This window comes from Thermodesulfobacteriota bacterium (assembly GCA_031082315.1).
Lineage (GTDB): Bacteria > Desulfobacterota > QYQD01 > QYQD01 > QYQD01 > QYQD01.
Window position 1 is genome coordinate 1 of sequence record JAVHLC010000003.1, and the last position, 57671, is coordinate 57671.

Annotated in this window: 53 protein-coding genes, 1 pseudogene and 2 riboswitches (1 of these 56 running past the window's edge); of the genes and pseudogenes, 11 read left to right on the forward strand and 43 right to left on the reverse strand. The window is 50.8% G+C overall.

All coding sequences use genetic code 11. From position 1 onward, the window contains the following. Positions 1-19 precede the first annotated feature (19 nt). The 5 genes from RDU59_03480 to nth all read right to left on the reverse strand — a co-directional run bounded on the left by RDU59_03480 (position 20) and on the right by nth (position 3694). Positions 20-559, reverse strand: coding sequence for a hypothetical protein (locus tag RDU59_03480; GenBank protein ID MDQ7837536.1), 540 nt, complete (start codon positions 557-559; stop codon positions 20-22). A gap of 412 nt (positions 560-971) precedes the next feature. Continuing rightward, positions 972-1232 (reverse strand): hypothetical protein, encoded by a 261-nt coding sequence (locus tag RDU59_03485; GenBank protein MDQ7837537.1) that lies wholly within the window; start codon positions 1230-1232, stop codon positions 972-974. 3 nt (positions 1233-1235) lie between these two features. Further along, positions 1236-1505: an AbrB/MazE/SpoVT family DNA-binding domain-containing protein gene (locus tag RDU59_03490; GenBank protein ID MDQ7837538.1), complete on the reverse strand. Its 270-nt coding sequence runs from the start codon at positions 1503-1505 to the stop codon at positions 1236-1238. 181 nt (positions 1506-1686) lie between these two features. Next, the gene (gene rlmD / locus RDU59_03495; protein MDQ7837539.1) at positions 1687-2976 is read right to left on the reverse strand and encodes a 23S rRNA (uracil(1939)-C(5))-methyltransferase RlmD; all 1290 of its coding nucleotides are present in this window, start codon (positions 2974-2976) and stop codon (positions 1687-1689) included. Positions 2977-3010: 34 nt separating this feature from the next. Then, on the reverse strand, positions 3011-3694 hold the full coding sequence (gene nth, locus RDU59_03500) for an endonuclease III (protein MDQ7837540.1): 684 nt from the start codon (positions 3692-3694) through the stop codon (positions 3011-3013). Positions 3695-4188: 494 nt separating this feature from the next. On the opposite strand from nth, the gene RDU59_03505 reads away from it, so the two are divergent. Further along, complete coding sequence (locus tag RDU59_03505; GenBank protein ID MDQ7837541.1) at positions 4189-4557, forward strand: response regulator; 369 nt, start codon at positions 4189-4191, stop codon at positions 4555-4557. A gap of 16 nt (positions 4558-4573) precedes the next feature. On the opposite strand, the gene lptG is transcribed toward RDU59_03505, so the two are convergent. Continuing rightward, positions 4574-5653: an LPS export ABC transporter permease LptG gene (lptG, locus tag RDU59_03510; GenBank protein ID MDQ7837542.1), complete on the reverse strand. Its 1080-nt coding sequence runs from the start codon at positions 5651-5653 to the stop codon at positions 4574-4576. Positions 5654-5698: 45 nt separating this feature from the next. Next, positions 5699-6898 (reverse strand): LPS export ABC transporter permease LptF, encoded by a 1200-nt coding sequence (gene lptF / locus RDU59_03515; protein MDQ7837543.1) that lies wholly within the window; start codon positions 6896-6898, stop codon positions 5699-5701. 284 nt (positions 6899-7182) lie between these two features. Between lptF and RDU59_03520 the strand changes: the two genes are divergently transcribed. Beyond that, positions 7183-8229, forward strand: coding sequence for a deoxyguanosinetriphosphate triphosphohydrolase (locus tag RDU59_03520; GenBank protein ID MDQ7837544.1), 1047 nt, complete (start codon positions 7183-7185; stop codon positions 8227-8229). A gap of 414 nt (positions 8230-8643) precedes the next feature. Next, the gene (locus tag RDU59_03525; protein MDQ7837545.1) at positions 8644-11322 is read left to right on the forward strand and encodes a valine--tRNA ligase; all 2679 of its coding nucleotides are present in this window, start codon (positions 8644-8646) and stop codon (positions 11320-11322) included. A 207-nt stretch (positions 11323-11529) separates the two neighbouring features. Here RDU59_03525 and RDU59_03530 read toward each other — a convergent pair whose 3' ends face one another. Further along, positions 11530-12435 (reverse strand): selenium metabolism-associated LysR family transcriptional regulator, encoded by a 906-nt coding sequence (locus RDU59_03530; protein MDQ7837546.1) that lies wholly within the window; start codon positions 12433-12435, stop codon positions 11530-11532. 297 nt (positions 12436-12732) lie between these two features. Between RDU59_03530 and RDU59_03535 the strand changes: the two genes are divergently transcribed. The 6 genes from RDU59_03535 (at position 12733) to RDU59_03560 (ending at position 18498) form a co-directional block, all read left to right on the forward strand. Further along, complete coding sequence (locus RDU59_03535; GenBank protein MDQ7837547.1) at positions 12733-13515, forward strand: substrate-binding domain-containing protein; 783 nt, start codon at positions 12733-12735, stop codon at positions 13513-13515. Positions 13516-13599: 84 nt separating this feature from the next. Continuing rightward, on the forward strand, positions 13600-14424 hold the full coding sequence (locus RDU59_03540) for a substrate-binding domain-containing protein (protein MDQ7837548.1): 825 nt from the start codon (positions 13600-13602) through the stop codon (positions 14422-14424). A gap of 82 nt (positions 14425-14506) precedes the next feature. Further along, the gene (locus RDU59_03545) at positions 14507-15325 is read left to right on the forward strand and encodes a substrate-binding domain-containing protein (GenBank protein MDQ7837549.1); all 819 of its coding nucleotides are present in this window, start codon (positions 14507-14509) and stop codon (positions 15323-15325) included. Between the two features lie 15 nt (positions 15326-15340). After that, positions 15341-16831: a TMF family protein gene (locus tag RDU59_03550; GenBank protein MDQ7837550.1), complete on the forward strand. Its 1491-nt coding sequence runs from the start codon at positions 15341-15343 to the stop codon at positions 16829-16831. Between the two features lie 269 nt (positions 16832-17100). Continuing rightward, the gene (locus RDU59_03555; protein ID MDQ7837551.1) at positions 17101-17802 is read left to right on the forward strand and encodes an ABC transporter permease; all 702 of its coding nucleotides are present in this window, start codon (positions 17101-17103) and stop codon (positions 17800-17802) included. Beyond that, positions 17803-18498, forward strand: a complete 696-nt coding sequence (locus RDU59_03560; GenBank protein ID MDQ7837552.1) for an ABC transporter ATP-binding protein — start codon at positions 17803-17805, stop codon at positions 18496-18498. Here the strand turns inward: RDU59_03560 and RDU59_03565 are convergent. The 6 genes from RDU59_03565 to cbiR form a co-directional block, all read right to left on the reverse strand. After that, complete coding sequence (locus RDU59_03565; GenBank protein MDQ7837553.1) at positions 18495-18965, reverse strand: N-acetyltransferase; 471 nt, start codon at positions 18963-18965, stop codon at positions 18495-18497. The genes RDU59_03560 and RDU59_03565 overlap by 4 nt on opposite strands. Beyond that, a complete protein-coding gene (locus RDU59_03570; GenBank protein ID MDQ7837554.1) occupies positions 18962-20455 on the reverse strand; it encodes a cobyric acid synthase in 1494 nt (497 codons plus the stop codon). The genes RDU59_03565 and RDU59_03570 overlap by 4 nt, the downstream gene beginning before the upstream one ends. Positions 20456-20578: 123 nt before the next feature. Then, positions 20579-21316 (reverse strand): adenosylcobinamide-GDP ribazoletransferase, encoded by a 738-nt coding sequence (cobS, locus tag RDU59_03575; protein ID MDQ7837555.1) that lies wholly within the window; start codon positions 21314-21316, stop codon positions 20579-20581. Further along, positions 21309-22382, reverse strand: a complete 1074-nt coding sequence (gene cobT / locus RDU59_03580) for a nicotinate-nucleotide--dimethylbenzimidazole phosphoribosyltransferase (GenBank protein MDQ7837556.1) — start codon at positions 22380-22382, stop codon at positions 21309-21311. The genes cobS and cobT overlap by 8 nt, the downstream gene beginning before the upstream one ends. 15 nt (positions 22383-22397) lie before the next feature. Beyond that, positions 22398-22916, reverse strand: coding sequence for a bifunctional adenosylcobinamide kinase/adenosylcobinamide-phosphate guanylyltransferase (gene cobU / locus RDU59_03585; GenBank protein MDQ7837557.1), 519 nt, complete (start codon positions 22914-22916; stop codon positions 22398-22400). Next, positions 22913-24022, reverse strand: coding sequence for a cobamide remodeling phosphodiesterase CbiR (cbiR, locus tag RDU59_03590; protein ID MDQ7837558.1), 1110 nt, complete (start codon positions 24020-24022; stop codon positions 22913-22915). Before cbiR ends, cobU begins: the two co-directional genes overlap by 4 nt. A 200-nt stretch (positions 24023-24222) precedes the next feature. Here cbiR and RDU59_03595 point away from each other — a divergent pair, with 200 nt between their 5' ends. Further along, a complete protein-coding gene (locus RDU59_03595) occupies positions 24223-26661 on the forward strand; it encodes a histidine kinase dimerization/phosphoacceptor domain -containing protein (protein ID MDQ7837559.1) in 2439 nt (812 codons plus the stop codon). A gap of 4 nt (positions 26662-26665) precedes the next feature. Beyond that, on the forward strand, positions 26666-28936 hold the full coding sequence (locus RDU59_03600) for a response regulator (GenBank protein MDQ7837560.1): 2271 nt from the start codon (positions 26666-26668) through the stop codon (positions 28934-28936). Between the two features lie 100 nt (positions 28937-29036). Here the strand turns inward: RDU59_03600 and RDU59_03605 are convergent, their stop codons facing one another. The 29 genes and pseudogenes from RDU59_03605 to clpB form a co-directional block, all read right to left on the reverse strand. Further along, a complete protein-coding gene (locus RDU59_03605; GenBank protein MDQ7837561.1) occupies positions 29037-30968 on the reverse strand; it encodes an NAD(P)/FAD-dependent oxidoreductase in 1932 nt (643 codons plus the stop codon). Beyond that, positions 30965-31540, reverse strand: coding sequence for a CDP-diacylglycerol--glycerol-3-phosphate 3-phosphatidyltransferase (pgsA, locus tag RDU59_03610; GenBank protein MDQ7837562.1), 576 nt, complete (start codon positions 31538-31540; stop codon positions 30965-30967). The genes RDU59_03605 and pgsA overlap by 4 nt, the downstream gene beginning before the upstream one ends. Before the next feature lie 7 nt (positions 31541-31547). Then, positions 31548-32180: a transglycosylase SLT domain-containing protein gene (locus RDU59_03615; protein MDQ7837563.1), complete on the reverse strand. Its 633-nt coding sequence runs from the start codon at positions 32178-32180 to the stop codon at positions 31548-31550. A 24-nt stretch (positions 32181-32204) separates the two neighbouring features. Then, positions 32205-32858: a fructose-6-phosphate aldolase gene (fsa, locus tag RDU59_03620; protein MDQ7837564.1), complete on the reverse strand. Its 654-nt coding sequence runs from the start codon at positions 32856-32858 to the stop codon at positions 32205-32207. Between the two features lie 146 nt (positions 32859-33004). Next, entirely contained in the window at positions 33005-33280 is a 276-nt protein-coding gene (locus tag RDU59_03625; GenBank protein ID MDQ7837565.1) for a YHS domain-containing protein, read from the reverse strand. Position 33281: 1 nt separating this feature from the next. Then, on the reverse strand, positions 33282-33785 hold the full coding sequence (folK, locus tag RDU59_03630) for a 2-amino-4-hydroxy-6-hydroxymethyldihydropteridine diphosphokinase (protein ID MDQ7837566.1): 504 nt from the start codon (positions 33783-33785) through the stop codon (positions 33282-33284). A 2-nt stretch (positions 33786-33787) separates the two neighbouring features. Beyond that, complete coding sequence (locus RDU59_03635; protein ID MDQ7837567.1) at positions 33788-34957, reverse strand: LL-diaminopimelate aminotransferase; 1170 nt, start codon at positions 34955-34957, stop codon at positions 33788-33790. A gap of 289 nt (positions 34958-35246) precedes the next feature. Next, entirely contained in the window at positions 35247-36023 is a 777-nt protein-coding gene (locus tag RDU59_03640; GenBank protein MDQ7837568.1) for a fumarylacetoacetate hydrolase family protein, read from the reverse strand. Continuing rightward, the gene (gene dapB / locus RDU59_03645) at positions 36020-36826 is read right to left on the reverse strand and encodes a 4-hydroxy-tetrahydrodipicolinate reductase (protein MDQ7837569.1); all 807 of its coding nucleotides are present in this window, start codon (positions 36824-36826) and stop codon (positions 36020-36022) included. The genes RDU59_03640 and dapB overlap by 4 nt, the downstream gene beginning before the upstream one ends. 161 nt (positions 36827-36987) lie before the next feature. After that, positions 36988-37863, reverse strand: coding sequence for a 4-hydroxy-tetrahydrodipicolinate synthase (gene dapA / locus RDU59_03650; GenBank protein ID MDQ7837570.1), 876 nt, complete (start codon positions 37861-37863; stop codon positions 36988-36990). A 17-nt stretch (positions 37864-37880) separates the two neighbouring features. Continuing rightward, positions 37881-38699 (reverse strand): diaminopimelate epimerase, encoded by an 819-nt coding sequence (gene dapF / locus RDU59_03655; protein MDQ7837571.1) that lies wholly within the window; start codon positions 38697-38699, stop codon positions 37881-37883. A gap of 15 nt (positions 38700-38714) precedes the next feature. After that, the gene (gene lysA / locus RDU59_03660; GenBank protein ID MDQ7837572.1) at positions 38715-39989 is read right to left on the reverse strand and encodes a diaminopimelate decarboxylase; all 1275 of its coding nucleotides are present in this window, start codon (positions 39987-39989) and stop codon (positions 38715-38717) included. 25 nt (positions 39990-40014) lie between these two features. After that, positions 40015-41079 (reverse strand): hypothetical protein, encoded by a 1065-nt coding sequence (locus RDU59_03665; protein MDQ7837573.1) that lies wholly within the window; start codon positions 41077-41079, stop codon positions 40015-40017. Then, a complete protein-coding gene (argH, locus tag RDU59_03670) occupies positions 41076-42455 on the reverse strand; it encodes an argininosuccinate lyase (protein ID MDQ7837574.1) in 1380 nt (459 codons plus the stop codon). The genes RDU59_03665 and argH overlap by 4 nt, the downstream gene beginning before the upstream one ends. Positions 42456-42457: 2 nt before the next feature. Further along, positions 42458-43669 (reverse strand): argininosuccinate synthase, encoded by a 1212-nt coding sequence (locus RDU59_03675; protein ID MDQ7837575.1) that lies wholly within the window; start codon positions 43667-43669, stop codon positions 42458-42460. Between the two features lie 138 nt (positions 43670-43807). Then, a complete protein-coding gene (argF, locus tag RDU59_03680; protein MDQ7837576.1) occupies positions 43808-44716 on the reverse strand; it encodes an ornithine carbamoyltransferase in 909 nt (302 codons plus the stop codon). Continuing rightward, positions 44713-45915: an acetylornithine transaminase gene (locus RDU59_03685; GenBank protein MDQ7837577.1), complete on the reverse strand. Its 1203-nt coding sequence runs from the start codon at positions 45913-45915 to the stop codon at positions 44713-44715. Before RDU59_03685 ends, argF begins: the two co-directional genes overlap by 4 nt. 11 nt (positions 45916-45926) lie before the next feature. Then, positions 45927-46808 (reverse strand): acetylglutamate kinase, encoded by an 882-nt coding sequence (gene argB, locus RDU59_03690; GenBank protein MDQ7837578.1) that lies wholly within the window; start codon positions 46806-46808, stop codon positions 45927-45929. Between the two features lie 20 nt (positions 46809-46828). Beyond that, positions 46829-48196, reverse strand: coding sequence for an ATP-dependent protease ATPase subunit HslU (gene hslU / locus RDU59_03695; GenBank protein ID MDQ7837579.1), 1368 nt, complete (start codon positions 48194-48196; stop codon positions 46829-46831). Between the two features lie 5 nt (positions 48197-48201). After that, positions 48202-48747, reverse strand: coding sequence for an ATP-dependent protease subunit HslV (gene hslV / locus RDU59_03700; protein MDQ7837580.1), 546 nt, complete (start codon positions 48745-48747; stop codon positions 48202-48204). A gap of 17 nt (positions 48748-48764) precedes the next feature. Further along, positions 48765-49661 (reverse strand): tyrosine recombinase XerC, encoded by an 897-nt coding sequence (gene xerC / locus RDU59_03705; protein ID MDQ7837581.1) that lies wholly within the window; start codon positions 49659-49661, stop codon positions 48765-48767. Between the two features lie 167 nt (positions 49662-49828). Then, positions 49829-50608 (reverse strand): hypothetical protein, encoded by a 780-nt coding sequence (locus tag RDU59_03710; GenBank protein MDQ7837582.1) that lies wholly within the window; start codon positions 50606-50608, stop codon positions 49829-49831. A gap of 66 nt (positions 50609-50674) precedes the next feature. Next, positions 50675-51868, reverse strand: a complete 1194-nt coding sequence (locus RDU59_03715; protein ID MDQ7837583.1) for an MFS transporter — start codon at positions 51866-51868, stop codon at positions 50675-50677. Positions 51869-52049: 181 nt separating this feature from the next. After that, positions 52050-52469, reverse strand: coding sequence for a universal stress protein (locus tag RDU59_03720; protein MDQ7837584.1), 420 nt, complete (start codon positions 52467-52469; stop codon positions 52050-52052). Continuing rightward, entirely contained in the window at positions 52462-53607 is a 1146-nt protein-coding gene (locus RDU59_03725; GenBank protein ID MDQ7837585.1) for a cation:proton antiporter, read from the reverse strand. The genes RDU59_03720 and RDU59_03725 overlap by 8 nt, the downstream gene beginning before the upstream one ends. Before the next feature lie 66 nt (positions 53608-53673). Then, a riboswitch (Fluoride riboswitch) is annotated at positions 53674-53735 on the reverse strand. A gap of 6 nt (positions 53736-53741) precedes the next feature. Further along, positions 53742-53918 (reverse strand): annotated as a pseudogene (locus RDU59_03730) (phosphopyruvate hydratase). Positions 53919-53926: 8 nt separating this feature from the next. After that, complete coding sequence (locus RDU59_03735) at positions 53927-54355, reverse strand: HEAT repeat domain-containing protein (protein ID MDQ7837586.1); 429 nt, start codon at positions 54353-54355, stop codon at positions 53927-53929. 216 nt (positions 54356-54571) lie between these two features. Beyond that, positions 54572-54635: riboswitch (Fluoride riboswitch) on the reverse strand. A 145-nt stretch (positions 54636-54780) separates the two neighbouring features. Further along, positions 54781-55227, reverse strand: coding sequence for an Hsp20/alpha crystallin family protein (locus RDU59_03740; protein ID MDQ7837587.1), 447 nt, complete (start codon positions 55225-55227; stop codon positions 54781-54783). A gap of 65 nt (positions 55228-55292) precedes the next feature. After that, positions 55293-57671 carry the 3' portion of an ATP-dependent chaperone ClpB gene (clpB, locus tag RDU59_03745; protein ID MDQ7837588.1) on the reverse strand. It continues 216 nt past the right edge of the window, so 2379 of the gene's 2595 nt are visible here — the last part of the coding sequence; the start codon falls outside the window, past its right edge; it ends in the stop codon at positions 55293-55295.

A 57671-nucleotide genomic window follows, 5' to 3' on the forward strand; every position in this document is an offset into this window, starting at 1 on the left:
CTCTTCATTTCTGCCATACTCAAGCAACTCTGTCCATAGATGTCAGTATAGCCCACAATACCTTCAAAGCATGACTTTGAGAGTTTTGATAGTCACTTGTTTTTAGAAGGTTAATTTGTTTTTTTAGTAATTCTCTTGTCTTTATATCTTGCCCTAATTTTTCAAAAGACCAAGCTGCATATCTATATGGAAGGATATTGCCAGGGTCTTGAGAAATTGCTTCAAAACATAGCTTGATAGCCTCATCATAAAGCCCTGCTTCATAAAGTTCATATGCTCTATCTGCTTTAGAGTTTGCTTGAAGTTTCCATGCCTCTGATGTCGTTTTTTTGTGTTTTGCTTCGGCCTCTCTCAACGAATATTCCATCTCAATTCGTGCATCTCCAATTGCAAATTCTATAGACTCTCTTTGTTCTTCAAGCATTCTTTCCTGTTCTCTTAGCGAGTCTTCTAACGCTTCTGTTTGTTCTTTGTTTGTTTGCTCAAGTTTTTCTTTTATAGAGCATGTAGGACAAGACCAGCCATTATAAATGGTTCCACATGTATAGCATTTAGCCATAATATTTCCCCCTTCTTTTTAATTACTGCTGGCTATGAGCGCATAACGGGCTGGCGGGTTGGCGATGCGCCCCGAAGGGACATTTCAGCGAAGCCGCTAAACCATGAGACAGGCGGCGTCGCGAGCGACTCTCCTACCTTTTCGAAGCCTGTCACGGTTGGTTGGAGAGGCTGAGCTGCCGCCAAACTGCCAGCCCGATAGGCGGGACCGACAGGGCTTTTCACTAACCTTCCTAAGCCTGACCCCGATTATTACTCCCCTCCCTACCGGGAAGCATCCCGAAGCCTGCCGAGCAAGCGGAGCGAGCGATGTCCTGCCTATCGTTTGCAGGCCAAAAGAAATGCGAAGCATTTGTTGAGTAGCCTTTTGCTTTTGGCCTGTTGTTATCTGCTGCTGCTGGCTGCACTCCTTATTATGGGTTTTTGAGTACCTCATCATGGTCTCCAACGACACGTAGCAATATCGACTCGCCATCATATTGCCAAGTCATGCGAATCGCCATATTGATGCTGCATTCAAAAATGTTGTCGGTGCCCTGAACCTTCTTTGTTCTTAATGACGGGTAATGAGGATTCTTGCTCATTAAATCTAGTTTCTTGTGCAGGGTCTTCTGTTCATCTTTAGAAAGCTGTCTATAGGATTTCTTAAACCTCTCTGTAAAAATGAGTTCCATCGCTTATAAATCCAGCTTTTCTATTAGTTCTTTCACGTCTTTGGCCTTTTGCACCCTGCCGTGTTTGATATCATCATCAGCTTCCCTCTCCATTTCCTGCCATTTCTTAGACCAAAACCAGGATTGTGATCTATCAATAACAAGAACGGGTTTGATGATGATCTTGTCGTCCTCTATAATGATGTCCAGATTATCGCCTTCCTGCAACTTCATTTTCTTTACGACTTCGCTAGGCAACGTTACCTGCGATCGGCGTCTCAGTTGTGTGATCATAGTACCATCTCCTGATCTGAATTTCCTACATTCGTATTATATCATAATTCAAATTTTAGTCAACCGCTTCTGACGTTTGCTTCTTAAGCACCACGTGGCTGTCGCGTTGCCGTGTCTCCTCGAAGCCCAAACGTTCCAGTGCTTTCGGTGGACCGAGCCCACCCTACTTGGCTTGAACGCTTTAACACACAAACAGGCTGAGACTCTCAATGTGGTACGTCTGTGGGAACATATCGAGGGGTTGAGAACGGACCAGGTCAAAGCCTTCTGCCCGCAGATGGTTTATGTCACGGGCCAGTGTGGCCGGGTCACAGGAGATATAGAGGATTCTGGAAGGCCTCAGGAAGGGGAGCTTCTTTATTATGTCCCGGCATCCCTGGCGGGGTGGGTCAAGCAGGATCAGGTCGAAGCATTGTTTCTTCCTTATAAGCATATCAATACCTGCTGCGACCTCTTCCTGCAAGAAGGTAATATTATCGAGCCTGTTTACGGTCTTATTAAAGATGGCGTTTTTTACACTTAAAGGATGCGCTTCTATCCCGGTTACCTCTTTAGCTTTTCCGGCCAGGGGCAGGGTAAAATTACCCATGCCGCAAAAGAGGTCCAGCGCCTTATGATCTGATGAAACGCCTGCCCACTCCTTGACTTTGGTGATGAGGATATCATTTTGCGATGTATTTACCTGTGCGAATACGCCCGGGAAGAGAAAGTAGGTAAGGCCGTCTCCTTCCTGCACGAAAAGCTTAAGGCTGTCTTCCCTGCTGAAGTCCATCTGTGCCGGAAGACCGCCGGGCCCCTGAATTACGCATCTTTTAACATCGGGTATCCGGCCGGATTGAAGCCGTATAGCATTCTCATCGGCCTGAGAAAGCGGCCTGGCGGTGTGCAGGATGAGGACTCCCAGGACTTCTTCAGGGCTGACCATAATTTCAATTCCGGCCAGCTTTTGCAAAGAGGATAAGGGGAGGGCATCTTTTATGTCCTTTATTATCCGGTTGATCAGGGAATGAGCAATCTTGCAGTCTTCTATCTCCACGATTTCATATGAATGCGCAGCGAAAAAGCCGATCCGGCCTTCTTTGACATGCAGGCGCACGCGGTTCCGGTAACCAAAGGCTACCGGTGAGGGAAGGATAGGCAGGATTTTTTCGCCGGCAACGTGCGCTATACGGGCCAGGGTTTCCCGGAAGATATCTTCTTTAAAAGAGAGCTGGTCCTGATAGGCGATATGCTGCCACTGGCAGCCCCCGCAGCGGCCAAAGTGAGGGCAGGGGGCCGGAATGCGCCCGGGTGAGGGAGCGAGAATCCTGAGGATCAGCCCCTTATCGTAGCGCTTTTTGCTTTCTTCGATGCGGGCCTCAATTATTTCCCCCGGGAGCGTAAGGGGGATGAACACTACCTTGCCGTCTATGCGGCCTAGTCCGCTTCCTCCGTAAACCAGACGTTCTATGGTGACAGTTTTGATCGGCATTATGGATCAGAATTCAAAATACAGCCTTCGGCTCTCAGTTTTGAGCTTCTCCCTGGCCGGCGTCCAGGCTGGACGGGCAAAGACGCCGCACCACGCAACGTTTGCATCCCGGGGCCCGGGCCTTGCATATCTTGCGCCCGTGGTCAATGAGGATGTAGGAAAGATCGAACCAGTATTTTCCGGGGATAATGGCCATCAGATCTTTTTCGATCTTATCCGGGTCATTTTCTGTAGTAAATCCCAGTCGATAAGCCAGCCGTCGGACATGGGTATCCACGGCTATGCCTTCCACGATGCCAAAGGCATTGGAAAGGACGATGTTGGCCGTTTTCCGGGCCACGCCGGGTAAGGTAATAAGTTCGTCCATGGTCTGTGGAATCCTGCCGCCGAACTTCTCCAATATCAGCTCACAGCAGGCCTTTATGTTCCTGGCCTTATTCCGGAAAAAGCCGGCGCTCTTGATGGCCTCCTCAAGCCCCGGTAAGGAGGCCCGGGCATAGGACTCAACAGTAGGATATTTTTTAAACAGAGAAACCGTGACCTTATTTACCTGTTCGTCAGTACACTGGGCCGAAAGTATGGTGGCCACCAGGAGCTCCAGGGGATTACGGTAAGAAAGGGCTATTTTCGCATCAGGATATTCTTTGCGGAGTATCTCAAAGATATGCAATATCTCCGGCGCAGACAATCTATCTGCTCGTTTGGGTAGATCATCCACAGATTTTCCTCCTGCTTAATTAGTTCCCATCCGAAAATCCAAAAATTCCGGATGGGGGCAATCGGCACTCAGCTATCGGCATGAAGCCGGTCCACCGTTCACTGTTGACCGTTTACCGAAAGAAAATATCGGACAACGGTTAACGGATAACGGATAACAAACATGCTGATGGCTGAAAGCGTGAATCCGGAAACGGTAGTTTCCGGATGAACACTAATTATTATTTTAATGGCTCTAAGGGAAAAAACAAGCCGGTTTCTCATTCCCGAAGGCATCCGGCCGCCTGATAGATAAAAAGCTGTTTACTTTTACCTCAATATAAAATATAAATTTTAGTAACACGTTAGGTGTTGGAAACCGTCCTACATTCAGAAAAGGCTATTAATCTGGAACTCAGGAAATCAGGAAAAGATAGGCCCTCTTTATTTGGGTTTGCACTTTCCTGAGTTCCTGATTTGGTATATTTTTTTACACTTTTTACGAGATCATCAAAAATGGCTAAGGTTTTAATCGTCGATGATGAAGAAAACATAAGGTACCTGTATTCAGAAGAATTAAAGGCCGACGGATACGAGGTGATTACGACCGACAGCGGATACAAGCTTCTAGAGCGCATAGAAAAAGAACGTCCTGATATTATATTGCTCGATATCAAGATGGCCGACTATGATGGATTAGACTTGCTCCAGGATATACGAAATAAATATTACAACCTGCCGGTCATACTCTGTACTGCCTACGACAGTTATAAAAGTGATGTAAAAACTATCGCGGCAGATTCTTATGTGATTAAGTCTTTTGACCTTACGGAACTGAAAAAAAAGATTACCCAGGCCCTGGAAAGCGCGGTCCCTCAGACGTAAGGGCCTAAATTATCCCCTATTGCCACACCGCCCGCCATCCGGACGCGCCGAGCGCGCCGAACAGCATCAGCGGAAACCAGGCAGCGACAAATGGCGGAAGCAGTCCTGCCTTCCCCATGGTCAGGCTAAAATTCCAGGTTATCCAGACCACAAACACCAGAAACATGCCCAGGCTTATGCCCAGTGCGATGCTCGATTTTAGTCTCCTCCAGAGCAAGGCTGGTATGCCGAGGAGAAGCAGAATCGGGCCTAGTGCCGGGTACGCAAGCCTCGCCTGTAAATCTACCCGGTAAGGGGTCGTATCCTGCCCCTGGTGTTTCAGCTTCTGAATATAAACCGAGAGCTCTTCGAAGCTCATTTCGTCTGCTTTTTGGGTCATCTCCCTGAAATCTGCCGGACGTTCAGCCAAGTTAATAAGTTGCTCATCAAAAGGGATTATTTTATAAGATCTATCGCTCTCCAGGGTCTTCAGCCGGCCTTCCTTGAAAAGCCAGCTATGATTGGTCCACTTGGCTGCGCGGGCATAGATAATTTTTTTCGGGTAAAAGTCCTGGTCAAAAACGAAAATTTCTATATCCTGCAGGAGCTTCCGGTCCGGGCTAAAGTGGCCGATGGAATATATGGCGTTCTCCCCTTTAAACCAGAACTTATCTTTTCCAAGTAACCCCTTGGGCTGCTTTTTCTTAACCTGTACATCCCATATAAAATTAGTCTTCACCATAGTCAAAGGGACAACACCTTCCTTTATCTGAAAAAGCAGAACGCTCAAAAGGAATGCGGCCCAGAAGATCGGTTTGGTCGTCTGTAAGAGATTTCTCCCTATAGATTTCATGGCCAGCATCTCATTGCCGCGAATAAGCAGGCTGATAGTCAAAACCCCGGCCATGAGAATTGCTACCGGCTCCATCTGGGTTATGATCAGGGGAATCTTATACACAAAATACGTTAGCATAGCGGAGGCCGGCAGATTGACCTCCAGGAAGTTGTCTATCTTTTCAAAGAAATCGACCAGAAGATAGATGAAGACAAAGATACCGAGTACCAGAAGAAAAAGGCGTATAAACTCCTTGAGTATATAACGATTTAGTACGTACATTTAAGTATCCGGCCTTGAGCCTTCAGCCTTGAGCTTTGAGCTTCCTTATTTATCTCCGCGCCCTTTGCGGCTAATGGCGGCGGTGTCCTTCGATCTTTCCAGGCGTTCGGATAGACTTTGCAATATTTCCATGAACCAGATGGGACGTTCCCCGTTGGTCTTCACCGTGAGGTAAACGGCCAGGAGAGCAAATATGATATTAGGCACCCACATGCCGATAGCAGGATAGACCACCCCTGTTTCCCCAAGCCCCTTGGCCAGGGCCAACATCAAATAATAAAGGAGGAAGACTGTAAGGCCGATGGATATGCCAAATGAAGTGCCGGCAAATCTCGATTGGGCCCCCAGAGCGGCTCCCACCAGTCCCAAGATAATACAGGCTACGGGCAAGGCCATCTTCCGGTGTAATTCCATGAGCAACGAATAATATTCCGGGGAGGAGAGCGGGGCTTCCTTTAGCCTGTCCCGTATCTCACCCAGAGACATCTCACTTTTACCCTTTTCCACTATCTCACTATGGCCTGTAGATTGGGGGCCCAGGGTCAGGGCATATTTCTCGAAGTGGATGGTCTGGGCCGATCGCCAATCCCTCCCAACACGGTGAATGCTGCCGTCCCGCAGATAAAGAACCAGGACCAGGCGTTCCGGACGGGGGACAATCCATCCTTCCCTGGCCACAATGGCGTTGCCGGCCTCCGGCCTTCGCACATCGCTTATATAAACGCCGTCCAGCCGGCCATTTTCCCTGGAAATATTTCGGACATATATAACGATATCCTTGAAGGCATTACTGAATTCACCCTCCCGCACCCCTAAATCGGCCCGGATCTGCATTACCCTGAAAAGAAGGGTCTTCAGGGCATAATTCCCCCAGGGTTGCGCATAAATCGCGGTAAATAACGTAAGCAGATAGGCCGCAATGGATACCAGAATAGCCGGAGGCAGCAATTGATAAAAGCTTATCCCGGACGCCTTGATGGCCAATATCTCCCGATCCTTGGCCATCCTGGTGTAGGTGAGCAGGGTCCCCAGGAGCGTAGCCATAGGAAGGGCAAACAGGAGAAGGTGCGGAAGCACAAATACCACTATCTGCAGGATACTCCCGAAAGACAGACCCCGGGTCAGCAGGAGTTCGGCCATAGGGGCCATCTTTCCTAAAAGCAGGATGGAGGTAAGAACAAACAGGGAGGTAAAAAAAGTAGGCAGGATCTCTTTCAGCAGGTAGGAAAATAGTATCTTGTTCATCTCATTATTCTGAGCGATTAGCTGTCAGCATGTTTGTTATCCGTTATCCGTTAACCGTTGTCCGACATTTTCTTTCGGTAAACGGTCAACAGTGAACGGTGGACCGGCTGAAGGCTGAGACCTGAATGCCAGCCCATTTGACATTCATTTGAACTTTTTTACGAAAGATAGGACTAATATCCCTAACATCTCATTTTTGTGAGATTGACACCCCGTTCAAAAAATGATAGGAGAGCGTGAGGGTAGCTAGAAGGGCATCATACCAGAAAGGAAGAAAAAAGCAATTGTCCGAATCTATACGGCAGAAACTTGAAGAACAGGAGAGAAAAAACCTTTCTCCATATGCCGCCCTCAGCGCCCAAAGCCGCGGACGTCAGATACCGGAAAAGGAATGTCCGGTGCGCACGGCCTTTCAACGGGACCGGGATCGTATTCTCCACTGTAAATCCTTCCGTCGTCTAAAACACAAGACCCAGGTTTTCCTTTCCCCCACCGGCGACCATTATCGCACCAGACTGACCCACGCCCTCGAGGTGGCCCAGATAGCCCGTACCATAGCCCGGGCCCTGAGACTGAACGAGGACTTAACCGAGGCTATTGCCCTGGGACATGACCTCGGCCACACTCCATTTGGACATGCCGGAGAAGCGGTGCTGAATGCCATATATCACGGGGGATTCGCCCATTATGAACAAAGTTTACGGGTTGTGGACATACTGGAAAATAACGGCCGCGGGTTGAACCTAACCTATGAGGTCAGGGAGGGAATTCTAAAACACTCCAAGGGACGGGGGCAGATTCTACCGGAAAATACTGAAGAACTGAGTTCGGACCTGGAAGGACAGATTGTGCGTATAGCGGATATCATTGCCTATATAAGTCATGATATAGACGATGCTATTCGTGGTAATGTAATCTCCATCAAGGACATACCGGATTCCTGCGTCAAAGCCTTAGGTAAAAGCCATTCCAAACGCATTGGGACCATGGTACTGGACTTGATAGATTCTACCATCCAGGCCGGCGGCCAGAAATTGGTTATCAGGCCTGCTACAATGGAGGTTATGCTGGAATTGCGGGAATTTCTTTATCAAAATGTCTATGAATCTGAGATAGTTCATAAGGAATTTATCAAGGCCAAAAAAATCCTGGAAGAACTCTATTACTACCTATTGGAAAAGGAAAATGTCTTTGACAAAGAAGCTAAGGTATATCCACCCGATACTCCCAGGGAAAGGATGGCCTGTGACTTCATTGCCGGTATGACCGATCGTTACGCCCTCAACCTGTATGAAAGCATCTTTATCCCCAAGCCCTGGATGATCTATTAAAGCCTTGACACCTGGAAATGCCCTGTGTTAACTAGTTTTCGTCCGGAAACCAAAAAATTCCGGACGAGCTATCAGCACTCAGCTATCAGCGTTCAGCTTAATGTATTGTTTGTCATAGGTTTTTGCTGACAGCTAATCGCTGATCGCTGAAAGCGTGAAGCCGGAAACAGTAGTTTCCGGATGAGCACTAACTAAAATCGTTACATTTACCGGACGCCAATTTTTGTCGATGTCCGCAGTAAGTTCGAAATTTAAAAAGTAAAATCTACCGCAGAGGTCGCCGAGAACGCCGAGATAACATATTAAATAAGTTAAAATTTTTCTCTGCGTGCTCTGCGGTGAAAAACTTTTTTTATGAATTAATCGAATCTGCGTTCATCTGCGTCCCGGACATCTGGAAGGAAAACTGATTGTATGGCTGAAGCGATATCTACGACAGAAGAAATATTACCGAAGGCCTACGAACCGCACGAGGTGGAAAAGAGGTGGTACTCTTTCTGGGAACAGGAAGGGCTCTTCGTGGCGAAAGTAACGGACGAGAAGCGGCCTTATTCCATAGTCATCCCTCCCCCGAACATCACCGGTTCCCTGCACATGGGCCATGCCCTTAATAATATCCTGCAGGATATATTAATACGTTATAAAAGGATGGCCGGCTGCAATACTCTCTGGGTGCCGGGGACCGATCATGCGGGCATAGCCACACAAAACGTGGTGGAAAGGCAACTGGCGGCCGACGGGCTGGACCGGCATACCGTCGGTCGGGAGAGATTCATCGAGCGTGTCTGGCGGTGGAAAGAGGAATCCGGCGGGCAAATCATCAACCAACTCAAGAGACTGGGGTGCGCCTGTGACTGGAGCCGGCAGCGATTTACCATGGACGAGGGGCTGTCCCGCGCGGTGAGGGAGGTATTCGTCCGGTTATATCGCGAAGGACTTATCTATAGAGGCGATTACATTATCAATTGGTGCCCGCGCTGCCACACGGCCCTGGCCGACCTCGAAGTAGAACATGAGAATCATAAAGGGAGCCTCTATCATATCCGTTATCCCTACGCCGACGGGTCCGGCTATGTAGTAGTGGCTACGACCCGACCGGAGACCATGCTCGGCGACACGGCGGTAGCTGTAAGCCCTGAGGACGAAAGATATAAGAATGTAATCGGGAGAAATCTTATCCTACCCCTTTTAAAAAGGGCCATACCGGTTATCTCTGATTCTTATGTCGATCCTTCCTTTGGCACCGGGGCCCTGAAAGTAACACCGGCCCACGACCCCAACGACTTTGAAATCGGCCTGCGTCACAAATTACCTGCGGTTAAGGTCATGGATGAGACCGGGCACATGAACGATGAGGCCGGTTCATACCGGGGGCTGGACCGCTATGAGTGCCGTAAAAAGGTGGTGGCGGATCTCGAGGCCGAAGGACTCCTGGAAAAAGTTGAACCCCTGGAACATGCCGTGGGGCACTGCTATCGCTGCAAGACGGTAGTCGAGCCTACCCTTTCCAAACAGTGGTTTGTCTCTGTAAAGCCGCTGGCCGAAAGGGCCATCGCTGCGGTTGAGACCGGCCAAACCCGCATAATACCCAAGATGTGGGAAAATACCTATTTTGACTGGATGCATAACATCCGTGACTGGTGCATATCCCGACAGATCTGGTGGGGGCACCGCATCCCCGCCTGGTTCTGTGATGACTGCGGCGAGACCATTGTCGATACCGCGGCGCCGCTGAGCTGCCCAAAATGTGCAGGCAAAAATATCCGGCAGGAAGAAGACGTCCTCGATACCTGGTTCAGTTCGGCCTTATGGCCGTTTTCCACCCTGGGCTGGCCGGAGGAGACCAGAGAGCTGAAGCTGTTCTATCCCACATCCGTGCTCATCACCGGTTTCGACATCCTCTTTTTCTGGGTGGCCCGCATGCTGATGATGGGCCTCCATTTTATGGGTGAAGTTCCCTTTAAGGATGTTTACATACATGCCCTGGTGCGCGACGCTGAGGGCCAGAAGATGAGCAAATCCAAGGGTAATGTCATTGACCCGCTCATCGTTATGGATAAGTATGGGACGGACGCCTTTCGCTTCACCATGGCGGCATTTGCTGCGCAGGGACGGGATATCCGCCTCTCTGAACAGCGCATCGAGGGTTACCGCCATTTTATTAATAAGGTCTGGAATGCCGCACGGTTCGTACTGATGAACGCGGATGGATGCCGGACGGTAGAGATTACCCGGCCCGCCTCCCGTCTTTCGCTGGAAAACCGGTGGATATTAAGCCGCATGAAAAGGGTGATAGACACAGTAAGGGAAGGTCTGGATGACTATCGTTTTAATGATGCAGCCCAGGCCCTCTACCAGTTTTTCTGGCGCGAGTACTGTGACTGGTACCTGGAAATGATTAAACCCACTCTTTATCTTACCGAAGACCAGGAGGCACACAATGCCACACAGCAGGTCATGCTCTCGGTGCTGAGCGCCAGCCTGCGCCTGCTCCATCCTTCCATCCCTTTTGTTACCGAGGAATTATGGCATTATCTGCCGGGAAGCGCCGGAAGCATCATGGAGGCCTCCTTTCCAGAGAGCAAGGATTATCCGGAGGATCTGGAGAGTGAAGGGCAGATGGACTTGCTTATGGATGTGATAACCGGGATACGCAACCTGCGCAGCGAGATGAATGTCCATCCGGCTCAAAAGGTAAACATAATCGTCCTCAGCGGAAGCGGGCCGGCACGTGAGCTTATTTTCAGACATGGGATTTTCCTGAAGAACCTGGCTAAGGTAGAAGGTCTTGAGATACGCGCTGATGGTGAGCGGCCTAAGGGGGCGGTGTCCTGTATAACCGATCAGGTCGAGACCTATCTGCTCCTCGAAGGAGTAATCGATATCTCCGCAGAAACCGCAAAACTGCAGAAAGAGGCAGGCAAACTCCAGACCGAGCTGAAACGGATACAGAACAAGCTGGCTAACCGGGACTTCCTGGAACGCGCCCCGGCCGGGATAATCGACAAGGAAAAAGGCAAAGTGCAGGAATTTGTCGCCCGTCTGGAGAAAATAGATGCCAATCTGAAACGGCTGGAGGAAATACGAACATAGGCTTTATACGGAGTTTTCAATACACGTTTTTTTATCACCCCTCCGGGAAAGGCGACCATCACAAATTGCTACCCCAATAATTTCTTTTGAACATGCATAGCGAGCGCATTCCCCGCTGCTTGCAGCGGGGTTAGCGAGCGAATACGATGCATTTTACCTTGCATACGGAGATTCCCTGCAGCTTGCTGCGGGGAGCTTCAATCACAATCAAAATGGCATAAAAAATCTATATTCTTTTATAAAATTCCAGAAAGTCTTTCCAACTGTTGTTGAAGGCTCTTTTTCTATGCCGGCGAGATAAAACCTTCTCTTTATTTTCCTGCCTGATATGTCCAGCAGCTTAATAGAGCTATCCTTTATTGTCTTAAAAACAGACCATTTTGAGACAAAGGATATGCCCATCCCCGACTGAACCATCTGTACTATTAGCTCGGTATTGCCAAGTGTCATTAGTACCTTTATTTCCTTTGGATTTATCTTCAAGTTGTGCAGAAAATCATCTATGAATTCCCTCATATCCGAACCTGCCTCAGGCATGATAAATGGTTGGGATGTTAAATCTTGAGGCTTCAGAGACTTTTTCTTTGTCAATGGATTATCTTCGGATGTAATGATTACTATCTCATCCCGGGCAATCTCCTTTAAAAAGACACCCGAATTTCTTATTTTCCTCTCAACAATTCCTATATCAATTTTCCTCTCGTGAAGGTCATGTATTATCCTTTCCGTATCCGATACTGATAATTCTATTTGTACTTCCGGATAGTTCTTAGAGAAATTGTAAAATACCTGCGGCAGTAGATATGTTGCAGCAGTCATGCTTGCTCCAATATATAACGTGCCTTTAGTCTTTTGGACCATAGTATAAATGTCATTTTCCAGTCTTCGATACTGTTCAAGAATCTGTTTCGCATGTTCATAAAAAACCTTCCCGGCAGGTGTTGGTATTATAGCCTTGCCCTTTCTGTTTAAGAGTCTTATCCCGAGTTCGCCTTCAAGATTTTTTATCAGGTGGCTCATGGCAGACTGGGTCATGAACTTGGCCTCTGCCGCCTTTGAGAAGCTATTCAATTCAACAACAAGACAGAATGCCTTTAACCTGTGGTCTTCCATGGGCGTTATTGTAAGTAGTCAAAGAGAAGGAGTCAATATAAGATATTATGAACATATTTCATTGTATTGATGAAAAAAATAAATTGGACTTATAACGTATCAAAATCTATCTTTACGGCACCGTCTAGACTTTGATCAATTCGTAAAAAAGCCTTTTCACCGCTGAGCACGCAGAGTGCGCAGAGAAAAACTGTAAACTATTCAATATGTTATCTCAGCGTTCTCGGCGATCTCTGCGGTAAAATTTTACTTTTTACGAGTTCATCAAACTTTGACTCTTTAAGGGGGGTATCAGACATGGCTAAAGAAAAGACAGAACTTATTATAGCATCAACGACAAGTATTCAAAATTCCGGGCTGTTCGCCATCCTGATCCCTGCCTATGAAAAATCGGCAAAATATGATGTCAAAGTAGAAGTTATTGCTGTGGGCACTGGAAAAGCCATGAAAATAGCAAAGAAGGGCGAGGCCGATATGCTCTTCGTACACGATCCCTTTCGGGAGGAAAAATTTGTCGGAGGGGGGTATGGCGTTAACAGAAGACCCGTGATGCATAATGATTTTATTATCGCCGGTCCATCCGGCGACCCGGCAAAGATCAAGGGATTAAAAACCGCTGTCGAGGCATTTGAAGAAATTGCAGAGAAGGGGTTGCCTTTCGTATCAAGGGGCGACGATTCAGGTACAAATATCAAAGAACTGGACGTCTGGGATGATGCCGGGATAAATCCGAAGGGAAAGGGCTGGTATTTTGAGGCAGGCGCCAAAATGGGGGACACATTAATGATAGCTGACCAAAAGCGGGCCTATACGCTCACCGATCTGGGGACCTTCTTGAATTACGAAACAAAAATTAAATTAAAGGCCCTCTTTAAAGGCGACCCTGTTTTAAAAAATCTCTATAGCGTGATTGCGGTAAACCCTGACAGGTTCTCGAATATAAGGTACAGAGAGGCCATGGATTTTATCGCCTTTGTAACCTCACCGGATGGACAACGTCTGATAGCGCAATATAAAAAACACGGGGTTAATCTATTCTATCCGGATGCGGCGCCATCGGTGATGAACGAAAAGAGATAACATGGCCTTGATCACACAAAAACCGGTGTCACGTTTAAAGGAGGAAACATGACGTTCAAGAAATTTTTCTTTTTTATGATTTTTATGCTCTCTCTCAACTTGTCATCAGTTGCCTTTTCCGGAGAAAAATGTACCGCAGTTTATGGAAGTGGACCAAATTCTTTTTCTCTTGCTACGGGCAGCCCCGGAGAGCTTGGGCTTTTGCGGGTTCTTGCGGAATCCTTCAGTAAAGAGGTGGATACGGCCCTCTGCTGGGTAAAAGCAGGTACAGGGGATTCTTTAAAACTCTTAAAGGAAAAGGCCGTCGATATGATTATGGTACATGCCCCGGATGCTGAAAAGAAAGCAGTGGCAGAAGGCTGGGCTGCGAAAAGGACACTGATTGGTTCTAATGAGTTTTATATTGTCGGTCCGCCGAATGACCCCGCTAATATTAATAAGGCCAAATGTGCTGTTGAGGCATATAGCCGGATTGCAAATGCGAAAACCAAATTTTTTTCGCGGGGAGATAATTCAGGCACACATAAAAAAGAGATGGCTGTCTGGAAGAAGGCAGGGATCGTGCCTTCGGGAGACTGGTATGTCATTACAAAAGACTTCATGACTGCAACCTTGAAAAGAGCAGATGCAGAAAGAGGATACTTCATGACGGACAGCAGCACCTGGGTGGCGGAGAAAAAGAATGTGCCCAATCTGAAAATACTCTTTAGAGGCGATAAATTTCTTGTGAACACCTATCATGCCCTTTGCCGGCCGGACGGTGTAACGGATGGCGCACCATTGGCATCCAGATTCATCGATTTTGTCGCCTCTGACGAAGGACAAAAAATTATTAGAGAATATGGAAAAGAGCAATACGGAGAAGGGCTTTACAATGATGCCGCTTATGCACATCAATACGATGATTAGGAGCATATCCTGCAGGCCAGAAAATTGTCTCTGCAACCCTTAGAGACTTCTTATTTTTAAATCCCGAGCAAGGAGGAAAAGGATGAGGACCTTCAGATTTTTCTTGGCGCTAATAATGCTGGTAATGATTTCTGCGGTGAATGTATCTGCTGAAACAAGGATACGTTGTGCATCGACAACAAGCACACAGAATTCGGGATTATTTGATTACATCCTGCCAATGTTTGAGAAGAAAACAGGCATAAAAATTGATGTTGTGGCTGTCGGCACAGGCGCTGCCATTGAAATAGGCAAAAGGGGGGATGCCGACGTAGTTTTTGTCCATGCAAAGGAACAGGAGTTAAGGGCGGTTGAAGAGGGATATTTTGTGAATCGCCATGACGTCATGTATAACGATTTCGTCATCATCGGTCCTCAAAATGATCCCACAAAGATAAAAGGCATAAAATCAGCTTCAGAAGCATTCCGTAAGATTGCAGAAAGTGTCCATCCGTTTGTATCAAGAGGAGATAAATCAGGAACGCATACCAAGGAACTTGCGATATGGGAAAAAACAGGCATAGGCCCGAAAGGACAGAAGTGGTATCTCGAAGTGGGCCAGGGAATGGAAAAGACACAGAGGATTGCGAATGAAAAACGGGCCTATACGCTCACTGATAGAGGCACATGGCTTGCCACAAAGGAAAAGGACAAACTCGAAATGGTCATAGTTCTCGAAGGCGATCCTGTATTATTCAACCAATATGGCGTCATGGCAGTGAATCCTGAAAAACACAAGCATGTCAAATATAGGGAGGCGATGGAGTTTATAAACTGGCTTATATCAGGGGATGGGCAGCAGGCTATTGCCTCATTTAAAGATAACCATGTCAATCAGCTTTTCATCCCAAACGCAAAATAATAAGAGAAAAATTATATGAAAAAATTAAGTGTTCTTGTGGCGCTCTTTGTTTTTTCGCTTTCAGTGTGGGCGCTGCCTGCTATGGCAGCAGAGTCAAATGCAGAGATAGAACAACTTAAAGGAGAAGTGCAGAAACTCCTCAAAAGAATAGAGGAGATGGAAAAGAGGCAGGCCGAGACCCAGGCCAAGACTGCCGAGGTAGAAAAAAAATCGGCGGAAACCGAGAAGAAGATGTTGCAGGCGGGGTATGACAAGGGTTTTTATATTAAGACCCCGGATGGAAATTTTCTATTGAAGACCAATGTATTCGTCCAGTTTCGTCACACCTTTCTCGACTTCGACAGAGAGATCAACGCCAACAATGAGAACTGGAACAACTTTTTCCTAAGACGTGCGAGGGTCTTTTTCACCGGCAATGCGCCCAATAAAGACTGGACATATTTCTCCCATATCCAGTTAGAACCACAGAGCGCCGTCAACCTGCACGACGCATATGTGACATGGAAGAAATATCCTTACGCTCAAATACAGTTCGGACGCGCCAAGCTCCCTTATGGTCTTCACTTCTGGCAGTCTGCGAGTTTACTGAATGGTGTGGAGCGCAGTATTTTTTCCGGTGAGACAGATGCGGATGGGAAGGATGATACGAGGAAATGGCCCGGTGGAAATGCCAATTTCCAGGTCAGTACTGAAGATAGCGTTACAAAGTTTCCTCTCGGCGGGTTTAACCTCTTCAGATCTCAAGGAGTTCACCTGCAAGGGGATGTTGATTTATTCGGGCAGAACGGATTCTTACAATATTGGTCCGGTGCTTATAACGGCAGAAATTCAAAGGCGTCTCCTAATCTCGATTCCAATCCACTATGGGTGGGCAGAATCTCCATAAATCCATTTGGGAAATATAATCTTCTCCAGCAGGGAGACATAGATTACAGCATTACCCCTAAGGTCTGCTTCCTTATCTCAGGTTTCTACAATACAGACCGGCTAAACCAGATTCGTAGCTCAACAGATGGAACTGCGAGCACAGTGCCTTACTATGATGTCATAGGTTCCGGTTACAACCTGGCTGCCCTGTTAAGATATAAAGGATTTTCTTTTGATGCCGAGTACGGCTATGATCGGCTAAAACAGGAGAGAACCGCTGGAGATACATGGGATAGATTTGCATATAGATTTGATGCGGGTTATTTCGTCATACCGAAGAAATTTGAAGTGGTGGCGAGGTATGCGTATGTCGAAAGACTTGAAGATAATACAGTAGCCAAATCTTTTGCCTCAGGCCTCGGACTTGTCAGCGTTAATGGCGGCACGAACAATGCCATTGAGGATAACCTTCAGGAATATACGGTTGGGCTAAACTACTATCTTTACGGACACAACCTGAAGCTTTCTGTAGATTACAGTTATCTGATGAGAGGATTAACCCCGACCTCTACCGCAACGGTTCCGGTTGAGGATCAGCATGACAATAGATTCAGGACCATGGCGCAGTTTTACTTCTAACCGACGGACGCAATAAAAACCATTTATAAAAATTTATTTCTATTCTATACTTGGTGAACCCGTAAAAAGTCCAAAATATCACGCAAAGCCGCCGAGGACGCAAAAAGAATAAAATTTGGAACTCAGGAACTCATGAAAAAATCTTTTACTCCTGATTTCTTGATTTCCAGGTTTTCATTTTTCTTTGCGGTCTTTGCGCTTTTTCGTGAGAAATTGATCTGTTCCGGGTTCATCATACTTTACTCTTATAAATTTTACTTGTCTCTGTTATGGATTCGATCATAGAGGGATTCATAAAGGCATTTTCCCTTATATGGGATCTCGATCGAGAGCTCCTGGATATTATTTTCCTATCGCTGAAGGTCTCCGGCACGGCCCTGTTGATAGCAACTGCTACCGGTCTTTTCACCGGCGCCCTGGTAGGATTTAAACGCTTTCCGGGAAAGGATTTCATCCTCGGCCTTTTGAATACCTTCATGGGACTTCCCCCGGTGGCGGTCGGGCTTTTCCTGTATCTTCTGCTGTCAAGAAGCGGACCGCTTGGATTCATGGGATTACTTTATACCCCGTCAGCAATGGTGACAGCCCAGAGCATCCTCGCTTTTCCCATTGTGGCCTCTCTTTGCCACTCGGCTATTGTAAGTGTAGATCCTATTATCAGACAGGCCTCCCGGGCACTCGGGGCCACGCCTTTTCAGATAACACTCACTGTAATCAATGAGGCCCGCTATGGGATAATGTCCGGGATAACTGCCGCCTTCGGAAGGGTAATGGCAGAGGTGGGCGCGATACTCATTGTGGGCGGAAATATCGCAGGCTATACCAGGGTTATGACGACGACCATAGCGCTTGAGACGGATAAGGGAAATTTTGAGCTGGCCCTGGCCCTGGGGATGATACTTCTAACCATCTCATTAATTATAAACATGGCCCTCTATTTAATTCAAAAAAAGGGAATGGTGGCGAGGTAAATGAGTACGTCCCGGCGGGCCTTCGACCTGAGATTAACGGCCGACCATATCTGCAAAAGCTATAACAGGGAGCCTGTCCTTGGAGACTGCTCCTTTCCCTTTGATAAGAGCGGTACTTATGTGCTGATGGGCCCTAACGGCAGCGGCAAGTCAACGTTTTTAAGGATATGTGCCCTTCTTGAAGAACCGGATGCGGGCGAGATAATGTATTTCTCAGGAGCGGATGCCTTGAAGAAAGACATTGAACTAAGGCGCCGGACAACCCTTTTGTTGCCGAGGGTCGGGGTATTTAACGCCACGGTGTTTAAGAACGTGGCTTATGGGTTGCGGATAAGGGGGATAAAAGGGCCGGAAATAAAGGAGAAGGTGGATGAGGCCCTGGAATTTGTCGGCCTGATTCATAAAAGAAACCAGAATGCACGGCTTCTTTCCAGTGGAGAGACACAAAGGCTTGGTATTGCCAGGTCCATGGTTATTGAGCCTGAGGTATTTTTCCTCGATGAACCAACGGCATCCGTTGATCAAAAAAATACAGATATCATAGAGAATATAATTTTGAAGATGAAAGAAAGGGGCAAATCCATTGTGGTTATAACCACCCATGATTTAGCGCAGGCAAACAGGCTCGCAGATTGGCTGCTCTTGCTTAAAGATGGTGGGATTGTTCCCTCTCAAAGATGCGCCGGGGCATATTAGAGTTCCATGCGCAGGGCCTTCTGTCCGGCCGGGTAGCGCCAGGGGGCCTCGCCGATAACGCAAAATCCGCATGTTTCAAAGAAGGAGCGACCGGCCCGGTTGGTTTCCGCCACGGACAGCCTAATCTTCATAGGGTTGCCGCCTTCGGTTGAGTCTTCGTTAAACTGCCTTGCAAACCTTATCAGTTCACTCCCGATCCCATGCCGCCGATACTCCTTTGAGACGGCAATAGCCATGATCTCCAGCACAGTCTCTTTGTCCTGCTCATCCCGCATAATGGCTAACATAATAAAACCGCAGCGGACCTTACTGTCGGTCTCCTTTTCATAGACGAAGGTATAAGTACCTGGGGTGAGGAACCACTTGGCAATGGATAAGTCATAGTGGCCATACTGGGAAAAAGAATCTCTGGATAAGGGAAGTATAAAAGGAAAGTCGGTTAACTCCGCTTCTCTAACCAGGGTCATAGCAATCTCAGTATCCGTTCCAGGTCACAATTTTCCCGCACTACCTTGGCCAGTTTATCCAGTTGTTCCTGGCGGAAGAGATGGTATGAAAAGCCGGACGTATAAGGGGGAAGTCCCTTTTGCCGTCGCAGCCAGTTGATAAAACTGCGCCGCGCCTGGTCGCTGTCGAAGACGCCGTGGATGTAAGTTCCCATGACCGGGCTATGGCCTGACATGACTGCTAACGCGGTCTCCGGGGTGTCAACCAGCGGCAGGATGCGGCCTTTTATTCTTGTCCGGCCCATGTGTATCTCATAGCCGAAGATGCTTGTACCGGCGGGAAAGACAGGCGAAGAAACCGTCTGGTGGCAGACCTGCCGCAAGACCTTCCCGCGCTCGATGGTGGTCTCTACCGGCAGAAGCCCCAGTCCCTCTGTCTCCTTGATATCGCTTTCTGTCCCATAAGGATCAAACAGCTTTTCTCCCAACATCTGATAGCCGCCGCAGATGCCGACAATGGCCGTGCCTCTGGCGCAGGCCTCCTTTATGCGCGCATCCCAGCCATGCTGCCGAAGATGTACGGCGTCGGCCATGGTGGCCTTGCTGCCGGGCAGGATCAGGCAGTCACAGAGGTCAATCTCGGCCGGACTGCGCAGGAACTGCAGGGAGACATCCGGTTCCAGCGTTAAGGGGGTAAAATCCGTGAAATTGGAGATGCGCGGGGGCACAACTACACCGATCACTACCTTTTCCGTATCGACTTCGAGTTTTCTGACCTGCGGCGGTATGGCATCTTCTTCATCCACCCAGATATCGCGAAAATAAGGGAAAACGCCCAAAACCGGTAAGTTGATGCCCTTTTCAAACATCTCTATCCCCGGCTCCAGGAGTGCCCGGTCACCGCGAAATTTATTGATGAGGAACCCCTTGACCAGGGGTTTATACTCCTCCTGGATAAGGTCATAGGTGCCCTTCATCCAGGCAAAGACCCCGCCCCGGTCAATGTCGCCGACAATGAGTACCCCGGCCCCGGCATATTGCGCCATCTGCATATTGACCAGATCGCGGTCCTGCAAGTTAATCTCCGCCGGGCTTCCCGCCCCTTCGATCACTATCACCTCATACTCCCGGGACAGCTCGTCATAAGTTTTTTTTACTATTTCACGGTGTCTCTTATAGCGGCGGTAATAATCCTGGGCATTGCGATTGCCATCCGGCCGGCCCAGAAGGATGACCTGCGAGCAGTTATCGGCTGAGGGTTTAAGGAGGATGGGGTTCATGCGCACGTCCGGCTGAAGGCCGCAGGCCTCGGCCTGATAGACCTGGGCCCGGCCCATCTCCAGGCCATCGGCCGTGACATAGGAATTAAGGGCCATATTCTGGGCCTTGAAAGGGGCAACATTAATGCCCATTTCCTTAAGTATCCGGCCAAAGGCGGCGACGAGAACGCTCTTTCCCACGCCGGAGCCTGTCCCCTGGATCATCAATGCTTTGGCACGGTCTTTTTTCATTCTTAAAATGATGATGAACTCGTAAAAAATAAAATTTTACCGCAGAGATCGCTGAGATAACATATTGAATAGTTTATAGTTTTTCTATGCGCACTTTGCGTGCTCTGCGGTGAAACATCTTTTTTACGAATTGATCAAAAATACCCCGGTTAAAAAAAGTGCGGTCTCTACCAGTTCACTGAGCGCGCCCAGCATGTCTCCGGTTATGCCGCCGATCTTCTTTTTATAAAAGGCCAGGACAGCGGCAGTCATTAGCAGGAATATGCCGTTCATCCACAAGAAGGTTTTTAGCCCCACTAGGAGGGGGAGTCCCATAAGCGGCGCTACCAGGAGGAACCTAGTAACCCCCTCTTTGCTGACAAAGTCCCTTCCGGTTCCCCCTTCCTTTCGGGCATAAGGGAGGAAATATGTCCCGAAAAGCATCGCCGCCCGGCCGTATGCCGCGGGTAAGACGAGGCAGGCCCAGGAGGCCCCCCCGCCGCGGGGAAGGTTGGCCAAGGCCGCCCATTTCAGGCCCAGAATAAAGAACAGGGCCATAGCCCCCATGGCCCCGATGTCGCTGGCCTTCATAATGCGCAGGGCATCTTCCCGCGAGCGATGGGAAAAGAGGCCGTCTGCCGTATCGGCCAGGCCGTCCAGGTGAATGCCTCCGGTAATAGCCGCTAGAAAGAGAACAGAGAAAAGAGAGGTTATCTGAACCGGGAAGAGGCGGAGCAGGATATAATCGAAGAGAAAAATAAGGCCGCCGATCAGAAGACCAACGACCGGGAACCACGGCAGCGTCCCGGCTCCTATCTGTCCTTGGGTCCGGGGCGCAGGGAGGACGGTTAAAAAGGTAAGGGCCGCAAAGAAATTACCCATTATTCCCCTTACTGACTTCGGCCTGTCTAAAGGTGTGCACCTCATTAAAGACCCGGCAGGCGGCCTCGATAATGTGCATGGCCAGGGCCGCTCCCGTCCCTTCCCCGAGACGCAGATCGAGATTTACGATAGGCGCAAGACCAAGGTGGGCCAACATGTGCTTATGTCCTTGCTCCACAGAACAGTGTCCGGCAAAGGCATATTGAGAGACAAGGGGGCAGAGCGTATGGGCAATCAGCGCGCCGGCCGTGGAGATAAGGCCGTCGATAACCACCGGTTTCTTATGATAGGCCGCCGCCAGCACTATTCCTGCAATGCCGCCTATCTCAAACCCGCCGACCTTGGAAAGGACGTCTATCCCGTCTGCCGGGTCAGGATGGTTTACAGAGATAGCCGCCCTGATAATCTCACACTTTTTTTGAAAAGATGCATCAGATATGCCCGTACCGCGGCCGGTCATATCCTCTACGGACTGCCCCGTAATAACGGCGCCAATGGCGCTGGATGAAGTGGTGTTCCCGATTCCCATATCGCCGGTGCCCAGGAGCGTTATTCCCCCGGCAAACATGGCCGCGGCCAGATCAAAACCGGCCAGGACAGCCTCTTCCGCCTGCTCCCGGCTCATGGCCGGACCGCTTGTAAAATCATTCGTCCCCGCCGCGATCCTTTTCTTTATAAAACGATTTTCTCCCTGGATAGCGTCCGGTAAATCCGGGACGATACCCATATCAGCCACTACCACCTCGGCGGGGAACTGGCGGGCCATGGCGTTTATACCGGCGCCGCCCCGGACAAAATTTTTGACCATCTCCCCGGTAACTTCCTGGGGAAAGGCGCTTACGCCGTGTTTGACTACTCCGTGGTCACCGGCCATAACCAAAAAGCCTTTTTTTTTGACGGAAGGATTGAGGCTGCGCATTATGCCGCACAGCCGTTCGCCTATCTCGTGCAATCTCCCCAGGGCACGGGGCGGCATGCACAGTTCAGCGGTGTGATCTCTGGCCTTCTCCAGCGCATCCAGGTCGATCGGCTCGATTTTTGCGATAATGTCATTAAGGCGTGTCATTTTTCCCCTCACCAGTTATTTGATTTTGATCGGTATGCCGGCCACCAGCCAGTAGACTTCATCGGCACAGGCGGCCAGCTTCTGGTTGACCATACCGGACAGGTCACGAAATCTCCGGGCCAGTCTGTTTTCCGGGACGATACCGGCCCCGACCTCATTAGTTACTAAGATAAAGGAACAAAGGGGCTTGTGTATTTTCTCCGCAAGAGCCCCTACCGAGTGCATTATTTCTTCTTCGGGCATATTCTGGAACAGCATATTGGAGACCCACATGGTGATGCAGTCGATGAGTATGATGCCGGCTGTTGCTGCCTCCTGGTCTATGGCCCTGGCAATATTCATGGGCTCTTCCACGGTGCGCCAGGCCTGTCCCCGGTCTTTCCGGTGATTTCTTATCCGCTCTTTCATCTCCTCATCCAGGGCCTGTCCCGTAGCCAGGTATAGCCGGCTTGTAAAGTGACGGTTGGCATAGTCCAGGGCAAACCGGCTCTTGCCGCTCCGGCAGCCTCCGGTTACCAGGATGGTCTTCTTCATGCCTTTTTCCACAGTTTTTCCAGGACTTCTAAAGACGTTTGAAGGTGATGAAAGGAAAAGACCTCGATAGAGACCGTACCCGTATATCCTTTCAAAAGGCGCAGCCAGTCTAAAAGAGCGGCCTCATCCAGGACATCAAGGCCCAGATGGTCACGGCCTTGATAGACACCGTATAGATGGATAATGGCCGTCTTCTCCAGATACTTATCCAGGTAGTACCGCGGATCTCCTCCGCCGAGCAATATATGGCCGAGATCAAGGCAGACGGAAAGGCCAAGGTCGTTGATGATATCCTCTACCCAGGTCAGGGGGTAGTTAAGGGTTTCGACAGAAATCAGGCCCGGTTTAATGCCCGTCTTCAGGATGTTCCCGGTGCTTTCAGCAATATGTCTCTGCCATAAAGAGAGATTTTTCTCACCTGGAAATCCCCCTGTATCCCCCTTTTCCAAAGGGGGAATTGATGGGGCCACGTCTTTCCCCAAAGGGGGACTTTGGCTTTCCCCGTTTTCCAAAGGGGAATCTAACATATCCCCCCCCTTACTAAAGGGGGGGGAGGGGGGATTATTTTCATTGTCCTTTGCCCGCCGTAGGCGGATGGGTGTTTCATCATAGTTATAGTGCAGCGTATAGGTAGAAGGGGTAAGCCTTTTGGTAAGGGCTATGGCCTCTTGGACCGCCGCGATCCCCTCTGCCCTTGCCTTGTCTGAAGGATGTCCGAGGAAAATATCCAGGGGAAGGTGCACATTGTAAGATAATCCTTCTTTATTCTGCAAAGCGGAGAGATCTGATATTTCTTCCCTGTCCGGCAGGTTTTTACTCTCAAAGAGGATTAGCTCCATCTCGTCCAGGTAGGGGGCAAGGCGCATAGCATTGGGCAGGATACGGTCGGGATAGATAAACGAGGTCGTGGCCAGGCGGAAAGGAAACCTCCGCCGGTAGCTTTTGGAAAATTTTGAATAATTCCCTTTGTCACGTTCTACTACAGAAAACATGGCGCTTAACATATTGAGTAGCGGAGGCCGTGTCAAGGAAAAATGATTTTTGGATAAATTGGTTTTGACAGCCCGTGACTCTTTATGTATAAATACAAATTGTTTGATTTTCATAGCTTTTTATCCCCTGAGCGATCATGAGGCAGTTTTCATCCGGAAACTCAAAAATTCCGGACGAGCAATCAGCACTCAGCAATCAGCGTTCAGCTTAATCTGTTGTTTGTCTTATTTTTTTGCTGACGGCTGAAAGCTGATCGCTGAGTGCTTTCATCCGGAAACAGTAGTTTCCGGATGAACATGAGGCAGTAAATTGTATGGAGACAAAAGGGTTATCCAATAAGGTGGTGATAGGCACTATAGCCGGTTTGGCCGGTATCGCCATCCTTCTGTACACAGCCTATCTGTCCCACAGGGAGTTTGAGGATACTTTGGTTTTCCATACACAGGAGCAGTTACTGACGGTTGCGAAGACAACCGCAGGTAGATTGGAGGAGGTTATTGGCCATCTATCAAAACACCTAAAGGTTTTGGCAGATGACTCCATAGTCCAAGAAGAGATTTACAAGGGGGCCTTATGCCAAGAAAGGCGTACGTGTCCGATCGAAAATTTTTATGAGGGACATAAAGGCTATATTGATTCCATAGTCACGTGCGATGTTAATGGAATTATATTGCATAGATACCCATTCCGGGAGGATGCGAGGGATAGAGTGGGGATGAGTCTTACTGATAAACCAGATATAGCGTATGTTGTGCGTGAGCATAAACTGTATGTTAGTGAGTGGTTTTATAATAACATAGGTAAGCCGGCTATCTCTATTGCTCAACCAGTGTTCTATAAGGATAAGTTTGTTGGGGTAGTTCGATGCATGATTGGCGGAGATACCCTATCTAACATCTTTATTCAGCCGATCGAGAGGGTTAAGGGAAGTCAGGCCTGGATATTAGATGAAAAGGGTACCTTATTAGCTCATTCCGATGCAAAACAGCAGGGCAAAGATATTATAGCTCATAGAAAAAAGGCGTTTTCTGCTCATGACTGGTCAGCCTTAGAACATATTATAGAGAAGGCGAGACGGGGGGAAGAAGGCGCCGGCACCTATATCTGTGCGACACGTGGCAAGAGACTTATAGCTTATGCCCCGGTGCATATCGGCAACCAGTTATGGTCCATCGGCGTTTCCATGGATTATTCCGAGATCACAGGCCCCCTCTACAGACATGCCGCAGGGCAGATAACCATTGCCGGACTGGTTATATTGCTGTTTGCAGCCGGGGGATTTACTTTTTATAAAATTGAAAAGAAAAATGCAGCCGATCTCAGACGGAGGAACGAAGAGTTAAAGCAGAAGGTCATTGAACGTAAGCGGGCGGAGGAGGCGCTGCGTGAAAGTGAAGAAAAACTCGCCGGTATTGTCGATTCGGTGACGGATCAGATGATTATGGTGGACGAGCAATTTAATATCGTATGGGTCAATGATGTGGCCAGGGCCCTGTTCGGGCCGGACATGGTTGGTAAAAAATGCTATATTGCCTATCACGGCCGCGACCGCGTTTGCGATAAGTGCATGATAAAAGAGTGTTTCGAGGACGGCCGGGTTCACGAATTTGAGACAGAAATTACAGGGACTGACGGTGTCTCACGAGTCTTCTGGGGTACGGCCAGTGTGGCCGCACGCTATGAAGACGGCCGTCCCATGATGGTAGTGGAATTCTTGCGCGACATAACGGAGCGCAAGCGGGCGGAAAAGGATATTGAGACATTGAAGCAACAAATGGAGTTTATCCTGGGCGCTACAAAAACCGGCCTTGACATTATCGATTCAGGGTTTAACGTTCGTTATATAGATCCGGAGTGGGGTAAGATATACGGCGATCCGACCGGAAGAAAGTGTTACGAATATTTTATGGGCCTAAGCGATATGTGTCCTGGCTGCGGAATCCCCATAGTCCTGGAGACGAAGGCCATCAACGTCACCGAAGAAACGCTGGTCAAGGAAGGCAACAGGCCGATACAGGTTACCACCATACCATTTCAGAATGAGGAAGGAGAATGGCTGATTGCGGAAGTCAACGTGGACATCACCGAGCGGAAACGGGCGGAGGAGCAAATCAGGGCCTCGCTTAGAGAGAAGGAGGTGCTCCTGAAGGAAATCCACCACAGGGTCAAAAACAACCTGCAGGTAATTTCCAGTCTGCTTAGACTTCAGTCCCAATATGTGCAGGACAAAGGGGATGTGGAGATTTTTAAAGAGAGCCAGAACCGGATAAAGTCGATGGCCCTTGTCCATGAAAAGCTTTATCAATCCAAAGACCTGGCGAGCATTAATTTCCATGAATACGTCAGTCTCCTGGTAAATGGTTTGTTCCGGTCCTATGGAGTTAATACAGACAAAATTACATTAAAAACAGATATTGAGGACATTATGCTTGGGGTTGATGTTGCTATTCCATGTGGATTGATCATAAATGAACTGGTTTCCAATTCGCTGAAATATGCCTTTCCGGAAGATAAAGAGGGTGGGATAAAAATTACGCTCCGCACATTAGATGAAGGTGCGATGGAGCTGACGGTTGCCGATAATGGTGTCGGCCTGCCGGGGGATTGGGACCTGACAAACAGCGGGTCACTGGGTCTGAAACTGGTTAAGATTCTGACCGATCAGATCGACGGCCAGATAGACCTGGATAGAAGTGAGGGGACTAAGTTCAGGATAGACTTTAAAAAAACAACTTATGAAAAAAGGATTTAAGACCATGGAAACAAAGATCATGGTGGTTGAGGACGAAGGAATTGTTGCCGAAGATATACGCAGCAGCCTGGGGAGTTTGGGATATACGGTCTCAGCGGTGGTATCGTCCGGACAGGAGGCTATTAAAAAGGCGGAAGAGTATAAGCCGGATCTGGTGCTGATGGACATTGTGCTGAAGGGTGAAATAGACGGGATTGAGGCGGCCAATCAGATACGTTTGTGCTTCAACATCCCGGTCGTATATCTTACTGCGTATGCCGACGAAAGGACCATGGACCGGGCAAAGGTAACCGAGCCGTCAGGATACATTGTCAAGCCGTTCGAAGATAGAGAGTTGCGCACGACCATTGAGATGGCCCTGTATAAACACAAGATGAAGAATAGATTAAGGGAACGTGAAGAGTGGCTTTCTACCACCCTCGGGAGTATTGGCGATGCAGTGATTGCTACGGATGCCCAGGGACACGTCAGGTTCATGAATCCCGTTGCCGGGTCCCTGACCGGATGGAAAGAGGAAGACGCGGCCGGAAAGTCTCTGGCCGAAGTCTTTAATATTATAAATGAAGAGACACGCAGGCCGGTCGAGAATCCTGCAACTAAGGTGCTGCGAAAGGGTGTGGTCGTCGGTCTGGCCAATCATACTTTATTGGTAGCTCGTGATGGGGCTGAGATACCTATTGACGATAGCGGTGCGCCTATCAGGGACGCCAAAGGCGACATCATCGGGGTAGTTCTGGTCTTCCGCGACATCCGGGAACGCAGGAAGGCGGAACGAGACCTTCAGGAATCAGAGAGACGTTATCGCGGCCTGTACGAGACGGCCTTGGTGGGCCTGTACCGCAGCCGGATCAGTGACGGCAAGATTATCATGGCAAACCAACTGGCTGCCAACATTTTGGGTTATAGCTCGATTGAGGGGCTAACCACGGAATTTGTATTTGGCGAGCGTTATTCGCCGGAGAAAAGGACGGAGTTGTTGCGGAAGTTGGAGGAATGCGGCACGGTCTCTGATTTTGAGATACAGGTCACCCGCAAGGATGGAGAAAAAATAGACCTGATGATAACGGCCAGGGCCTATCCGGAAGATGGTTACATCGAGGGCGCCATGATCGATATTACTGACAAGAAACACCTCGAAACTCAACTACTCCAGGCCCAGAAGATGGAGGCCATCGGTACCCTGGCCGGTGGTATTGCCCATGATTTTAACAACCTGCTCATGGTGATCGAGGGATACGCATCCTTGATGCTAAGCGATCTCGATTCAAGCCATCCCCATTATAGCAAGCTAAAACAGATCGAAGAGCAGGTCAGAAACGGGTCTGATCTGACCGCTCAGCTTTTAGGGTTTGCCCGCCGCGGGAAATATAATGTTAAGCCGCTTGACGTAAACGAGATAATGAGAAGCAGTGCCGGCATGTTTGGCCGCACCAAGAAAGAGATTACCATCAGAGAGAAATATGATCCTGATATCTGTACCGTAGAGGCCGACCGGGGCCAGATCGAGCAGGTGCTTTTGAACCTTTATGTGAACGCTTGGCATGCCATGCCGGCGGGCGGGGATATCTATTTAGAGACAAATAATGTCATCCTGGATGAAAGCTACAGCAAGCCCTACAAGGTCCAACCGGGGAGATATGCCAGGATATCTATTACCGATACGGGTGTTGGTATGGATGAAACAATCCGGAGACGCGTATTTGAGCCCTTCTTTACTACCAAGGAGATGGGCCGGGGCAGCGGGCTGGGATTGGCTTCGGCCTATGGGATTATCAAGAATCACGGCGGCATTATCAATGTCTATAGCGAAAAAGGCCATGGCACGACGTTTACTATCTATTTACCGGCATCAGAAAAGGAGGTCGTAAGGGAAAAGGAGATGTCCGTAAAGATGGTAAAGGGAACAGAGACGATCCTGTTTGTAGATGATGAAGGGATGATCCGGGATGTAGGCCGGGAATTGTTGGAAGAATTGGGATATAAGGTGTTCATAGCCAGAGACGGAGAAGAAGCGGTCGAGATTTATAAGGCAAATAAGGGTGGGATTGATCTGGTCATTCTGGATATGATCATGCCGGGTACAGGGGGCGGTGAGACCTATGACCGTTTGAAGGAGATCGACCCAGGTATAAAAGTCCTCCTTTCCAGTGGATACAGCATTAACGGCGAAGCCTCCAAGATTTTGGAACGGGGATGCAGCGGGTTTATTCAGAAGCCGTTCAACATGGGAGGCCTTTCCTGCAAGGTAAGGGAGGTTCTGGATAAGAAGAAGTGATGAGCAATCAGCTATCAGCCGTCAGCCATCAGCAGTCAGTTAAAGGTGCTATTCCACTTTCTGAGAGCTGATAGCTGATTGCTAACGTTCTATTCTGACTTCAGATCTTCAGCGCTACCTCGGTGGCGCTTCTCAGCGCCGCCCCAAGATTGCCCGGCTGAGAGGCATCACCAATAACTATTACCTCTTTAATTTTCCCCTTAAGTTCATCCGCCAGGCTGTTTTTCGATCGCGCGCCAACGGCCAGTATCACCTGATCTGCCTTGATCCGGAGTCTCTGACCGTCCTTTTTCTCCAGAGAGACCATAGTCCCGCTAATCTTTGTAATCCGGGTATCCGTAAGTATGTTCACTCCCTTATCGGCCAGTCTGGCCAGCAGGCGCGCCCGGGGAATATCTTTCATTCGGCCCAATACCTCCGGCAGCATCTCAACCACGGTTACCTCCCTGCCCGGCTCAGCCAGCCAATCCGCAGTTTCACACCCGATATCACCTCCGCCGATAATCACTATTTTCCGACCGGGGAGAACCTTTTTGGCATAAAGCTCCCGGGCGTCAACCACAATACCGGAATCCATACCGGGAATCGGTGGACGTATCGGATGTGACCCGGTAGCCACTATAACCGCGTCCGGCGCCATATTGACTATATCTTCTACTGCGCCCGGGCGGTTGAGGCGGGCCTGAGCAGTGCTTTGTTTTAAGGAATGTATTAGGTAGCGTAAGGCCCCGGACATCTCTTCTTTGAATGGGGCCTTGTCGGCCAAAAGTAGTTGGCCGCCGGGCTCGGCCTCTTTTTCCCAGAGTTCTACTCTGTGCCCCCTCTGACTGGCTATGACCGCGGCCTGTATGCCGGCCGGGCCGCTTCCGACAATCAGGATTTTTTTCTTTACTGTGACCGGAAGCACATCCCAGCGATATTCAAAACCGGCAAAGGGATTAACTGTGCAGGCGCGGCCTAAGCCCGGTACTCCTTTGTCGGCGCAGTCTTCCAGGCAATAGGTGCAGGCCCTTATACCGGCAATATTTCCAGACGCGGCCTTATTGGGAAGATCCGGATCAGCTATTAAGGCCCTGGCCATAGCCACGAAATCGGCCTTGCCTGAGGCGATAATCTCTTCCGCCAGGGCCGGTGTATTTATCTTACCGATGGCTATGACCGGCAGGTTAACGGCGGCTTTAATCCGGGCGGCGGTCTCTGTCAGCAGACCCGGTGCACAGTCATGCCCGGGTATGGTAACAAACTTGGTAGCCTTATTGCCGGCATTAGCCAGGATGGCATCAGCGCCGGCCTTTTCGATCAATCTGGCCATGGATACGGCCTCATTTACAGTCAGGCCACCGGGGACAAATTCATCACAGACCAGTTTTACCATTACCGGGAAATCCCGGCCGGCACATTGTTTTGTTTTTTCGATCAGCCGGGTTAAAAAACGGCACCGATTTTCCACAGGCCCGCCCATATCATCCGTGCGTTTGTTGAGAAGCGGCGAAAGGAGCTGGGCGATCAAATCACCGTAACTGGCCTGTATCTCCACTCCGTCGTAGCCGATCTCCCCGGCCCTTTTAGCCCCGGCAGCCATAACCTCTATTATCTCTGTGGCCTCCTCCCGCGACATGGCATTGGCCAGGGGAACGACCCAGCCTTCTCCCTTTTTCTTGGCTCCGGGAACCTCTTTATCTAAGATTCTTTCTTTGGGATAATTGAGCTGCATAAAGGCCCTGGCGTCTTCGGCGTGGATTATGTCCAGCAGTCCGGCTATGCCGGACGCATACTCTTCTGTGTCAAGGCGAAGTTCCTGTGGTCCCTTATAGGCGCGGGGATAATCCAGACAGGGGCAGTCCAGCACGATCAGGGCCACCCCGCCCCTGGCTCGAACCTGGTAAAAGGCCTTTATCCTGTCGTTTACCTTGCTTTCAGCAGCATACTTGGTGGGGTAGAGCGGCATGATAATACGATTGCGCAGATTACAGGTCCCGATAGTTTCCGGCGTAAAAAGATGGGGAAAGTACAGAGGGCTTCTCCTGGTCACTTCTGTTCCTCGCCAAATAACCGATAAAAGCGAACAAAATAATCTATCCCGGACCACACCGTCAAGATAAGAGCAAGCCATAACAATGCCTTGCCGAATTGATGAAAGTTGATGCCCAGGTAAGTAAAGTGAAGCAGGAGGGCGATAAGGGCGCTGATCTGAAAAATAGTCTTGGCCTTACCCAGGCCGCTGGCGTCGATAACCACTCCGCCGGTAACCCCGATGCCGCGCAGGCCGGTTACCGCTATCTCCCGCCCGATGATGAGAAATGCCATCCAGGCTTCCACCCGACCCTTGGGGATAAGCATGATTAGGGCCGCTGAGATGAGAAGTTTATCGGCCAGAGGGTCCAGGAGTTTACCCAGGGCGGTAACACACTTTTGTCTGCGGGCCAGGAAACCGTCCAGGAGATCGGTTATAGAGGCCATGGAAAAGAAAAAAGTCGCCCAGAAAGCCGGAAGCGGCTGATCTGAACGGCTAATAAAAAACATAACCAGAGGGATACAAAAGATGCGGAAGATTGTAAGACTGTTAGGTAGGTTCCAGGTGTTTATACGCCCTGTCTCATCCATGCGGTAATCATAGCATCTTATTTTCCTGATAACCATATCTATTTTTGTAATTTCGGAAGTACAGCAAGACCCTCTGTACGTAATCCTGCGTCTCCTTAATCATGGGGATTTGTCTTCGGTTCCCAACCCTATCCGGGCCGGCATTATAGGCCGCCAGGGCCAAAGGTATATTGCCGTCGAACATGCCTAAGAGCCGTTTCAGGTACTTGACCCCGCCGTATATGTTTTCCGCCGGATCAAAAATATCAAACACGGACATCTCCTGTGCCGTCTGAGGCATCAGTTGCATCAGACCCCGTGCTCCCTTCGGCGAAAGCGCCAGGTAGTTGAAGTTGGATTCGGCCTTAATTATAGCCCGGACCAGATTCGTATCTACACCAAACCGTCGGCAGGCCGCATGAATGACAGGATCGTATCTTTTAATATCACCCGAAAGAGCGGCATAGGAAGTCCGTTCTATGGTCTTTCTGGTGCGGAGGAAGACCCTATATCGCTCGTCGTTAGGCACATCGGTAAAATGAACTACGCCCTCGCTATCAGTAAAACAGTAAATATCCGCCCATGCAGAGATAGGGCCGGCTATCGTTAGGATCGTTAAAAACAGGAGGAACAACACGGTTCGCAAAGCATTCGCCCGCATCCCTCTGTGACCCCCACTCGAAAATTATTTCTTGGGACTGCCTACTTTCTTCCAGTCCGCCAGAAATTTCTCTATTCCAATATCCGTAAGCGGATGTTTAGCCAACTGGGCAATAACCTTGAATGGTATAGTGGCCACATCCGCACCCATCAGGGCCGCCTCCAGGACATGACCGGGGTGACGGATACTGGCCACGATGACCTCTGTATCAAAGGCATAGTTGTCATAGATAGAAATAATGTCCCCGACCACATCCATACCCACCTGGGAAATATCGTCCAGCCGGCCAACAAAGGGACTGACGTAGGTTGCGCCGGCTTTAGCCGCCAGCAGGGCCTGCACCGGTGAAAAAATAAGCGTGACATTGGTTTTAATGCCTGCTTCGCTGAGCATCCGGGTGGCCTTGATCCCTTCCGTGGTCATGGGCGCCTTGATAACTATATTATCGGCAATTTTGGCCAGATCTTTAGCCTCTCTAACCATTTCTTTGGCCTCCAGGCTGACCACCTCAGCGCTGATAGGCCCTTTTACTATCTTGCATATCTCAGTCAGGAGCTTCTTGAAGGGCTTGTTTTCCCTGGCAATGAGCGAGGGGTTTGTAGTTACCCCATCGATCAGGCCCATATCATTGGCCTGCCGGATTTCATCCAAGTTGGCGGTATCGATAAAAAACTTCATACACACTCTCCTTTATGCATTTGTCGTTTTGAAAGATTAACCACAGAGCACACAGAGGAAATAAAAATCATACCTGTCCAAAATACGTTATGAATCAGAATACAGAATTCAGTAGGTTTTATCTTAACTTCTGTCTTCTATTTTCTTTATCTTTCTCTGTGCACTCTGTGGTTATTTTCTTCCATAAATTTTTGTTTACATTTTTCACTGCAAAAGTAGTAACTTTTTCCGTCCATAACGGCCGTAACGGCCTCATTTTTGGGGCAGTAGGCGTGACAAACCGGGTCTTCCACCAGCTCTGCGGTTATTGCACTATCATCTTTCTTTCGATTTACTTGTTCAGGTCTGCCCAACTCCCTTCGCACGGCCTTATAAATCTGATAAACAACAAATATTAAAATGATATAAATGAGCAGCCTCATCTCAGTTTTCAACCTCTATCCGGCGGACTCGCTGCCCGTTTTCCGGCACTTCCTTGAGCAAATCACAAACCCTTTTTTTGAGCACCGGATGCTCGAAGTCAGGAGACAGTTCGCAAAGGGGCACCAGGACAAAGCGGCGCCTATGCAATCTGGGGTGAGGAATGATTAGCTCCCCGGTGTCCAGGACCATGTCGTCATAAAATAAAAGGTCGAGGTCGATAATCCGCGGCCCGTATCGGGCTGCCCTTTCCCTTCCCATTTCATCCTCAATATGGTGTAAAAGGCAAAATAGATCCCGTGCGGATAGAGGGCTTTTTACCTCGGCCGCGGCGTTGACATACCATCCCTGCGTTTTTAATTCCTGAGGTTCCGTTAGATACAGAGAAGAGAGGCGTATCTTTAATCTGCTATCAGCCTTAGCCAGGCGACTTGAGGCCTGGAGACAATTGGCCTTGGCGTCGCCCAGGTTAGATCCAATACCAATATAGGCCAGGACATCTTCCAAGGTTAAAACCCTACATTCTTAATACGCTGGACGGCCTCCTGGAGGCGTTCTTTTCCCACTGTCAAGGCCATACGAACATAACCTTCTCCGGGCGCGCCAAAACCATTGCCCGGAGTAGTAACGATACCCGCCTTGCTCAAAAGGTAGGCAGTAAATTCGGCGGAGTTATATCTCCGGGGGACTTCAACCCACAGGTAAAAGGTAGCCCTTGGTTTTTCCACATTCAACCCCGCTTCTTTCAGGCCGGCGACTAAAATATCCCGGCGGCCGGCATAAACAGCCTGCATCTCCCGGACACAGGTCTGATCACCATCAAGGGCCGCCATACCGGCTATCTGGATAGCCTGGAAGACTCCGGAATCAATATTGCTTTTTACCTGTCCCAATCCGGCGATGACCTCTTTGTTCCCCACAGCAAAGCCTATGCGCCAACCGGTCATGTTATAGGTTTTGGAAAGGGAATGGAGTTCGATCCCTACCCCCTTGGCTCCCTCGACCTCCAGAAAACTGGGCGGCCTATAGCCGTCAAAGGCCATCTCGCTATAGGCCGCATCATGGCAGACTATAATGTTATATTTTTCAGCAAAGGCCACGATTTCTTTAAAGAAGTCCACTGTAGCCACGGCTGCCGTAGGATTGTTGGGATAATTAATGAACAGGAGACGGGCCTTTTCAGCTACCTCCGGAGGGATGGCAGTCAGGTCCGGCAAAAAATGGTTTTCTTTGGTAAGGGGCATATAGTATGGCTCGCCGCCGGCAAATATAGTTCCGATATGATAAACCGGATAGGCCGGTGACGGCACCAGGGCCACATCACCGGGATTAATGAAGGCGAGGGGGATGTGGGCAATGCCCTCCTTGGAACCAATCAGGCTAACGACCTCTGTTTGGGGGTCCAGAGAGACGCCGAAGCGTCTTTCATACCATCCGGCCACGGAAAATTTAAAGCCGTTCATGCCCGAATAAGAGGGATAACGGTGATTTTGGGGATCGGTCGCCGCTTCATTAAGCCGGGTGATTATATGCGGCGGCGTAGGAATGTCCGGGTCTCCTACGCCGAGGTCAATGACATCCAGCCCCCGTGCCTTTACCTCCTCTTTCATCCGATCTATCTCCGCAAAGAGATAAGGCGGCAGCTTCTTTAGTCGTTCCGATTTTTCTATCTTGATCATCTGCGCTAAATACCTTTCTAATTAATTTCCATCCAAAAACCCAGGTTTTCTGGATGGAGCGGTCGGCACTCAGCTATCAGCATTCAGCTCAACCGATTGTTTGCCTTGAGTTTTGCTGATGGCTGACCGCTGATAGCTGAAAGCGTGAAGTTCGCCTCGGCGAATCTGCCTATGGCACGACCGGAAACGGCAGTTTCCGGATGAACACTAATTATTCTTATCCAACATCATACCCGTCCAAAATACATTGCGGACCAGGAGACAGAATTCAGTACAAAGCTTTTAGCTTCTAGCCTTCAGCTTCCTCTGCCTTCACCGTGTTGCGCAGCGTACCGATGCTTTCCACAACAATTTCTATGACATCGCCGGGAACCATAGGGCCGATTCCGGAAGGCGTGCCGGTAGCAATGATATCGCCCGGGAGCAAGGTCATCACTTTAGAGATAAAACTGACCAGTTCAGCGACCCCGTAAATAAGATTCCCGGTGTGGGATGACTGGCGGAGTTCCCCGTTGAGGTATGATTCTACCTTGAGATGCGAGGGATCCATTCCCCGGGCAATGCAGGGGCCGATAGGGGCAAAGGTATCAAAACTCTTGGAACGCGTGAACTGTACATCCTTTCTCTGTAAGTCCCTGGCCGTAACATCGTTTACACAGGTATAGCCAAAGATGTAATCATAGGCCTTCTCCTGCGGGATAAAACGGGCTCTCTGGCCGATGACCACACCCAGCTCAGCCTCATAGTCAACCCTCTTGCTCATCCGGGGATACATAATGGATGAATCCGGCCCGATGACTGCCGTTCCTGGTTTAAGAAAAATCAAAGGCTCGTCCGGGATAGGGAAACCCAACTCCCTGGCATGATCACGATAATTCAGGCCCAGGGCAATAATCTTGCCTGGCCGGCAGGGAGGGAGGAGCCGGACATTAGCCGGACCATACTCTTCATTACCTGTTTTAAATTCTGCGAATATATCGCCTTCTATGCTGCGGATGGTGTTTTTTCCTAGCCGTCCGTATCTGGCAGCGCCATCGGCTTCAAAACGAACGAAGCGCTCTATCACTTCCTCAGTCCCAGTACATCCTGCATGTCATAGATGCCGTTTTTCTGATTTACGATCCACTTGGCGGCCCGCACGGCCCCGCGGGCAAAATTATCCCGGCTATGGGCACGGTGGATGACCTCAATGCGTTCCCCGATACCGGCAAAAAGGACGGTGTGTTCGCCCACAATATCGCCGCCGCGCACAGTCTGTATGCCGATTTCCTCATTCGTTCGCTGACCGATCATCCCATGGCGGGCATAGACCCCAACCTTATCCAAGTCGCGGCCTAAGGCCCCGGCCAGCACTTGGGCCAGCTTTACGGCCGTGCCGCTGGGGGCGTCCTTTTTAAGGCGGTGATGGGCCTCGACAATCTCCACATCATAACCTTCACCCAGGATTCCGGCTACATCTTGTACGACTTTGTAGAGGACGTTTACACCCACACTCATATTAGGGGCCAGCACACAGCGCACCTTTTTGGCCAGCTTCTTGATCTCTTTCATCTCCTCAGGCGTAAACCCGGTTGTCCCCACCACAATAGCCTTTTTGTGTTTGGCGGCCAGGGCCACGTGTTCTGCAGACGAGGCATGAAATGTGAAATCGATGATTACATCCCCCTTTTTAATGACCGATTCCAGCCCCTCAGAAATCGGGATACCGATCTTTCCCAGGCCGGTTACCTCTCCTACGTCCTGGCCGAGGGCCGGATGTCCAGGCCTTTCAAAGGCCGCTGCCAGTTTAATTCCTTCGGCCTGGTGTACCATATGGATATTGCGTCCGCCCATTTTGCCGGCGGCACCGGCGACAATAGCCTTTATCATATCCGTTCTCCTCGCAATTAGTTTTCATCCGGAAACTACCATTTCCAGCCTACGTTTGGCCTAAGGCCGGATTCAGGCTGTCAGCCATTAGCGATCAGCCGTCAGCAAAAAACTGAGATAAACATTAAGCTGAAAGCAGATAGCTGAAAGCGGACAGCTTCTTACTTAATAAGTCCGTAGTCTTTAAGCACAGCCTTCAGGCGTTCCACATTTTTTGGTGACATGGGCGACAGCGGCAGCCTGAGTTCCGGCGAAATCATGCCCATGAGTCCAAGCGCCGTCTTTGCCGGTATGGGATTGGTCTCATAAAACATGGCCTGGCAAAGCGGGAGAAGTTTATAGTGCAGTTCCTGGGCCTTTTGTCGGTCCCGGGCCTCAAAGGCACTACAAAGATCGGCCATGTCCTTTGGCGCCACATTGGATACCACGGAGATAACTCCCTTACCACCTACAGCCAGTGTAGGTAAGACCGTAAAATCGTCTCCGGATACCAGACTGAATTTCTTATTGGAGAGGCGTATAACCTCGCTGATTTGCTGTAATGAGCCCGTGGCCTCCTTGATTCCTATGATATTTTTTATCTCAGCCAGACGGGCCACTGTTTCGGGCAGCATGTTGACACTGGTCCGGCCGGGGACATTATAGAGAACGATGGGGATATCGACTTTATCTGCCACGGCCTTGAAATGCTGATAGAGTCCCTCCTGTGTGGGTTTATTATAGTAAGGGGTGATTAACAGCGCCGCATCAGCGCCGGCTTTCTGGGCATGTTTGGTCAATAGTATGGATTCAGATGTGCTATTGGAGCCTGTACCGGCCACTACCGGCACCCGGCCGGCCACCGTCTGTACCGTGATCTCAACTACAGACATATGTTCCTCGTGGGAAAGCGTAGCCGCTTCGCCGGTTGTCCCGCAGGGAATAATAGCGTGCGTGCCGTTTTTAATCTGAAATTCTATGAGCTTTTTTAGGCCCTTCTCATCTACCTTGCCCTTTTTGAAGGGAGTGACAATAGCCACCATAGCCCCTTTTGCTATCTCCGCTGTTTTCCGTTTCATAGTTCTTCCTCCCTTAATAGACCTTCATAGACGATTTTTGCCTCGCCTTCCAGAAAGACGTGGCTTATGCCCCCCGGGCCGGATTTAAAATAGACGTCAAGTATTTCTCCACCGCGCGTTTGTACGTGAACCGGCGGCACAATCCCGTGTTTCAGAGAGGCGATGATTGCTGCGGCCACTGATCCTGTGCCGCAGGCCAGGGTCTCATCCTCCACCCCCCGCTCGTAGGTGCGTATGGAGATATTTTGTCTGTCCAAGACCCGGACAAGATTAACGTTGGTGCCGGCCGGCTGAAACTCGGCATGAAAACGGATGCTCCGGCCCCACTCAGAGACATTTACTTTATCCAGGTCGGGGACAAAATGGACGACATGCGGTACGCCCGTGTTTATGAAATGTACAACGTATTTCCCTTGATTTGTCAAGACTTTTATATCCATGCGCAGATCCCGCGGGGGCACCATCTCCAGTTTCACCCGATGATCGGTCACTTCGGCCCGGATCAAGCCGGCGATGGTCTCAAAGGTCATCTCAGGACCGGCTATCCGGTTTACGTAGGCAAAACGGGCCGCACAGCGCCCGCCGTTACCGCACATCTCGGCCTCGCTGCCATCGGCATTATAAAATCGCCACTTGAAATCGGCATCGGACATACTGGGAGGTTCGATTAGAATCAAACCGTCGGCCCCTACCGATACCTTGCGGCGGCACAGTCGGCGGGCCCACGCGGATCCCTCATTGACACCAACGAGACCGGAACGGTTGTCAATAATGATGAAATCATTACCGCTGCCGCTCATTTTATAAAAAGACAACCTTTTCCCCATGGACTATTTTACCTGAGAACCTTGCAGAAAATCCGGTACCTTCTCACCCCGAACCAGGGATTGGCGGGTCTCGCGGCGCCGGATGACGGAAAAATCACGGCCCTTGACCATAACCTCGGCCACCCGCGGGCGGCTGTTATAGTTGGAAGACATGGAAAAACCATAGGCCCCCGCACTCATAACCGCCATAAGATCACCGGGGGCAAAATCCGGAAGCTCCCGGTCTCTGGCCAGGAAATCACCGGATTCACAGATAGGCCCCACCACGTCTGCCTTTATCTTTTCTCCGGCATACTTGTCCCTGACCGGCCAGATGGCATGATAGGAGCCGTAAAGACTAGGCCGGGCCAGATCATTCATGCCGGCATCCACGATCAGAAAATGCCTGCTCCCATTATTCTTGGTGTACAAGACCCTGGTCACCAGCGCCCCGGCATTTCCCACAATCACTCTTCCGGGTTCGAGGATCAGTGTAACGTCCATATCGCGCATGTTTTTTATAATGGCCTCGGCATAGGCAAAGGGATGCGGGGGCTCTTCCTGGTCGTAGCGGATGCCCAACCCGCCGCCCAGATCCAGATAACGGATATCAATGCCTTCTGTTTGCAGTCGGACAATGAGATCCTTCAACTTTACTAAGGCATCAATGAATGGCGCTACCTCTGTGATCTGGGAGCCGATATGGCAGCTCACGCCTGCAATTTCCACGTGGGAAAGGCTGCGCGCCTCTCTGTATTCTTTAAGAGAACGCCCGATGTCTATGCCAAATTTATTTTTCTTTAGTCCCGTAGAGATATATGGATGTGTCCTGGGGTCAACATCAGGGTTGACCCTCAAGGCAATACGGGCCTTCTTTTTCATCCGGGCCGCTATCTTATTTATGGCCAAAAGCTCCTGTGAAGACTCGATATTGAACATCAGGATGCCGGCCTTGAGGGCATCTTGAATCTCATCAGTGCGCTTCCCCACGCCGGAATAGACGATCTTGTCCGGCGAAACACCGGCCTTAAGGGCCCGGTATAGTTCCCCGCCGGAGACAATATCCGCGCCGCCCCCCAGGTTGGCCAGGAGCCTGACCACAGCCAGGTTCGAGTTGGCCTTTAGAGCGAAACAGACCAGATGAGGAACTTTGCCGAAGGCCCGGTCAAACGTCTTGAAATGGTGGCTTAATGTGGCGTGGCTGTAAAGATAAAAAGGAGTCCCCACCGCCCCGGCAATAGCGGCAACCGGCACGTTTTCACAATATAATTCATCAGCGACGTAGTTAAAGTGATGCAACCCTTTTTCCCCTCTCAAAAAGATACTACTCGGCCCATACCTTGACCTCAAGGGACATCGTACTTTCATTCTGCCGGGGCGAAGAATCCAGGGCGGTTACCGCATAATGATACGCTTCTCCTTTATGCACCTCTTTGTCTGTATAGCGTACTGATTTCTCCGGCTTCCGGGAAAGACATCGCCACTTGTCTTCTTCTTTCGTCCGCCTATAGACGCGATAACCGGCCAGATCGGCCTCTGTATTGTCTATCCATCTCAGGACGATGCCTTCCGGTGAAGCTATGGCCGATAGACCCGTAGGCGGGGCCGGCGGCGTCATATCTTTAGGGAAGGCTGTAACCTCGTCGCTCTCCGGGCCTTCAATAAGGGTAGTTTTTACTGACCGTACGGCGCGTACCCGATAGGTGTAAAACGCATCATTGGCTGTTGAGGTATCTGTAAATGCAGTATTGGAGAGGAGTCCGGCCGCCAGCAGACGCTCGTACGGCCCGTCTCCTTCGCGCCGGTAAATATAATAAGAAAGCGGCTCACCCACGGCTGACCCGTTCGATAACTTTTCCGGGGCCTTCCAGCCAAGCACAGCCTGACTATCTCCGGCCTGGACGTTAAGGGCTGCTGGCGGACCGGGTGGCACGTCCCAATAGATGATTACGGGTCCGGCTTCCGCTCCAATACGGCCGTCATCATCTACGGCCTGCACGGTATAGACATATTTATGGCCGTAGGCCAGATCGGTATCGACAAATTTCACCAGATACTCGGTAGCTGTTTCCTTGTTTGGGCCGGGCCACCTGACATTGAAGATGTCTGTATAGTGTACGGGGCATCCGGGACAATCTTCGGCAAATGTATAATCGGCTCTCAGCACCCGGAAGCCGGAAAGGCGGATTAAAGGAGATCCATCCTTGCGTTTTATGGGCGGCTTCCAGGTCAGCACAATGGCCTTTTCCGCCAAACGGGCGGAAAATCCGGTCACGGCCTGGGGAACTACTTCACGCGGCGGGCGGGGCGGCATCTTCTTGCCGCAGGCCAGGAGGCTAAGGGCAAGGCCGGTAATAATAACCATTCTCCAGGCCAAAGACCTTATCACTTAAGCTCCTTCTCGGCGGCCTTAAGTGCCGCCAGTACCAGTCTGCGGGCCGTTCCCCCGGTTGAGACCCGGCTTTCTACCGACTTTTCCAGGCGGATATATTCGAAGACATCGGCCTCAACCCTATCCGAAAATTTTTTAAGTTCATCCAAGGATAAGTCGGTAAGTTCGCAACCCTTATCCAGGCAATAACGCACTATCCGGCCGACGATGGCATGGGCCTCCCGGAAAGGCACTTCCCGTAAAACCAGGTAGTCAGCCAGGTCCGTAGCGGTCAGAAATCCCTTCCGCACGGCTTTATTTACCTTGTCCCGCCGGATCTCGATCTGCCCCAGCATGGCGCTATAGACGGTCAATACCCGGGCAACCGTATCCACCGCATCAAAGAGGGCCTCCTTGTCTTCCTGCATGTCCCGGTTATAGGCCAGAGGCAAGCCCTTCATCACGGTGAGCAGGGAGAGAAGATGGCCGAAGACCCGTCCGGCCTTTCCCCGCACCAGTTCCGGGACGTCAGGGTTTTTCTTCTGCGGCATTATGCTGCTGCCTGTACAAAAGGCATCGCCTATCTCAATAAAGGAGAACTCGCTGCTCGACCAGAGGATGAGTTCTTCTGAAAGGCGGCTCAAATGAACCATGAGAATAGAGCAGTCCGCCAGAAACTCCAGCGCAAAGTCCCTGTCGCTCACTGCATCTATACTGTTGGCGGAGATAGAAGGGAAATCCAGCAGGTTGGCCACATATTGCCGGTCAATGGGAAGGCCCGTGCCGGCCAGGGCCGCACTCCCCAGGGGAAGGACGTTAATCCGTTTGAGGCATTCCCAAAAGCGCTCCCGGTCCCTTTTTAACATCTCGTAATAGGCCAGGAGGTGATGGGCAAGGAGTATCGGCTGGGCCCTTTGCAGGTGCGTGTATCCGGGCATAATGACGTCGCTGTACCGGCGGGCCAGACCCACCAAACTTTGCTGTAATCCTTTAATCAGGCCGATAATTTCCTGCACCTTATCCCGCAGGTAAAGCCGCACATCAGTAGCCACCTGGTCATTGCGGCTCCTGGCGGTATGCAGTTTTTCCCCGGCCGGCCCGATCTTGTCAACAAGGGCCTTTTCAATATGCATGTGGATGTCTTCCAGGGAAGGGGTAAAAAGAAATTGGCCCCGGTCGATCTCTTTTTTTATGGCCCGGAGGCCGTCAACGATAAGCCTGGCCTCATCTTTAGTGATAAGCTTCTGTCTGGCCAGCATCCGGCAGTGGGCAATGCTGCCCTCGATATCATAGGGATAAAGCCTGCGGTCAAAATGGATGGAAGAGGTGAATTCCTCTACCAACCCAGATGTTTTCTGGCGAAACCGGCCGCCCCAGGGTTTTTTCTGAGCCATAACTATGAACGCCTCTTTCTTTGTAAGGCCTGCACTTTTAGCCGCAATCCGTTCAGGCGTATAAAACCCTCGGCATCCTTTTGTCGATAGATATCATCTTCTTCAAAGGTGGCCAGTTCCTGTATATAAAGCGACTGATCAGATTTGCGGCCTACGACCGTACAGTTACCTTTATAGAGCTTGAGCCGCACCGTTCCCGTCACCGTGGTCTGGGTCTCGTCCATAGTCTTTTGCAGGAGGCGCATCTCCGGCGAAAACCAGAAACCGTAATAGATCATCTCGGCATAGCGGGGGATGAGGCTGTCCCGGATATGCATGACCTCCCGGTCCATAGTGATCGATTCCAAGGCCTGATGGGCTATGCGCAGGATTGTCCCGCCCGGGGTTTCATATACCCCGCGCGATTTCATACCCACAAAGCGATTTTCGACAATGTCCACCCGGCCGATACCGTTTAACCCCCCGAGCTCGTTTAATCCGGTCAGGAGGTCAACCGGCTGCATAGCTAACCCGTCTATGGCTACGGGGTCTCCCTTATTAAAGTCAATTTCTATATAAGTCGGTTTTGACGGCGCCTTTTCCGGCGAGCGGGTAAGGGCGAACATATCCTGTGGCGGTTCTTGCCAAGGGTCCTCCAGGATGCCCCCTTCATAACTTATGTGCAGGAGATTGCAGTCACAGCTATAAGGTTTTTTCTTGGTAGTGGGGACGGGGATGCCGTGCTTCCGGGCGAATTTGATGAGGTCCTGACGTGCTCTAAAATCCCATTCCCGCCAGGGGGCAATGATAATCAGGCCGGGGTCGATAGCCATATAGCTCAGCTCGAAACGCACCTGGTCGTTACCTTTACCTGTGGCCCCATGGCTGACGGCATTGGCCTTTTCTTTTCTGGCGATCTCCACCTGGCGGCGGGCGATAAGCGGCCGGGCCAGTGATGTACCGAGGAGATAGCCGCTCTCATAGACCACATTGGCCCGAAAGGCAGGGAAGACATAATCACGCACAAAGGTATCCCGCAGGTCATCTATATAGACCTTGTCTGCGCCCGTATCTATGGCCTTTTTTCTGAGGGCTTCCCAGTCTTCCGGCTGGCCGATGTTGGCCACAAAGGCTGTTACCGGGCACTGATAGGTCTCTTTAAGCCATCTCAGTATGACCGAGGTATCCAGCCCGCCGGAGTAGGCCAGCACAATCTTTTTGACTTTTTCTGCCATTCCAATCTCACCTTCTCCATGCTTTCAGCTATCAGCGATTAGCTGTCAGCAAAAATCCAAGGCAAACAACACATTAAGCTGATCGCTGATGGCCGAGTGCTGACTGCTCGTCCGGAATTTTTGGTTTCCGGACGAAGATCATTTAATCATCATGGCCAGTATGGCCTTATGGACGTGCAGTTTGTTTTCAGCCTGGTCAAATACTACCGACTGCGGCCCTTCCAGGACTTCGGCAGTTATCTCTTCACCTCTGTGCGCCGGCAGGCAGTGGAGAACTATGGCGTCGTCCTTGGCCCGGCGCAGCAGTTCACTGTTGATCTGGTAGGGCCTGAAGACCTTCCGGCGTTCAGCCGCCTCATCTTCCTGCCCCATGCTGGCCCAGACATCCGTGTTGATAACATCAGCGCCTTCTACCGCCTTTGCCGGATCCTCGAATAGCAGGAGGGGCTTTTGAGCCTTTTTCAGGGCTGGTTCCAGGACATCTGTCCGTGGTCCGTAACCCCTGGGGCAGGCCAGGGAAAGGGAGAACCCCAGCGTGGCCGCGGCCTCGATCCAGGAATGGGCCACGTTATTCCCATCTCCCACCCAGGCTATCCTTAGGTTTTCTATAGCGCCTTTCTTTTCAACAACGGTCATGACATCGCTTAGAATCTGGCACGGATGGTAGAGGTCGGTAAGACCGTTTATCAGCGGGATGGTGGCGTGGGCCGCCAATTCCTCGACCGTATCCTGGGCAAAGGTTCGTATCACAAGCCCGTCCAGATACCGGGATAGAACGCGGGCCGTATCGGCCAGCGGCTCCTGACGGGCTAACTGGGTATCCCGGGTGGACAGGAAGGTGATGTTGCCTCCGAGCTGGAACATGGCGGCCTCAAAAGAGACGCGGGTACGGGTGGAGGCCTTTTCAAAGATGAGGCCGATAGTCTTACCGAGCAGCGTCCGGTAAGAAGTATCCCCTTTGTCCTTCTTAAAGGCCATAGCCCGCGTGATAATAGCCCGTATATCTTCCTTGGTCAGGTCGTTGATACCCAAGAGGTCTTTTTTCATGGCCTGTTCCTGCATTCTTCGTCCAGGGCGCCAAGGAGCAAATCGATTTCCGCCTTGGTTACTATAAGGGGCGGCGTAAAGCGCAATATATTCCCCTGGGTACAGTTTATGAGGAAACCTTTATGGAGAAGGTTTGTTACAAAATCAGCGCCTTCCACCTTTAGCTCCAGTCCCAGGATAAGTCCCAGGCCGCGCACTTCCTTAATGAGAGAAGGATAACGGGCAGCCAGATCCTCCAGCCCCTGTTTGAAATATCTACCTATTTCCCGGCAGGTTGAAAGGAAGTTGCCTTCCAGAAGGGTCTTTAGAACCACGGTAGCGGCCGCACAGACTAGCGGGTTGCCGCCAAAGGTCGAGGCATGCGTGCCCGGCGTAAAGGAACCGGCAACCTCTTCCCGGGCCAAAAGCGCGCCCAGAGGAAGTCCGTTGGCCAGGGCCTTGGCCAGGGTCATCATGTCCGGTTTTATCCCGTAATGCTCATAGGCAAACAGGGTCCCGGTACGGCCCATACCGACCTGAACCTCGTCCAGAATAAGGAGCAGCCCGTGCTCATCGCACAATTTTCTAACTGCCGGTAAATAGTCGGGAGAAAACAATACGACCCCGCCTTCACCCTGGATCGGTTCCATAAGGATGGCGCAGGTCTTCTCGGTTATGGCCTCTTTCATGGCCCCCAGGTCACCGGCCGGCACGTGCTTAAAGCCGTCCATAAGAGGCTCAAAACCCTTGTGGAATTTCTCCTGCCCGGTGGCCGAGAGGGTAGCCAGGGTGCGGCCATGAAATGAGCCCTGGAGGCAGATAATTTCATAACGGCCCTCGCCAAAACGGTCTCGTGAATATTTTCGCGCCAGTTTGATAGCCGCTTCATTGGCCTCTGCCCCGCTGTTACAGAAGAACACCTGGTCGGCAAAGGAGTGTTCGATCAGCAGTTCGGCCAGTTCTATCTGGGGCACGGTATAGTAAAGGTTTGAGACATGCACGAGTTTCCGGGCCTGGCGGCGCACGGCCTCCGCGACCTCAGGGTGGGCATGCCCCAGGCTACAGACCGCAATCCCGGCCACAAAATCAAGATACATCTTCCCGTCGGAGTCGAATACCCGGCAGCCCTTTCCTTCTATCAGGGTAACCGGGCTGCGGCCATAGGTGTGCATAATATAACGGTCTGATAAACTCATCCAGTCTTTCTTGCCTGCGTCCATATTTCGTCTTCCTACGGTATGACCTGGGTGCCGACCCCGCTCTGGGTAAATATCTCCAGGAGGACGGCATGCTCAATCCGGCCATCGATAATATGAGCCTTTTCTACGCCTTCGGTTAACGCCTTAAGGCAGCAGTTGACCTTGGGGATCATCCCGCCGGTAATAAAACCGTCAGACAGCATTTTCCCGGCCTGCTCGGTAGTCAGCGATTGAACCAGCTTCCCGTCTTTATCCAACACCCCCGGAACGTCCGTGAGCAGGATGAGCTTGGCCGCCTTTAAAGCGCCGGCCACTGCTCCGGCTACGAGGTCGGCATTAATATTGTATGATTCTCCCTCTGCCCCCACCCCTATAGGGGCGATGACCGGTATAAACTGGCTGTCTTCAAGGGCCTTAAGGACTGCGGCATCGACAGCCGTGATCTCACCGATCATGCCTGCGTCTATAATCTCAGGGGGCAGATCTTCCCCCCGCGACTGGTAAACATGCATCTTTTTGGCCTGTAGTAAGCGCCCATCCTTACCGCCTAGGCCCACGGCCCGGCCCCCGCTCTGATTGATAAGGGTGACGATCTCTTTGTTGACCTTGCCTCCCAGCACCATTTCTACAACGCTCATGGTCTCACTGTCCGTGACGCGCAGACCCTGAACAAAGGTGGACTGGATGCCCATGCGTTTCAGGACTTCGCCTATTTGCGGCCCGCCGCCATGAATAACTATGGGTCGCAGGCCGATATAACGCATGAGGACCACGTCCCGGGCAAAGCTTTGCTTGAGGTGGTCGTTGACCATGGCATGTCCGCCATATTTTATGACCACCGTCTTTCCGTAAAATGTCTGAATATAGGGCAGGGCCTCGATCAATACCCTGGCCTTTTCCACCCACTCTTCCATTCGGTACACCATGTTCGTTATTATAAAATAAACCGACTGAGATCCTCATCCTTGACGATCTCGTTTAATCTGTCCCGGACGTAACCGGCCGTTATCGTAAAAGACATATTGGTCATTTCCGGGGCATTAAATGATATCTCATCGAGAAGTTTTTCCATGACCGTGTGCAGCCGCCGCGCGCCGATGTTCTCGGTACGCTCATTAACCACTGTGGCTATGGAGGCTATCTCCTCAATGCCGTCGGACTCGAATATAAGCTGTACTTTTTCCGTGGCCATAAGGGACTGGTATTGGGTAACCAGCGCATTTTGCGGCTCGGTCAAAATACGTACAAAATCACCCTTACCCAGGGCCTTTAGTTCTACCCTTATAGGGAAACGGCCCTGCATCTCAGGAATCAGGTCCGAGGGTTTGGCCATATGAAAGGCCCCACTGGCGATAAAGAGGATATGATCGGTTTTGACCATGCCGTACTTGGTATTGACCGTTGTCCCCTCCACGACGGGCAAGAGGTCTCTCTGTACGCCGAGGCGCGATACGTCGGGACCATGTCCGTGCTCATGGCTGGCGATCTTATCGATCTCATCCAGAAAGATAATGCCGGTCTGCTCAACACGTTTTCTGGCCTGCTCCGTAACCGCGTCCATATCAATCAGGCGCTGGCTTTCTTCCTGGGCCAGAATCTCCAGGGCCTCCGGCACCTTTACCTTCCGTTTCTTTGTCTTTGCAGGGAAGAGATTCCCGAACATCTCTTTTAAATTAATATCCATGTCTTCCAGGCCTGCGGCAGAAAATACCTCAACTACGGGCACCGCCCTCTGTGAGACCTCAAGATCTACATAACGATCGTTTAACTTCCCATCGCGAAGAAGCTTACGTAATTTTTCGCGGGTCTCAGTCCTTTCCGCTGACGGCTGGGGCGGCTGCTCCGGCGGTAAAGTCCCGGAAAGCGGCGCCGGAGCGGTTCCCCGCACCGGCGGCAGAAGGATATCCAGCAGTTTCTCCTCAGCGATCTCCGCGGCCTTGACCTTTACCTTTTCCCGTTCCTCAGCCTTGACCATGTTTACCGCCAGCTCAGTCAGGTCACGAATCATGGACTCCACATCCCGACCTACATAGCCTACTTCGGTAAACTTACTGGCTTCTATTTTTAAGAACGGCGACTGGGTAAGTTTGGCCAGGCGCCGGGCAATCTCGGTCTTGCCCACGCCCGTAGGTCCGATCATAATTATGTTCTTGGGGGCGATTTCATCGCGCAGTTCCTCAGGAACCTGCTGCCGTCGCCACCGGTTTCGAAGCGCTATGGCTACGGCGCGTTTAGCCTCAGACTGTCCGACCACGTATTTATCCAGCTCAGCTACAATCTGGCGCGGGGTTAAGGTCTCTATGTCGATCATAATTTTTCTACCGATATTATTTCATTAGTATAGATGCAGATTGAAGCGGCAATGCGCATGGCCTCTCTGGCAATACTCTCGGCATCAAGGTCTGAAGCCGAGACCAGGGCCCGGGCCGCGGCCAGGGCATAGGGGCCGCCGGCGCCTATGGCCAGAAGTCCGTCATCCGGTTCGATAACGTCGCCTGCCCCGGAAATAAGAAAGGAACGTTCCATATCCACGGCTATTAAGAAGGCCTCCAGGCGCCTAAGGATCCGGTCTGTTCGCCAATCTTTGGCCAGTTCCACTACGGAACGGACCAGGTTGCCGGAGTGTTTTTCCAGCTTTTGTTCCAGCCGCTCAAACAAGGTAAAGGCATCGGCGGTAGCCCCGGCAAAACCAGTAATGACCTTATCCTGGTACAGGCGGCGCACTTTACGGGCTTGGTGCTTCATGATGGTGTTGCCCAGGGTTACCTGACCGTCTCCGGCCACCACTACCTCTCCCCTGTGGCGCACGGCCAATATCGTCGTCCCCCTTATCTTCTCCAGGGCATTTTCCATTTGTGCAGACTCCTCCCTTACTTATCGCCTTTGGCCTTGGGATGGGCGCTATCGTAAACGGCCATCAGTTTGTCCAGGCCGACATGGGTGTATTTCTGTGTGGTAGAAAGGCTGACATGGCCGAGCATCTCCTGTACAGAGCGCAGGTCTGCGCCCATGTCCAGGAGATGGGTGGCGAACGTATGCCTTAAGGCATGCGGATACACGTGCTTGAATAGCCCGGCCATCTCGCCATATTTCCCGACCAGCCGCTCTACACTCCTGGCAGTAAGCCGACCGCCGCGGCTATTGATAAAAAGCGGGTTCACATCCTGCGCGCCGGTTTTGCGCATGGCTTTCTGACTTTTCTCCTTGTACTTCTTGAGGGCCTCCAGCGCCCGGCTGCCAACGGGCACAATGCGTTCCTTACCGCCCTTGCCCAGTACGCGCGCTATACCCAGGGGAAAATCTATACTATCCGTATTCATGGCCACAAGTTCACCGACACGCAGACCGCAAGAATAAAGGAGTTCCAGGATAGCCCGGTCCCGTAAGGTCAAAAACTCGTTCCCTTTTGGCGATTCCACCAGGGCAAAAATCTCATCCACAGGCAAGAACGTAGGCAGAAATTTTTCCTGTTTGGGGCTGGAAACCAGTTCCGCGGGATTATGCGGCAAAAACCCGCGTTTGACCAGGTAACGGAAAAAACTGCGGATGGAGGCAAGTTTGCGCCCTATGGAAGAACGCTTATTCCTGGCGTATAAGTGGGCCAGAAAATTGCGAATGGACAGATGGTCGATGGCCTCAATAGTTGCCTTATCACCCAGAAAAGAGGCAAATTGTAAAAGATCGCTCTCATAATTGCGCAGGGTATGCGGGGAGTAGTTCTTTTCTATCTTTAGATAGGAAAGGAATATGGAAATATGTTTTTTCACAACCACGCCCTGAAGTTAAGGAAAATAAGGTATTATTTCTAACATATCCGTTGTAATTTTCAATACAAAAAACAGCGGGATGTGGAAATAGACATATACATAGTGTTCTGGTACCAATGGAGGTACTTCGGAAAGAAGGATGGTAGAAGTTTTTCGCCATCTGCCCGTTAGGCTGACGGCGAAAAGCTAACGAGCAGCGCCAGGCCGGCCACGGTGTGCCAGGTGGCATCGAGAAAAGCTGTCGCACCGTGAATGCGGGCAAAGCCGCCACTTCCGGTTCTACAGGCCGCAATAAAAGCGCGGCAGCCTTCAGGGTCTAGGGGGGCAGCATTAAGGAGGGCCAAAGCGCGGAGACAGGTGTGGCAGTTTTCAATGTAGGATGTGGTTTCGGGCAGAAACCCAAAGCCGCCGTCGCCATTCTGACAGGCCTGAAGCCAGGCAATCAAGTTGGTTCGGTGCGGCATCCGGTTTATTTGTTTTCTATCCGCCAGATACAGGATCATCCAAAGCTCAGCCGCCGTTCTCCAGCGGGCTAGGGCAAGATCGTTGGCTATTTTTCCCGTAATGTCATTTGTGATTTTCAGGACTTCCCGTAGAATCCTGGCGCAGTAGTACCTCTCGACCAGATCCAACGGTTCCCTCAAACGGCGTTTTAGGAAAGCCGTCGTTCTATCCTCATCCACCGACATCCCGGCCAGGCGGCAGGCATAAAGGACATGAAAAGTAGTCCGCGCTGTCACCCAGTCCGTTTCCGCTATACGGGAGAGATACTCCTTGAGAGCTGTATCTTGCTGATAGGGGGTATCTCCGAGGGTTTCGAGAATACGGAGTGCATGGTAGGTGTCCTCCACTGTGGCCGGAAGGCGCGGGGTGGCTGCATAGCCTCCTGTTTCCTTCCGCCGTGCCTCGACAAAGGCCATGATTCCTTTTGTAGTATCTTCTTGCATGTTGTATGGCTTCTGAACTGTTCGTGTGTTTCTGCGGCTGGAAAGAAAAGATTTGTTTCGCGCTCTTCAGGTTGAAACTCCTTTCTTTCCAAAAATGATAAAGGCCACAAAAGCCACTGCGGCTGATACGGCAGTTACTGCACCAAAGTAGAATGTGGCTGCGGGCGAGATATGGTCCCACAACCAACCTCCTATAAAGCTTGCCGGAAACATGGCCAGGCCGATAGCCGTATTGTAAACTCCAAAGGCTGTGGCCTTGAAATCCGCCGGAATTATGGTGGTTAGAAAGGCCTTCTGAACGCCCTCGGTTAGCCCCATAAACAATCCATACAAACCGAACAGAACCCAAATGACCCTGGTATGTCCCGCGGTTGCAAAGCCGTAGTAGACGAGCGCAAACAGAAGGAATCCGGAAATTATGATCCTTTTCCTCCCGAACCTGTCCGCCGCCACACCGGCGATAACGGATGTCAGGGAATAGATCAGATTGAAAAACAGGTAAACCAGAGGGATGGTCACTGGCGGCATGCCGACTTGCTGCGCCCTCAAGATTAAAAATACATCGCTCGAATTGCCGAGGGCGAAGACAGTCACCACCAGAAGAAACCACCTGAACCTACTGTCAAAATGCTTTAACGTGAGTTTTGGTCGCTCGGAATCTCTGGGCAAACGTGATTTCTTTTCAGTTATGAAAAAGATGATCAAAAGTACCGCAAATAACCCGGGTACCATGGATAGCCAAAACACCTTGCGGTAGTCGTTCGAGAATATCCCTAGGAGGAAGAAAGCCAATCCGGGGCCTACCACTGCGCCCATGGTATCCATGGAACGGTGAAACCCAAAGGCCCGGCCCAGGAATCTCTTATCCGCCGATTCAGCGATTATGGCATCGCGTGGAGAGGTGCGCACGCCTTTGCCGAACCGGTCCATAAACCGGGAACCGAGCACCTGGTGCCATCCCCCAGCCAGCGCCACCAGTGGCCTGCTCAATGTCGATATGGCGTAGCCCGCGGCCATGAGGCCTTTACGCCTGCCGATCCTGTCCGAAAACCAGCCGGAAAAGACCTTCAAAAGGCTCGCAGTTGACTCTGCTATGCCTTCGATCAGCCCAATTAAGGACTTATTCGCCCCCAGCACGTTAGACAGGAAAAGTGGAACCAGGGGATAAATCATCTCTGAACTGACGTCCATAAAGAAACTCACCAGTCCGGTGATAAAGACGTTTTTCCCAAAGCCTAAAAACTTTCTGCCTTTTTCCAACTATCGTGTCCTGTTTTCATGGAGACCTAAAATCTCAGCGTGGCCTTAAGTCTCTTGGGGCCAAGCATGGTATTTAGCTGGTGTGTTTGGTCATGCCCAGCTGAATGTTTGCCCTTCTTTCCTGTTTTCCTGAGTTCCAGATCGACATGCTCTAATTCGCGTCGATTCGTGGCTGAATTTCCTATTTCACGACTAGGACGGAGCATGGGGCGAGGCGTACCAATCCCTGGCAGGTGCCTCCCATTACACGTTCATAGAGCGCTGAATGGCCCATGAAGCCTATCACAAGCAGGTCAACCTCTTGTTGTTTGATGAATTCCAGAATCGTTCTTACCTCATGCCCAACGACCACGTGGGAATGGAGGTCCACTCCCTCCTGTTTGGCCATTTCCCGGGCCCTGGCGATCACTTCACCATATGCGGCGTTTGCGGTCACCTTCTCCTCGACGACTTCGCTGATGGTGCCCGGATAGCGCGGCATCTCTTCCACTGATATGGTGTGAAGCTCGGCTCCGTAGCGTTTTGACAAATCGATGGCCTCTCTGAGCGCTTTGTAGGCACTCTCAGAGCCGTCCAGTCCGTGCAGAATTTTCTTATGCATTGTTGTGCTCCTCCTCAAGAGTTTCAGAATTAGGCTGGAACCATCTCTGAGCGATAATCGTAGGGACGACCGCGCTGCCGATCACGGCGGTCACAAGAATGGTGTATTGATCCTGGTCTATGATGCCGTTGGTCAGGCCGAATAGGGCGGAGATGCTGCCAAACGTCAACCCGGTGGACATCATAAGGGTCGTGTACATCCCTTCTCGCTTATTAAAGCGGAATTTCCTGGTAAGGGGCCATATTCCCACAAACTTTGTAACCATCTTGACCCCAAGCAGCACAGCGATCAGCCCGAGCGCCGAGGCCACTGTCTCGACCTTGACCAGCGACCCCGCCTTCAGAAAATAAAAAGGGGTCAGCAGCGTAAAGGTCATTACCCGCATTCGTTGAGCCAGGACTCGCTCCTTGAGAAAGAACGGTGCCAGAACCATCCCGATGAGATAGGCAGGCAGAACCGCTTCACTCCTGGCAATATTGCCCAGTCCTCCCAGCAGGAAGAGTACAAGCAGGATGAATTTGATTTCCGGCTCACTTACCCGGTTTCCGACCTTCCTGAAATACCAGGGAACGAATCTAGGCAACAGCCACATGGCCAAAGCGGTGATCACGACAAACAGCGCCAGCCAGCCGTTATAGTTGGCAAACAGGACTCCTAGAGCCAGGACGGTTCCAATGTCGTTTATGAAGCACGCCGCCAGGATGATCTTACCGATTTCCGTCTGGTTGAACCCCGTTTCTATCATCACCGCATAGACCACAGCTACTGAGGTGGTGGAGAGGGCTATACCCGCAATCTGCGCCTGCGGCCAGGGCCAGCCTGAGATGTAATGAGTATAGGCAAGGACACCGAAAAAGGGAGCAAAGAATCCTACCGCCCCGATAGTCGTACTTGGCCAGAAGTGTTTCCTGATGACAACCGGGTCGATCTCGGCACCCGCGAGGAAAGTGAGGAGAATTGCCCCAACTCCCGCCAGGTAGTTTACCCAGGAAGCCGGTGCCATACCGAGCAGGTTTCCGCCGACAGACCCAACGATAATTTCTATCAAGGCCACGGATATGGCCACTCTTATCGAGATAAGCGATGAGGCCAGGGCAAGCCCCATCCAAAGCGCAGATGTCAGCCAGATGTTTTCCACCGTTTACCAACCTCCGTATGTTGATGAACTCCCGTATTTCCAGGTCTAAAACACGGAACCCGGAAATTTTTCGCAGGAGTCATCAGCCCCAGGAGGCGTTTCTGGCGGACTCCATCGCCAATAGTCTTTTCTCGCTAACTTCTTAACGGATTTTCAAAGATAGCCGACTTGCCCAGTTCCGTTTCAATCTCCAGCAGCCGGTTATATTTGGCTATCCGTTCACTGCGGCAGGCCGACCCGGTCTTGATCTGTCCGCCTCCCATGGCCACGGCAAAATCGGCCATGAAGGCGTCTTCAGTTTCCCCGGACCGATCTGATCTTAGGATTCATGGTGATCGCCTTTCTTCTCGTTGGATAAGAAAGAATTGTATTTGGACACAGCTAATATGGCCATCACTTCGTCTCTAATCATCTTTGCCGGGTGATAGACCAAGGTACTCAGAAATGTCCTCGCCTCCGGTGTGCCGATTTCACCAAGCGCCTTTACTGCGGCTTTAGCCACGTTGTCATTTGGGGCGTTCTTGACCAAATTGATAAGCGGGTCAACGGCCCGCGCATCCTTTAGTTTGCCAAGCACACAGGCAGCGTTGATCTGAGAATTCGGTTCAGAATGATTTAGCGCCAGAATAAATTTATCAAAGTAGTCTTTCGAATTCCAGAACTCTTGGATATTAAACCCGCACGCGGGGCATCCTGTCGCGGTTTCACCAACTTCTTGCCAACATTTCGGGCAGTGGGATCGGGGCATACTCACTCCCTCCAAAAAGACAAAGGAACGCAATTAAAGGCCAAGGGGAATGTATGTTCTACGATGGTTTCCTCGGTTGGGTTCTGACCGGACGCCTTGGCTGGAAAGGCAAGGAATAAAGATCGGCAGGACACAAAAAAACTCCTCCAGACAGTTTGCCCGGAAGGAGCTTTGTCCTTGGAATCCACCAGCCAACACCCCCTACCAGAAACTCTAACTTTGGTAGGAGTCATTAGCCCTTTTTAGAGCAGTTTAGGTGGACTCCATCACCGCACCGATGAGGTTTTGTGTACTCACTTGCCCACTAACATGTTGAGGAACTTGTGTCAAGTTTTTTTCGTATTCTGAAAATGACGGGATATGGTGCCGTGGAAAAGGCAAAACAAGAGGATGCCGGGCGTGCCGTACGGCACGCCCGATAGCGGTTACTCTATATTCACTTTTATTTGTTTAGGCTTGGCTTCTTCCTGTTTAGGGACGATGATTTCCAGTATCCCATTTGAGAATCTTGCCTTGATCTTATCCGCCTCCAAACTAGCGGGCAGGGCAAAGGAACGGTTAAATACCCCGTAAGAACGCTCGATACGGTGGTAGTTTTCCTGTTTAACATCTTTCTGGAATCTCCGTTCCCCGCTCAGGACAAGGGTGTTATCCTTCATCTCCACCCGGATGTCTTCCTGATTCAAGCCAGGCAGGTCGGCCTGTATGACTATCGCCTCTGCTGTCTCATAAATATCCACCGGGGGCGCCCAACTGCCCTGGATTAATTCCTCTCTTTTTCCCGTGCGGCCCAGGCTTTCCTCGAAAAGTCGATTCATCCTATCCTGTAAAGACAATAAATCCCTGAAAGGTTCCCATTTGACAATCGGCATAAGTAAATCCTCCTTTGAGATATGTTTTATCTGACTTCTGTCTCCTGTATTCTGAATTCTGCGTCTTACGCTGCTTTCCTAAAGACGACTTCTCCCTTATTGTCAGTGTCTATCAGGATCGAATCTCCTTCCTGAAACGCCCCTTCCAGCAATTTCAGGGCGAGGCCATCCTGTATATACTTCTGGATAGCCCTCTTGAGGGGCCTGGCCCCGAAGACCGGATCGAATCCGACCTTGGCCAGGAACTCCTTGACTCCATCGGTCAGCTTGATCTTGAGGTGCCGGTCGGCGAGACGCTTCTTCAGGAGCTCGATCTGGATGTCGATAATCTTTTCCAATTGCTCCATCTCCAGGCCGTGGAAGATGATTATCTCGTCGATCCGGTTCAGAAACTCCGGCCTGAACTGCGTATGCAGGGCATCCATGACCCTTCGCACCATCTCCTCCCGGTCTTTTTCGCCCAGGTCCTGTATATACTGGCTGCCTATATTGGAGGTCATAATAATAATGGTGTTCTTGAAGTCCACGGTTCGCCCCTGACCGTCGGTCATGCGGCCGTCATCCAGTATCTGCAGGAGTGAATTAAAGACATCGGGATGGGCCTTCTCTATCTCGTCGAAGAGCAGTACGGTGTAGGGCCGGCGGCGTACCGCTTCCGTGAGATAACCTCCTTCTTCATAGCCGACGTACCCCGGAGGGGCGCCGATAAGTCTGGCCACGGAGTGTTTCTCCATAAATTCAGACATATCCAGACGCACCATGGCCTGTTCGTCGTCAAACATAAACTCGGCCAAGGCCTTGGCCAGCTCGGTCTTGCCTACACCCGTCGGTCCCATAAAGATGAAAGAGCCGATGGGGCGGTTGGGATCCTGGAGCCCGGAACGGGCCCGGCGCACAGCATTGGCTACGGCGCGGATGGCGTCTTCCTGGCCGATTACGCGCCGGCGCAGGCGGTCTTCCATGTGGATGAGCTTTTGTTTCTCGCTTTCCATCATACGGGAGACCGGTATCCCGGTCCAACGGGAAACCACCTCGGCTATGTCTTCTTCATCCACCTCTTCTTTAAGCATCTTTTTATCGGTCTGCAATTCTTCCAGTTCCTTTTTATTCGCCTCGAGTTGTTTCTCCAGATCCGGAAGCAGGCCGTAGCGAATCTCTGCGGCCCTGGTCAAGTCGCCGTTTCTTTCGGCCTGGGTCTCTTTATTTTTGGCCTCTTCAATCTTTTCCTTAATGGAGCGTATATTCTGGATAACCTCTTTTTCTCTATGCCAGTGGGCCTTCATGGCATTGCTTTTTTCACGCAAATCCGCCAGTTCCTTCTCGATCTTTTCCAATCTTTCCCTGGAGGCCGCATCTGTCTCCTTGCGCAGGGCCTCGCGTTCGATCTCAAGTTGTACGGCCTTTCTTTGCACCTCATCAATTTCGCCGGGGAGGCTGTCTATTTCGATGCGCAGCTTAGCGGCCGCCTCATCGATGAGATCAATGGCTTTGTCCGGTAAAAAGCGGTCGGTTATATACCGGTTTGATAAGGTAGCGGCTGCTACTATGGCCGAGTCCTTGATACGTACGCCATGATGAACCTCATATTTTTCTTTAAGCCCGCGCAATATAGATATGGTGTCTTCCTCGTTCGGTTCGGTGACCAGGACCGGCTGGAACCTGCGTTCCAGGGCCGCATCCTTCTCGATATGTTTTCTGTATTCATCGAGCGTGGTGGCCCCGATACAATGCAGCTCACCACGGGCCAGGGCCGGTTTGAGCATGTTTGAGGCGTCAATAGCCCCCTCGGCCGCCCCGGCGCCGACCAGGGTATGCATCTCGTCGATAAACAGGATTATCTGGCCGTGTTTCTCCTGAATCTCTTTTAATACGGCCTTCAAACGATCTTCAAACTCCCCCCGGTATTTAGCGCCGGCGACCAGGGCGCCCATGTCCAGGGTTACCACCTGTTTGTCTTTCAGGGTCTCCGGTATATCCCCGCTGACAATGCGCTGGGCCAGGCCTTCTACAATAGCGGTCTTGCCGACCCCGGGTTCACCGATAAGTACCGGGTTGTTTTTGGTCCGTCTGGAAAGCACCTGGATAACGCGGCGGATCTCTTCGTCGCGGCCTATGACCGGGTCAAGCTTACCTGACCGGGCCTGGGCCGTAAGGTCCCGGCCGTAGCGTTCCAGGGCCTGATATTTTTCCTCCGGGTTCGGATCGGTCACCCTCTGACTGCCCCGGATACTGAGAAGGGCCTGCATCACCGTCTCGCGGCTGATGCCTTTTTGCTGGAGGATATCCGCTACCGCTGAGCCTTTTGTCTCCAGCATGGCCATGAGGAGATGTTCCTGACTGACGTAGTCGTCCCGCATCTCCTCGGCTATCTTAAGGGAGCGGTCCAGCATACTTTTTAAGAGGGGCGAGATATAGGCCCCTTGAAAGCCTGCGCCGGAAACCTT

Excerpts from the sequence above, each read along its gene's own strand:
- lptF (MDQ7837543.1), bottom strand. The coding sequence starts at position 6,898 with ATGAACAAGATACTATTTTCCTACCTGCTGAAAGAGATCCTGCCTACT.
- RDU59_03635 (MDQ7837567.1), bottom strand. The coding sequence starts at position 34,957 with ATGATCAAGATAGAAAAATCGGAACGACTAAAGAAGCTGCCGCCTTAT.
- fsa (MDQ7837564.1), bottom strand. The coding sequence starts at position 32,858 with ATGAAGTTTTTTATCGATACCGCCAACTTGGATGAAATCCGGCAGGCC.
- RDU59_03505 (MDQ7837541.1), top strand. The coding sequence starts at position 4,189 with ATGGCTAAGGTTTTAATCGTCGATGATGAAGAAAACATAAGGTACCTG.
- RDU59_03545 (MDQ7837549.1), top strand. The coding sequence starts at position 14,507 with ATGAGGACCTTCAGATTTTTCTTGGCGCTAATAATGCTGGTAATGATT.
- RDU59_03535 (MDQ7837547.1), top strand. The coding sequence starts at position 12,733 with ATGGCTAAAGAAAAGACAGAACTTATTATAGCATCAACGACAAGTATT.
- RDU59_03595 (MDQ7837559.1), top strand. The coding sequence starts at position 24,223 with ATGGAGACAAAAGGGTTATCCAATAAGGTGGTGATAGGCACTATAGCC.
- RDU59_03560 (MDQ7837552.1), top strand. The coding sequence starts at position 17,803 with ATGAGTACGTCCCGGCGGGCCTTCGACCTGAGATTAACGGCCGACCAT.
- RDU59_03600 (MDQ7837560.1), top strand. The coding sequence starts at position 26,666 with ATGGAAACAAAGATCATGGTGGTTGAGGACGAAGGAATTGTTGCCGAA.
- RDU59_03550 (MDQ7837550.1), top strand. The coding sequence starts at position 15,341 with ATGAAAAAATTAAGTGTTCTTGTGGCGCTCTTTGTTTTTTCGCTTTCA.
- RDU59_03540 (MDQ7837548.1), top strand. The coding sequence starts at position 13,600 with ATGCTCTCTCTCAACTTGTCATCAGTTGCCTTTTCCGGAGAAAAATGT.
- RDU59_03740 (MDQ7837587.1), bottom strand. The coding sequence starts at position 55,227 with ATGCCGATTGTCAAATGGGAACCTTTCAGGGATTTATTGTCTTTACAG.
- RDU59_03530 (MDQ7837546.1), bottom strand. The coding sequence starts at position 12,435 with ATGGAAGACCACAGGTTAAAGGCATTCTGTCTTGTTGTTGAATTGAAT.
- RDU59_03555 (MDQ7837551.1), top strand. The coding sequence starts at position 17,101 with ATGGATTCGATCATAGAGGGATTCATAAAGGCATTTTCCCTTATATGG.
- dapB (MDQ7837569.1), bottom strand. The coding sequence starts at position 36,826 with ATGATAAAGGCTATTGTCGCCGGTGCCGCCGGCAAAATGGGCGGACGC.
- pgsA (MDQ7837562.1), bottom strand. The coding sequence starts at position 31,540 with ATGGATGAGACAGGGCGTATAAACACCTGGAACCTACCTAACAGTCTT.
- RDU59_03490 (MDQ7837538.1), bottom strand. The coding sequence starts at position 1,505 with ATGATCACACAACTGAGACGCCGATCGCAGGTAACGTTGCCTAGCGAA.
- cobU (MDQ7837557.1), bottom strand. The coding sequence starts at position 22,916 with ATGAAGAAGACCATCCTGGTAACCGGAGGCTGCCGGAGCGGCAAGAGC.
- RDU59_03615 (MDQ7837563.1), bottom strand. The coding sequence starts at position 32,180 with ATGCGGGCGAATGCTTTGCGAACCGTGTTGTTCCTCCTGTTTTTAACG.
- cbiR (MDQ7837558.1), bottom strand. The coding sequence starts at position 24,022 with ATGAAAATCAAACAATTTGTATTTATACATAAAGAGTCACGGGCTGTC.
- RDU59_03565 (MDQ7837553.1), bottom strand. The coding sequence starts at position 18,965 with ATGACCCTGGTTAGAGAAGCGGAGTTAACCGACTTTCCTTTTATACTT.
- RDU59_03570 (MDQ7837554.1), bottom strand. The coding sequence starts at position 20,455 with ATGAAAAAAGACCGTGCCAAAGCATTGATGATCCAGGGGACAGGCTCC.
- cobS (MDQ7837555.1), bottom strand. The coding sequence starts at position 21,316 with ATGGGTAATTTCTTTGCGGCCCTTACCTTTTTAACCGTCCTCCCTGCG.
- RDU59_03675 (MDQ7837575.1), bottom strand. The coding sequence starts at position 43,669 with ATGGCAGAAAAAGTCAAAAAGATTGTGCTGGCCTACTCCGGCGGGCTG.
- RDU59_03485 (MDQ7837537.1), bottom strand. The coding sequence starts at position 1,232 with ATGGAACTCATTTTTACAGAGAGGTTTAAGAAATCCTATAGACAGCTT.
- RDU59_03625 (MDQ7837565.1), bottom strand. The coding sequence starts at position 33,280 with ATGAGGCTGCTCATTTATATCATTTTAATATTTGTTGTTTATCAGATT.
- rlmD (MDQ7837539.1), bottom strand. The coding sequence starts at position 2,976 with ATGCCGATCAAAACTGTCACCATAGAACGTCTGGTTTACGGAGGAAGC.
- RDU59_03720 (MDQ7837584.1), bottom strand. The coding sequence starts at position 52,469 with ATGCATAAGAAAATTCTGCACGGACTGGACGGCTCTGAGAGTGCCTAC.
- hslV (MDQ7837580.1), bottom strand. The coding sequence starts at position 48,747 with ATGGAAAATGCCCTGGAGAAGATAAGGGGGACGACGATATTGGCCGTG.
- argB (MDQ7837578.1), bottom strand. The coding sequence starts at position 46,808 with ATGGAAGAGTGGGTGGAAAAGGCCAGGGTATTGATCGAGGCCCTGCCC.
- RDU59_03480 (MDQ7837536.1), bottom strand. The coding sequence starts at position 559 with ATGGCTAAATGCTATACATGTGGAACCATTTATAATGGCTGGTCTTGT.
- cobT (MDQ7837556.1), bottom strand. The coding sequence starts at position 22,382 with ATGACACGCCTTAATGACATTATCGCAAAAATCGAGCCGATCGACCTG.
- RDU59_03710 (MDQ7837582.1), bottom strand. The coding sequence starts at position 50,608 with ATGCAAGAAGATACTACAAAAGGAATCATGGCCTTTGTCGAGGCACGG.
- lptG (MDQ7837542.1), bottom strand. The coding sequence starts at position 5,653 with ATGTACGTACTAAATCGTTATATACTCAAGGAGTTTATACGCCTTTTT.
- argF (MDQ7837576.1), bottom strand. The coding sequence starts at position 44,716 with ATGAAAAAAGACCTCTTGGGTATCAACGACCTGACCAAGGAAGATATA.
- RDU59_03735 (MDQ7837586.1), bottom strand. The coding sequence starts at position 54,355 with ATGCCCCGATCCCACTGCCCGAAATGTTGGCAAGAAGTTGGTGAAACC.
- RDU59_03525 (MDQ7837545.1), top strand. The coding sequence starts at position 8,644 with ATGGCTGAAGCGATATCTACGACAGAAGAAATATTACCGAAGGCCTAC.
- argH (MDQ7837574.1), bottom strand. The coding sequence starts at position 42,455 with ATGGCTCAGAAAAAACCCTGGGGCGGCCGGTTTCGCCAGAAAACATCT.
- RDU59_03685 (MDQ7837577.1), bottom strand. The coding sequence starts at position 45,915 with ATGGACGCAGGCAAGAAAGACTGGATGAGTTTATCAGACCGTTATATT.